This is a genomic window from Streptomyces sp. NBC_00873 (genome assembly GCF_045207415.1).
GTDB lineage: Bacteria > Actinomycetota > Actinomycetes > Streptomycetales > Streptomycetaceae > Streptomyces.
The window spans coordinates 6,472,414-6,529,522 of the sequence record NZ_CP108803.1 but is presented as its reverse complement, the minus strand read 5'-3'; the positions used below and the strand labels follow the sequence as shown (position 1 = coordinate 6,529,522).

Here is a 57,109-nt window from a genome sequence, read left to right as displayed (position 1 = left end):
GGCAGACGCTGTTGACGGCGGAGGGCAGTGCGGGGCTCTGCCGGACGAGCTCGGGGAAGCCGTCGAGGACAACGGGCAGCGGATGTTCGCCCGCGAGAGTCGCGAAGGTGTCGAGCGCGTCCGCCCAGCAGCTCCAGCGGGTCGGGCGGGTGGCACCGGTGTGACGGGCGAGCTGGTCGCCGAGCCGCCGGAGGGACTCCGCCTCCGCCACGTCCTGGGCTCCGAAGTAGAAGCCACCGGTCGCCGAGGTCAGTTGCTGGAGCAGGAAGCTCTTGCCCTGCCGACGGGGCCCGGTGACGATGGCGACCGCGGGCCCTGGCCGGGGATCGCGGGCGAAAGCGACGAGCGCGTCCCATTCGGCCTCACGGTCGAAGAGCTCCTTCGGCCGGGCAGCAGAGGTGGTGGCGGATCGCACGGGTGGGTTGTCCCATCGTTCGGTGGCAGCCTTCAGATCCAGTAGACCTCCGGGGTGGCCGCCGCGCCTCTCAACGAGCGGGACCGGGCAGCGTATGTCAGTGGCGGGATGCGGTGTACGGGCCGATGATGCCGCGCACCACGGTGGTCCGGTGTCGACGTGGGTGTCCGAAGGCGCAGTGAAGGGTCGGGGGGACGGCGACGACGCCGTCCACCGGGCGGCGCAGGCCCGCGACGCGGGGACGGTCCGGGACCGACGCGGAGGGATATCGACGACCTGCCCCGTCCGACGGCCGGTACCCCACCGAGGTACCCGCCGCATCATCCGTTCATCCGAATTCATGGGGTGCGGAGGAATGGGCCCCTGGCGCGCCGGGGCGGCGGTCACGGTGGCTCCGGTGGTGAAGCCGTTCGGCGCTCGCGCCTCCGCGGAACACGAGTAGCGTGGGGCGTGAGGCAGGACCGGTAGAAGTCCGGCTGCCATCCACGAGCGTGAGAACTGCGGGCGGAGCAGCGACGGCGGCCGTCCGGCACTGCTGGTGCAGTCGATGGGGTCGGCTGACATCAGACCTTTCCGCACCGCTCGTAGTCGGTGGCGAACCGAAGAGACCGGCTCGACGGACGTACGTGTCCCGGACGGGCCGCATCCCGCACCGGCGAACGTGACTCCAACGGCCCGTAGAAGCCGCGAGTGTGCCGCATCGCCGACGAGGAGCGACCGTGAGCGGCACGTCTCCCGCCCCGGGAATCCCCGGGCGCAGGTGTCCGCGCGGGGAGTCGCGGCCGGGTTCTGCCGCATCGAGGAGGCTGGACCATGCACTTCGCTGACCGCCGTGACGCGGGGCGGCGACTGGCCGGGCAGCTGACGCACCTCGCGGGCGAGGACGTCGTCGTCCTCGGGCTTCCCCGTGGTGGCGTGCTGGTGGCGGCCGAGGTCGCCGAGGCCCTCGGAGCGCCGCTGGACATCATCGTGGTGCGCAAGCTCGGCGTGCCGTTCCAGCCGGAGCTGGGCATGGGAGCCATCGGTGAGGACGGCGTGCGTGTCGTCAACGAGGAGGTGATGCGTGCGACGCGAACGGCCGAGGAGGAACTGGCCGCTGTGGAGGAGCGGGAGCGTGCGGAGCTGGACAGGCGTGCCCGGCGCTACCGGGGCAGCCGGCGACGTACCGGGGTCAGGGGCCGGACGGCGGTCGTCGTCGACGACGGCGTCGCCACCGGGTCGACCGCCCGGGCCGCCTGCCTGATCGCCCGCGGCCAGGGAGCGACCCGGGTGGTGCTCGCCGTCCCCGTGGCACCGGAAGGCTGGACCGCCAGGATGCAGGACGCCGCCGATGAGCTGGTGTGCCTGACCACCCCGGTCGGCTTCCTCGGGATCGGGCAGTTCTACGAGGACTTCGCGCAGACCACCGACTCCGAGGTCATCGCCTGCCTCGAGCGGGCGGCAGACCGGTTGCCAGGGAGCGATCCGCTGGGCTCGGCCGCGCAGGATGCAGCACGATCCGCCGCTCCGCCCGTTGCGGATCCGGACGTCGTCGTGCACGCCGGACCGGTCCGGCTCGCCGGGCAGTTGGCCGTCCCCGAAGGGGCGACGGGCTTCGTGGTGTTCGCTCACGGCAGCGGCAGCAGCCGGCACAGCCCGCGCAACCGCTCCGTCTCGAACTCGCTGAACAAGGTCGGCCTGGCCACGCTGTTGTTCGACCTCCTCACGGCGGAGGAAGAACTGGACCGGGCCAACGTCTTCGACACCGCCCTGCTGGGCCGCCGCCTGACCGACGCCACCCGTTGGCTGCTCGAACAGCCCGAGGCCCAAGGCCTCGCGGTGGGCTACTTCGGCGCCAGCACCGGCGCGGCCGCCGCGTTGTGGGCGGCGGCGGAGCCGGGCGCCCCGGTCGTGGCGGTCGTCTCCCGCGGCGGCAGGCCCGATCTGGCCGGGCCCCGTCTGCCGGCGGTGACCGCGCCCACGTTGCTCATCGTCGGAGGCGAGGACGAGGTGGTGCTGAATCTCAACCGCCAGGCCCAGGCACAGCTGCGCTGCGAGAGCCGACTCGCCGTGGTCCCCGGCGCCACTCACCTGTTCGAGGAGCCTGGTGCTCTCGCAAAGGTGGCGGACCTGGCCGCAGAGTGGTTCACCGGCCACCTGGGTCGTCGCGCAGGACCGGCAGGTTGAGCGTCGACACGCCGCGCGGCCACCGCCGCGCGCCGGCACAGCTGCCCACGCCCGCGGGTCCGTGTCGTGATGGGCGCAGTGCGTGAAGGACGACGGCGCTCGAACGGAGCCGGTGCCCCGGTACTTTGCCGAGAGCCGCGAGACCTACGACGGCCGTACTCCGAGCAGGCCCGGCGCACCGTGGACGAGGAGGCGGCCCCGGCCGGGGAGACGGCCGTCCATCCAGGACCTGCCGGCTGGCGGTCTCGTGCGGTCCACCCGCGAACTCGGACGGGGGAGGCTTTGCGCGAGGCATTCGACGGTGTGGGACGAGGCCATCTATGCAACCCGCTTGTCTACGCGCATCATTGGGTTGCTTCGCTCGCACAACCATCCCCGGCCGCGGCGTGGGCATCCCCGCTTCACCTGTGCCTGTCCCCGGTCGACACGCATCTTGTCATGCACTTGTCATTTCCTAGGGGAGGCAACACGATGGCTTGCGGATCCACCAGCCTGTGGGCCGGTGAAACCAGCTGGTTCTGCTGTGGCAATGCCTGGGGCCCATGCTCCAGCGCCGGCGGCGGCGCCTGCGGCAACTGCCAGTCCAGCGCACGCCACGGCGCGTGGCCCAACGCCTCACAGGCATGCTGGAACATCACCCGGCCCGACCTCTGTGGCGAGAACATTCCCAGACGCGGCTGCGGTGCGGTGATGAACGTGAAACACCAGTGCTCGGGCGCGACGGTGTGCATCACGATCACCGACTGCGGCCCACGCACCAAGGACTGGTGCGGAGAGGCGACGTGCTGCAACGGCACCTGTCGCACCAACCGCGTCCTCGACCTGACCCCGGCCGCCTTCTCGGCGATCGGCAACCTGAGCTCCGGCAAGCTGCCGGTCTACATCTACGAGTGAGGAGGACGGACATGACCGTACGACACGACCGGGCCGACGGGATGCGCCGTCGGCGCTTCCTCACCACTGCCGCCCTCGGCGGCGCGACCATCGTCGGCGCCACCGCGCTCGGCGGCCTCGACGCCGAGGCCGCCTTCGCCGCGGAGCCCTCGCTCGACCCCGCGATAGCCAGGTCCACCTTCGTGGAGGGCCGCATCACGGGCATCACCGGCAGCGTCCTGGAGGTGGCGGGCTCCCAGGGCGGCCACTCCCGGGTGCAGATGACCAACGTCACCAGCGTGTGGAAGGTGCGCGCCACCACGGCCGAGGTGATCGAGGTCGGCGACGGGCTCTACGCACGCGGCGTCAAGATGCCCGACGGCACCGTGGCCGCCGACGCGGTGTGGGTGAACATCGTGAACCTGGACACGCAGATCCGCGGCATCGCGAAGAACCGTTTGCACCTCGCCCACGGGCAGCACGAACTGGTCGGTCACGTCGCCCCGGACGCCAGCGCCTCCTACGCCGGCCGCGCACTGACGTCCGACCTGTCCCGGCTGCGTATCGGGCAGAGCGCCCAGGTGCTCGGTGCCTGGCGGCCGTCCGACAACTCCGTGGACGTCGTCCGCATCTCAGTCGGGCACTGATGCGGGACCGAGGACACGGAGAGAGGAAGAGATGCTGTCACTGACAACGGGCCTCGCCCCCCTGGTCCTCGCGGGCCTGCTCGGGTGGACCGGAGCAGTCAAGGCGTTCGGCCGGGGCACCGCGCAGCAGGCGCCGAAGACGGCGCTGGCCCGCATGCTGCGCAGCAGTGAGCAGGCCACGACAGTGCTGCGCGCGACCGGGGCGGGTGAACTCCTGATCGCCGCGGGTCTGCTGGTGGTCCCGGCAAATCCGGTGCCGGGGGCCGCCGCGGCGGTCCTCGGGGCGGGCTTCCTCGCCTACCTCGGCTACGGCCGGTCCGTGGCACCGGAGTCCTCCTGCGGCTGCTCGGCACGTGAGGACTCCCCCATCACCTGGCGGTCGTTCGCGCGGGCGGCGGTCGTGCTCATCGGCGGGGCCACGGCGGCGATGGCACGAGGCACCTGGTGGTCGGCGGTCTCCGAGCGGCCGGCCGGTTCCCTTGCCTTCCTGGCCGGGGCGGCAGCGGTTCTGATCGCCCTCTCTGCCGACCTCGATCGGTGGTGGCTGCTGCCACTGCGCCGGACGAGACTGCGTGTCTTCGGACACCCGCTCCTCGGCACCGCCGCCGGGAATCAGGTGCCGGTCGCGGCGAGTGTCGAACTCCTGGAGAACTCCCTTGCCTGGCAGGCCGCCGCACTGGTGGTCCGGTCCGCCTTGCTGGACCACTGGGAGGACAACGGCTGGCGCATTCTCCAGTACTCGGGTGTGTACGGGGCCCGGGAGAACGCGCGCCCGGTCACGGTGGTGTTCGCACTCGACGCCACGGCCGGCCGCGACACCGGCGGCGACCCGGTCGTCCGTGTCAGCTACGTCGACGCGGACAGCGGGGAGGCGGTGGCCGTGGACGAACTGGGCGCGGTGCCGTCGCGCAAGAGCCTGCCGATGGCGGGCTGACGCGACGGACGAATCACCAGCCCGCGCAGACCTCCGGAACACAGCGCACAGCAGCGCCGGACCGACAGCCGGGTCCGGCGCTGCCTGGTCCGGGTCCGCCCCTGTTGCCTTCGTCGAGAGGCTGGTCCCTCACCAGCCGGAGCTGATTTCGACGCGGGCGTTGAGGCCGCCCTTGCCGGTGCCCTTGTAGAAGTAGAGCTTTCCGGTGGCGCCCGGCTGGGACTTGACGGCTACCAGGTCACCCGTACCGTCACCGGTGAAGTCACCGCCGGCGTAGTCCGAGATGCCGTTCCAGCCACGGGATCCGATCTCCGTGCGGGAGGGACCGGCGTCGATGGTGCCGTTGCCGTGGCCCTTGTAGAGGTAGAGCTTCCCGGTGGACTTCTCGGTGGCGACGATGTCGTCCCTACGGTCCCTGTTCATGTCACCAGGACTGACGATCTTGTCCATGCCGTTCCAGCCACTGGAGCCGATCTCCGTCCGGGAGGAACCGGCGTCGATCGTGCCGTCGCCGTGGCCCCGGTAGAGATAGAGCTTCCCGGTCGACGCCCCGACACCGCCGAGGTCATCCCTGCCGTCACCCGTGAAGTCACCGACGAAGGTGTTGTTGATCCCGTTCCAGCCGCCGGAACCGATCTCCTTACGACGGCCCGGACCGCTACCGGTACCGGGGTAGAGGTACAGCTTTCCGCTCGCGACCTCGGTGCCGACGAGATCGTCCTTGCCGTCCGAGTTGAGGTCTCCGACGGCCAGATTCGCCATGCCGTTCCAGCCACCCGTACCGATCAGCACCCGCGAGGTCAGGGTTCCCGTGCCCGTACCGGGGTACAGCCACAGATTGCCCGTCGACACCTCAACGGCCACCAGGTCCTTCCTGCCGTCCCCATTGAAGTCACCGGCCGTCAGTTTTGTCATACCCGGGTTGCCCGTGGTCACAGCCGCGCCGACGTCGACATAGTCCCGGTCGATGTTGATCGTCGTCCCGCCGTACGACTCGGTGACATTGCCCGCGTGCTGGTGAACGCGCTGGTGCTCGGACCAGTACCCGGCGGGGATGTTCACGTCGGCGGTGTTGGCTTCACCGTTCCAGTTGGCGGACCAGACCACGTCCGGACGCTCCAGCGCCGTGGACGAGTAGACGGAGGAAAGGTCCTTGATGCCACTGGAGGAGGAGCTGTACACGCCTGACCGGTAGCGCAGTTCGTGCAGACGGGCGGACCAACCGGAGAGAAAGTTGAGGACGTTGGTGCGGTACCCCGAGGAGTACGCCTCCATGTCGGTGTAGAGCACCGTGCCGGTGACGAATCCGAGCCCCTGTGCCAGATCGACCGCCGCGTCGGCGGCCGACCGGCCCTGGCTGGTCGCATTTAAGGAGGAGATGCTCGCCGCCTGAAGGCCCGCGTAGATGGGGAGCAGATGCCAGCCACGGCCGCTCTGCTCGGCCACCCATGAAGCGGTGAGGTTCGGCTGGGAGCAGGCCCGGCTCGGTCCGCCCATGTAGATGCCCACCCCTCTGTAGGGCGAGGACGCCCAGTCCGCCATGGCGCCCGAAGAGGGTGCCGAGCAGGCATCGAAGGCTTTGCCGGTGTAGCCGGTGCCCGGGATCGCGGAAGGGGCGGACGGGAAAGCTCGCTTCCGGGGCGCCGGAACTGTCTGCGGCTCGGCCGCGCTGCTGGTGGTGGCGGAGCCCAGGACCTTCTCGATCGCCGCCATCGACGAGCCGTAACTGACGGTTGCATAGACGCCGGCGCCCTCGAAGGCCAGCCGTACTTCGCGGGAGTCGCCGGCCGGGAGGACACGGGGAGCGGGAGAGCCCGCAGGGACGTTCACGGTGGGCACATCCTCTCGGGGTGCAGCTCCGGTGAACGGCTCCAGCACGATCGCATCGGTCTTCGCCGCGATCAGGTGGCCGGGGCAGAACTGCTCGGCTCCTGGATGCCCCAGATACACGGCGTGCTGATCGAGTCTTACGCAGGCGTTCGGGTCCGTCTCCAGGTCCACCAGCCTCCACCCGGCCGGAACGTCGATGGAGAGTCCCCGGTACTCGACGTGGGTGAGCGGTTCCGCCGCCGAGGCGTTAGCGGAGTGCTGGAACATGGCGGTCAGTCCGATGACGGCCATGAAGGCAGAGGCTGAACGGCGCAGATGACGGTTCTTCATATTCTCTTCCAGAAGTCGGGGTCCGATGCGGCACGGCCGGCGCGGTCGGGGCGTGGGAGCGCACAGAGGCGGGGCGGGGCCGCAGTGAACTCGGATCCGCCTGATGGGGTGTCACCAGCCGCCGGTGCCGATGTCGATGCGGGCGTTGAGGCCGCCCGTGCTGTTGACCTTGTAGAGGTAGGGCTTTCCGGTGGCGCCCGGCTGGGATTCGAGGGCTGCCAGGTCACCCGTACCGCCACCGGTGAAGTCACCGCCGACGTAGTCCGAGATCCCTTTCCAGCCACCGGAACCGATCTCCGTACGGGAGGAACCGCCATCGATGGCGCCGCCGCCATGACCCTTGTACAGGTAAAGCGTCCCGATCGACGTCCCGACACCGCCGAGATCATCCCCACCGTCACCCGTGAAGTCCGACGAAGGTGTTGCTGATGCCGTTTCAGCTGCTGGAACCGATCTCGGTACGACTGCCCAGTCCGCTACCGGTACCGGGGTAGGGATAAAAAGCTTGCCGCTCTCCACCCCGGTGCCGCGGATCGTCCTTGCCGTCCTTGTTCACGTCACTGACAGCCAGGTTCACTGTTGTCCGCGCACCCCTTGATCGGCCGCGGCGTCATCCCGGAGCCGGACGTGGAGTACATCCAGGCGGCCGGCAAGAAGGTGTGGGCGCGCAGGGAGTGGAACATGCCGCGGGAGAATGGCTTCCACGTCACGCGGCATACGTTCGCTTCGATCGTGCTGCACGAGGGGGAGACGATCACACAGCCGGCCGCGTGGCTGGGGCATGCGGATCCCGCCTTCACGCTGCGGACGTACACGCACTTCATACCGCGGTCCGGGACAATGGCGATTGCGGCGCTGGGCAGGTGGATTGCCCCTGAGCGGTACTGGAGCCCCCGCCTCGATGGCGGATGCGGCGGTTGAGATCTCTGGCGGTTCTGGATCTCCCCAGATTCTCCCCAGCACCTCACTGGATCAAGAAAATTGATGCGTCGCCCCTGGTCAGAGGGTTAAGCGGCAGACGAGTCGGGCTGTACGCCGGGTAGTGCCATCGCAGCGCTATGACCTGTGCAAACGTGTAGTCAGTGCGCTTGTGTGGCTGCCTTGATGGCTACGTAGGACGACATCGCGCGCTGCAGCGGTCCGGACGGGGTCTTCGTCCCTATTGGGGTCGGACGGTCTGCTCGATGCGCTCGAAGACGCCCGAGTCCGACTCCATTCGGCCGCCTTCGCATACTGCAGCGAACCCGACGGTGGTCACGTAGACCGCGAGCCCATCAACGGCTGGGCGGAGCGTAGCCTCAGCAGGAGCGTGGACACGAGGTGGTTCCCCCCAGGGGACAAGTGACTCGTGCGGGTGGGGGGTACGTCCTCGCGTAGAGGAAGCCCGTCGGTCCGCAATTGGTACGGGCGATCTTAGTTACCCATGAACGTGTTAGACGGGCCACCTACGCGGCCAGGTGGCGGATTCCCGCCCGGTTCGGAGTCACAGTTGCAGCCTGGATCCCGGTGACCTCGACTGCGACGCCCCACGCCTCACGGATCTTGGCCGTCTGCACGAGGGTGACCTGCGAAAACGGGAAGAGCGTGTCGGCGGTGAGGTCGGTTCCGTTTTTCAGCAGGATCGCGAAAGTAACCTTCGAAGGCCGGAAGCCTTCCGGCAGCCCCCTGCCAGGTCGGGCCGTAGCCACCTTCTCCAAACACGCGACGGCTTCTCACCCGGCTGCCGCTCGGGCAGCGGTGGGATGACTCCCACGTCGGCGAGCGCGGGCTTCCACGCCTTCGTGTTCCAGGTGGTGCGGTTGATCGCGCCGCGCCGCCCGGTGTGCACGAGCAACGGGACGGTCACCTTGCGCCGGTCCTCGCGTACGAGGTCGGGCGCCTCGGGGTCCAGCCACGGCAGGGTGACGTCGATCGGTTCGAAGCGTTCCTGGTGGGTAGGGCCCATTGAGCCCTTGGGGAGCGCTCGCAACCCTCGGCTCTCGGCCGGCTGCGCGCGAGTCCGGGGCAGAGCGGGGTGCACGGGCAGCCGGCCGAGGCGGGACATGGTGCGAACGACACGCTCAGCCATGAGCGGAGCCGCCCTCGCGAGTCGGACCTCGCCGGACAGCGGCGTCCGCGCAAACCCTGCTCGCGTCCAGGGACTTGCCCACGCCTTGCCGCCTTCCACGCCACGCACTCCAGAGGTTCTCACACGCCCGGCACCAGGTATCGGGAAGGACGCGAACGCGTTGTTCAACGGAAGAGCGCGGCCCAGCGGGCCTCCTCTTCACGCTGTTCCTGGCCGCGACGCAGCCGCGCGCGGAAGGCCAGGGACGCCGTGGTGGTGGTGCCCGCGACCGCCACCAGCGCGACCGCGGACAGGGTGACCGGCATGAGCAGCAGGAGCATCGTGAGGGCCGCCGATCCCCACCCGGCCAGTACAGCGGCCGCGACCAGCCGGCGGGAGCGCGGCCGGTCCTGCCCGGCACGCAGGTCGATGCAGGCGGGCAGGTACCAGACGTTGCCCGATACGCAGAGCACGGCGACGCCAAGCGCCAGAACACCATGGGACATCGGGCAGCACTCTCCTCAGGAGCGGGGATTGCGGTGGCAGACGGGCTCAGAGGTCAGTGCGGTACGGCAGGGTCGAGCGCGGCAATCTCCGGATGGTGCAGATCGAAGGCCGGGGACTCGCTGCGGATTCGGGGCAGGGCGGTGAAGTTGTGCCGGGGAGGAGGACACGACGTGGCCCATTCCAGGGAGCGGCCATAACCCCAGGGGTCGTCGACGGTCACCTTCTTGCCGTACTGAGCGGTCTTCCAGATGTTGTAGAAGAAGGGGAGGAACGACAGCCCGAGCAGGAATGAGCCGATAGTGGACAGGGTGTTGAGGGCGGTGAAACCGTCGGCGGCGAGATAGTCCGCGTATCGGCGGGGCATTCCCTCCACACCGAGCCAGTGCTGCACCAGGAACGTGAGGTGGAAGCCGACCGTCAGCACCCAGAAGTTGATCTTCCCCAGGCGCTCGTCGAGCATCTTGCCGGTGAACTTCGGCCACCAGAAGTGGAATCCGGCGAACATCGCGTAGACGACCGTACCGAAGAGTGTGTAGTGGAAGTGGGCGACCACAAAGTACGAGTCGGAGACGTGGAAGTCCAGTGGTGGTGAGGCCAGGATGACTCCGGTCAGTCCACCGAAGACGAAGGTGATCAGAAATCCGGTGGCCCACAGCATCGGCGTCTCGAAAGACAGCGACCCCTTCCACATCGTGCCGATCCAGTTGAAGAACTTCACTCCGGTCGGTACAGCGATCAGGAAGGTCATGAAGGAGAAGAAGGGCAGCAGTACACCACCGGTGACATACATGTGGTGGGCCCAGACGGTGACGGACAAGCCGGCAATGGCTATCGTCGCGGCAATGAGACCGATATAGCCGAACATCGGCTTTCGGGAGAAGACCGGAATGATCTCGGAGACGATGCCGAAGAACGGCAGAGCCAACACATAGACCTCCGGGTGCCCGAAGAACCAGAACAGGTGCTGCCACAGAAGTGCACCCCCGTTGGCGGCGTCGAAGATGTGCGAGCCGAACTTCCGGTCCATCTCCAGCGCGAGGAGTGCTGCGGCGAGGACCGGGAAGACCAGGAGGATGAGTACGGCGGTCAGCAGTACGTTCCAGGTGAAGATCGACATCCGGAACATGGTCATTCCCGGGGCACGCATACAGATGATGGTGGTGATGAAGTTCACCGCTCCGAGAATGGAACCGAAGCCGGACAGTGCCACGCCCATGATCCACATATCGGCGCCGACGCCCGGCGAGTGAATGGCGTCGGACAGCGGGGCATAGGCGAACCAGCCGAAGTCCGCCGCTCCTTGAGGGGTGAGAAATCCTCCCGCGGCGATCAGTGAACCGAAGAGGAACAACCAGTAGGCCAGCATGTTCAGCCGCGGAAAGGCCACATCGGGTGCGCCTATCTGGAGCGGCATGAGCCAGTTGGCGAATCCCGTGAACAGCGGCATGGCGAACAGCAGCAGCATCACCGAGCCATGCATCGTGAATGCCTGGTTGAACTGCTCGTTGGACATTATCTGCGTCCCGGGACGCGCGAGCTCGGCGCGCATCACCAGCGCCATCGCCCCACCGATCAGGAAGAAGGCGAACGCGGTGACGAGATAGAGCGTGCCGATCTGCTTGTGGTCGGTCGTCGTGAGCCACGAGACGACGATCCGGCCGCGCGAGGAACGGCCCGGCAGATCGGTGCCGGGCTGCGTCCTGCCGTGCTGAGTCGTGCCCGCCCGAGTGGGCCGGCGACCGGCCGGGGTGCCCTCCGCGTCGACGGTGATGGCCCGCGCGTCGGCGGGGTCGGCCCCGGGGCCGGGCGGCTTGGGGCCATATGCAGGGGCGGCCTGATTGCCCTGCGATTCCATTGCGTCCACCGGACCGTGTCCTCCAGCTCTGGCAGTTCTCCGAACGCGCCCCGGCCGCACGCGGACGGCTCCAGGGAGCGGTCGGGAAGGTCCGGCGGATCACGAGGGGACGGACCGGACCTTCCCGACCGCACCATGCTGGTCGCGAGCGGCGACGCTCCCCAGGGACCGACGGGCACCTTCCACGGGGCCGACCGGCCCTACTTCCCAACGCATTCGGCAGCCGACCGGCCCCGCCCGCGCCGGCCTGCCTGGAACTCCCGGAGGTGCTGCGCGGCATCGTGGAGGCAACGGTGACGCTGACCGACGCGGGGAACGGCGCCTGGATGTGCTGGAACGGGCTCTGAACAGGGCCGAAAGGCCCTGTGGCAGGGGCCGGTCGGCAGGCTGGACGCGGTGCCATACTGACGCCGCCGAGATCGTCCGGGCGCCACGGGCGTCCCTCGTCCCGGCCCCCCACCGTACTGTCCCAAGGAGTCAGCGGTCCATGAACACCCCGAGCGAGGACTACCACGCACTACTCGCGCGGCATGACGCGATGCGGTTGCGACGACGCATCCTGTCCCCGGCCGGAGTTGATGCCGAACCGTGGTGCGCCGAGGCACCGCAGGCGTACAACGGAACGGCCGACCAGCAGCTGATCAGCGAATTCCTGCCGCTGGTGAGCCCGCTGGAGGAGCTGATCGCCGAGCTGTACCGGGTCATGTTCGAGCGGCATCCGTACCTGCGGTCGTTGTTCCCCGAGTCGATGGCGTTCCAGCAGGCCCATCTCGTCGGGATCTTCCGCTATCTGATCGGCAATCTGCACCGTACGGACGAAATGATCGGCACCTTCGCGCAGTTGGGTCGCGACCATCGCAAGCTCGGTGTGCGCCCTGCACACTTCGAGGCGTTCGAGGCGGCACTGATCGAGGCGCTGCGCATGCGTGCCGGCGGCCGGTGGACCGGCGCGCTGGAGGACGCCTGGCTGCGGATGTTGCGGCTCGCCGTTTCGGCGATGGTCAGGGGCGCGGACGAGGCGATCGCCGAACCGCCGAGCTGGGAGGCGACAGTGACCTCGCACGAGTTCCGTACTCCGGATCTCGCGGTGCTGAGGGTGCGCCCCCATCAGCCCTACTCCTTCAGGGCCGGGCAGTACGCGTCCTTGGAGTCGCCGCTGCAGGAGCAGGCATGGCGTCCTTACTACCTGGCCCGCGCGCCGCATCCGGACGGCGAGTTGGAATTCCATGTACGGGCCCGGGGCGCCGACGGGGTGAGTGATGCGCTGGTGCACGGCACGCGGGAAGGCGGCACCGTCCGCCTCAGCGCGCCGCGCGGCGCGCTTGTCCTGCCCGATCACACCCCCTCCGCCGACGTTCTGTTGATCGCCTCCGGTACCGGATGGGCCGCGATGAAGGCGCTGCTCCAGCAGATCGACGCCGAACGGTCCCGTGCGCACCGGGTGCGGCTGCTGCTGGATGCAAGGGTGGGTGAGGGCATGTACGACGCGGCGTATCTGGAGGCGTTCCGGCGCGGACGCCCCTGGCTGACCGTCCTCACAGCCGGTCAGGCCGGTCTCTCCGCAGATCCCGGTCTGGGGGCCCTGGACGGAATACTGGCGCAGCGTCCCGGGGCCGCCGCCCGGCAGCACGTCTATCTGGCCCTGGCACCCGAGGCATCCACGACAGGCTCCGCGCGGGCCGTCGCCGCCCGGCTGGCCGCCGCCGGAGTCCCGGCCCTGCACACTCATCACGACAGCACCGGCATCGTACGGGTCATGGAAACGTCTGCCAGTACGACCAGAACCGCGTTGCTGTCAGCATGACGATGACCAGGCACCAGGTAACCGGTACCACGAGCGGGAACTCCAGCACCACCGCGACGAGAGCGCGTGGGGCTCCCGCCAGCAGCTCTGACTCACGCGCCGACGCGCTCATGCCCGCCCCGCACGGAGCCGTCCGGCCAGACGACCTCCACCCGGATTCCACGCGCCCGGGCGAAGGCAACCAGATGTGCGGTGGCGTCCCGGCCGTCCGACGGCGAACCGTCCCACACGGCGAGCACGGTCCGGCACGTCTCCACCAGACGTTCATCAGCGCTGACACAAGCGTTGCGGTCGGCCGGATCAAAAGCCAGCAACCGTACGTTCTCGGCCAGGACCAGCAGTTCCCCGGCAGCCCGCCGGTCCCCCTCGGGCAGCACTGCGGGCACCGCGCCCTGGGTCGGCAGCAGTACCGTCAGCTTCCGTCCGGCCTCCCGGGCGGCGCGCCCGAACACCAGCGGCAGCCCCGCCCCGACCCGTACGAGAGCGGCCACGCCCTCTGCCAGGCAGTCCAGCCGCGCTCTCAGTTCAGCCTCCACCAGCGCCAGAGTTCTGTTGTTGAGGTCTCTGTGTCCGACGACCGCGATCAACGCGTTCTCCTCCTGTACACATCCGCACGCTGTACACATCCGCACGCCCGCTCCGACCGAACGCTCCACACGCCACGGCCCGGCCCCCGGAGCCGCCGTTGGGCCGGCCCGCAGCATGCGGTCCACCGCAGTGAACCCATCGGGGGTCCGACGCCGCTAGGGCCGTTCGGCCCTGGTCCGTTCGGCCCTGGCGTGGGGATGGCAGCACGCGATGTACTCGTGCGGCAGGCGAGCAGATCAGGAGACAGGCCGCCCTATGAGCCACGCAGCTCATCAGTCGCCCCAGCCGTCCGTTCCCGCGACCGGGCCCACGCCGTCGGCATCGGCCCCTGCGCACGGCCCGGCGGCCACCGGACCACGCCGCACCGTCGAGTTGACGGGCGCTCAGGCGCTGAGCCTGCTCGGCGGGACGTCGCGGCTCCAGACCCCGGCGTGAGCCGACGCGGCAGGGCGAGCACGCGCCGCACTGCGAGCACACCGGCGACCTGCTGGCGGAGGGCCTGCTCACACCCGACCAGGTACGGGCCCTGCCCTATGAACTCGGCACAGTGATCTCCGAGCTGGCGCCACACATGCTGAGACTCACCGACGCCTTTGACCTCCCGCCGGAACTGCTGTCGACGATCCCGGCCGCGAGCAGCGGGTCGATCGCACGAAAGCCGGAGCCAGCGGCGGCGGACGCCGTGGCGGGCTTCGCGGTCGCGGGCTGAGCCGGGCGAGGAGGGGCAGGGGGCTGAGGGCTGGGGTCAGGAGGCAAAGGGCCGGCGGCGGGGGGTGGATCCATCGGTCCGGGCGGCACCTATGCGGTGTGCGTCACCCGGAGGTGGCCCGCCTGGACCTGGACCTGGTCCTTCCGTTGGCCGTACGGCGGTCCATACGACGTCGCCTGACGGATGCCATGTACGTGACGACGGACACGGCGACGATGCCGACGGTGATGCCCAGCGTCAACTGATCGACGGTCGCTATCCGGGTCATCGCGTACGCGATGCCCGCGAGCACCGCGACCGCCCCCAAGCCCCTGAGCGTGTTCATCTCTCCCTGACCTGCTTCCTTGACCTGCTCCTGCGGCTTACTGGCACTCAGCACCGCCGCGTGCGTTGCCGCACCCGCTCCCCGCGCGAGGACGCGGGTCTGCCTGCTTCCGGACGGACATTCCGGCTCATTTCCACGCGGACACGCGGGTCACGTAGGACTTCACGATGGACGCGATGAGCCAGTACGCCCGTACGACCGTGTACACCAGCTCCGGAATCAGCAGCGCTTCGACGAGCATCGCCTTCCAGCCGAGGTTCCGGACGCGGAGCGCGGGATAGACGATCCAGAAGGCGAAGACCGCCCACAGGATGGGCTGATGGGAGAACCCGTACACGGCGAGCAGGAGAAGCTGCTTCGCACCCCAGCCCAGGATGTAGGCGAAGCCTATGAGACCCATGATCATGGTGGCGATGGAGTGCCAGGTGAACTTCGTCCAGCCACGGCGACGCAGGGTGTCCACGGTCCCGCGGCTCCACCGTTCACGCTGCTGAATCAGCTCGCGCAGCGTGGGCATGAGGTCGGTGTAGGCGATGCACATGTGGTTGGCGGTCACCTTCCAGCCGGACTCCTTGAGGGCCAGCGTGGTCTCGTAGTCCTCGACCAGGTTCCGGTGATCCTCCCAGAAGACCTCGCCCCGCCAGTCGATCAGCCCCTGCAGCGCCTCGGCCCGATAGAAGGAGCCGGCCCCGGACATGGTGTGCACATCCCGGCGGTATCGCGTGTTGGCGGCCCGGCCGTACTCGATGATCTGCATGCCCAGGAGATAACGCTGCCAGGGGTTGCGCCACAGGTCGGTGCGGCCGAAGCAGGCCGCGCTGACACCGCCGAGTTCCGGGTCGGACGCGATGACGTTGGCGGCGCGCTCGATGAACCTCGGGTGCAGTTCGGTGTCGGCGTCCATGACGAGGACGTGCCGCACCCGGTTGTTCAGCCGCCCGCCGACGGCCTCCCTGAGCCAGCGGAGACCGAAGTTGAGGGCGCCCGCCTTCTTGTGGGGGTTGTTTTCGAAGGTCAGGACGACCGTCGGCGGTGTGTGCTCGTCGTCGGCGAACCGGCGCGCGTACTCCTCGGTGCGGTCGGTCGAGTTATTGACCACCACGACGATGAGCGCGGGCCGGCGGGTCTGCGCCGCCAGGGACTCCAGGGACATGAGGACCCCGACCTCTTCGTTCCGCGCCGGAACGAGGACGACGGTCTCGTAGACCGTCTCTGTGGGCACCTCGACGTGCGAGACGCGGCTTCTTCGATGTCTGCTGCGCGATGCGCTCCGCGTTTCGACGCGCGCGCTCGACGCCGTTGTACCGGCCACTGCAAGCCCCCACCCGATTCTTCACACAACTCTTCACACAACGCCCCTACGTTGTGTTCATGAGGTGAATCTCTGACCGGAAACTATCGTACGGATTTCTCATTCCCCAGACCGCAGTCCCGATCCACCCAGGCGCAGCGCGCGCGTAATTGAACTACAAACGAACACGGCGCGTCCTCATTTACGCACCAGAGTGGGATAATTTGGACACCAGGGGCGATAACGCATGCCAGGCGACACTGCATGACAGTGACGAAAACCACACCACTGGCGTGAGGGTGACCGCAGTGTCGAGCGCTGGGTAGGCGTATGCCTACGATGCGCGGGTGTTCAGCCATGGAGTCAGCCCTATATGCGCTGCGCGACGCACCGCTCCGGCCGCCCGCCCGTGTCCGTCCGGGAAGCTCTCGTGAGCCGCCGACGCAGCAGTTCCTCCAGTCGAGGACGGAGCGCGCTCATCGTCATACTCTGCGTGTGCGTCGTCGCCGCGGGCGGGGTCCTGCTCCATTCCCTGTGGAGGTCCTCGAACACCGAGCCTCCAGTGCTCACGGTCCGCTATCGGACCGACGCCCCGGCCACGGCCGGCGTGGCCACACCATGGCTGGAAGTCGTCAACACGTCCGGGAAGACCGTGAACCTGGCAGACGTGACGCTGCGGTACTACTACACGGCGGACGGCGACTCTCCGTACGGCTCCAACTGCGTCCAGACCTCCATCGGTTGTTCCCACGTCACCCAGAAGACAGGCGTGGCCGAGGACCCAGCGAAGAACGCCGACCACTACCTCCAGATCGGCTTCACCCCTGCAACGGGCAGCCTGGCCCCCGGCAGGAGCAGCGAGGGCATCGGACTCCAGCTCTACCGTGTCGACCACAAGAAGCTGAACCAGGCGAACGACCGCTCGTTCAACGCCGAGGACACCACGTACTCACCGTCGAAACTGGTGACCGCCTACGTCCGCGGCGCACTCGTCTGGGGCGACGAGCCGAACGGCGACACGTCCGCGTCCGGGCGGGTCACGTCCTCCGCCGCGCCGGAGCCGGCCGCGGCCGCACCGCCCAAGGCAGTCCTCTTCGACGACTTCGCCTACACGGGTCCCCACGACCCCGCGCTCTCCGCCAACGGCTGGGCGGTCCGCAGTGGCGAGGGCGGCCCGGGGATCAAGGACACCTGGTCGACGGACGGCGTCAGCTTCCCCGCCGGGGAGGACGGCAAGGGGGGCCAGGCCCTCCAGCTGCGAGCCCGCACGGACGGGACCGAACAGGGCACCCGGCAGTCGGAGTTCCACACCACCCGGCCGGCCTTCTTCACCGGCACCCTCGTCGCCCGGGTCTACTTCGGCAACGAGCCGACGAGCGGCACGGACGGCGACCACATCGCCGAGTCCCTCTTCACCATCTCCCCCGACCACGCGTCGTCGAAGTACAGCGAACTCGACTACGAGTACATGCCCAATGGCGGCTGGGGCAGGCTGGGCCCCCGGCTCGACACCACCAGCTGGCGCAGCAGCGAGCGGGGAGACCGCGTCACCAGCTCGCACGCGACGAAGCTCGGCGGCTGGCACACCATGGTGATCACCGCGGTCGACGGGACCACCACCTACTCACTGGACGGCAAAGACCTGTTCACCAGCGGCAGCCGCTACTCCCCGCGCGAGCGCATGACCATCAACGTCAGCGCCTGGTTCATCGACCTCCCCTTCAAGGGCGCGTCACGGACCTGGGACATGCGGGTCGACTGGCTCTACTACGAGTCCGGCAAGGCCGTCTCCCCGAAGGCCGCCGAGAAGGCGGTGTCCGACTTCACCACCGCCGGAACCCACTACATCAACACCCTGCCGAAACCCTGACCGACACGGGGCCCACACCGGGCCTCGCACCTGGGCTGCCCCGGGCCCGACCGCCGGGAGCGGCATGAAGCTGCAGGCGACCATGGCCAACAGCAACACCGTCGACTACACGTACTTCCTCGACGGCGCGCTGAAGACCACGTCGGAGAAGAAGCCGAACGGCACGCTGGTCTCCTCGCGCACCTACGCCTACAACCCCAACGGGAACAAGGCGCAGGACGTGGCGAAGAAGATGAACGCCGACAACCAAGCGGCGTACCTCGACTCCACCGCGGACTTCACCTACGACCCGGCCGACCGGCTGGCGGAGTCGGTGAAGACCGGCAACGGCGCGGCCACCGAGGCGTACGTCCACGACGACAACGCCAACGTCATCAGCCAGACCGTCAGTACGGGGCTGGGGAGCAGGCGGCGGCCGGTCGTCGAGACCAGCAGTGAGGCACACTCCGCGTGGCGGCGGTCGCCGGCGTTCAGGGCTGCGGCAAGTGGGCCGGTGTCGAGAACGAACGCGTTCACGCTTGGTCGCCGAACCGCTCGCGCATCCGCTCGCGGATGTAGTCGTCGTGCCGCTCGGCCAGGTCCTCCGGCCCGTTGACCGCCCCGATCAGCGCCAGCAGTCCCTCAGGGACAGCCTGTTCCTCGGTGGGACGCGGTGGGAGAGCCTCGGCGGCCTGCGCGAGTTCCTCGTCCTGAGTGACGAGCAGGCGCAGGCGACGTACCTGGTGCGGCGTAAGCCGGTCCACCAGGTAGTGCATGTCCTCGTAGTCGAAAGCTGCGGTCACCTGGCCAGTCTAGGGCGGCAGCACCCGCCGCGCCCCTGTCTTCCAGAGCCTCACCCTGCCTCGGCCCACCGGCAGGACGCCGACTGACCAGGACGGTCCGAGCTCGGACTCGCGGATGGCTGGCCTGCTCTGCCGAGTGTCGGCGTGTCGGGAGCCTTGCGGCTGCCCGGCCGTACTGGGGTGCTGTTCTGCGCGGCCAGGGGCCGGGTTCGTATTAGCGGGGCGGCGCCGTAGCGGCCGGGCCCGCGCACCGGCCGCGCGCGGGTCCGCGTCAGCGGGCCCGCCTTGAAACCGCATAGAAATTATCGACGCAGCCCCCACCACAGCAGACCCCTGACTAGCCAGAACGCTGCCCCCAGCCGGTAGCTGTGCCAGGCGATGGAGCTGTCCGGCCCGGTCCTGCCAGGGTCAGTCGCGGGAGTGCTTGCCTTCGAGGCGGTCGAGGCGGTCTCGGAGTTCCTGGATCTGGCCGAGGGCATTCTCCAGTGCGTCGGCGAGCACGTCCGGTGGGTTACCTCTGGCGCTGCCGGTGCCCCCGCCTCGACGGCGGATGTGGCGGTGGAGATCTCTGACGGTTCTGGATCTCCCCAGATTCTCCCCGGCAACCCATTTGATCAAGGAAATTGACCCTAAGCCCCAGGTCAGAGGCTTAGGCGGCAGACGAGTCGGGCTGTACGCCGGGTTCTGTCACCCGGTCGCCTCGCGGCGGCCGGGGAGACGGCCATCCATCTAGGACCGGCATTGCTGCCGGTCTCGTGCGGTCTACCCGCGAACTCGGGCGGGCAGCCCTCGGACGTTCGCGCAGGGCCGTCTTGCGCCGGCCCCTCTTGACCTTGCTCCGGGTGGGGTTTACCTAGCCGCCTGAGTCACCCCAGGCGCTGGTGGTCTCTTACACCACCGTTTCACCCTTACCGAGGACCGAAGTCTCTGGCGGTTTGTTTTCTGTGGCACTGTCCCGCGGGTCACCCCGGGTGGCCGTTAGCCACCACCCTGCCCTGTGGAGCCCGGACGTTCCTCGGGAGGATCCGAAAATCCCCACGCGGCCGTCCGCCCGGCTCGTCTGCCGTGTCGACCATGCTACCCGCCTGGCAGGGACCGCCGGACGGGACGGCTCAGACGAATGCCTCGGTCTCCAGGTCGAAGGCGAACGGCGCGGGGAGACTGAGTGTCTTGCCGAACGGGATCGTGCAGTGCTGACGGTAGTCGTCCCCTTCCGGCTCGCTGAACAGCGTCACCGAGGACTCCTCGCGGTCGACCAGGAGGTAGAGCGGGATGGGTCCGCGGGCATAGCAGTGGCGCTTGTCCGTGCGGTCGGCCCGGGGCTTGGTCGAGGTGACCTCGACGACGAGGGCCACCCCCTCGCACGGCATCCAGGGTTCGGCTCCCCGGTACAGCCGCAGCCCGGTGGGGGCGAAGGTGCCGTCGGGGATGACGTGGTTCCTGGGGCAGCGGCCGCCGCTATTCAGCTTCAGACCCTTGTTCCCGGAGAAGTCCATGTCGGTCCGGGCGAGCCTGATCACCTGCCTCAGAATCAGACTGATGCAGTCCTCGTGGTCCCCGTCCGGCGGCGGCGTCACGACAATCTCCCCCTCGATCAGCTCGGCCCGGAAGCCCTCCGGCGTATCCAGCGCCAGGAAGCCCTCCAGCAGGACGTCCGCCTGCGTGAGCGGTTCGTGCGGCATGGCAGTCATGTCACGCCCCTTCCTCGGTCGCTCGCCAGATTGGGACATCAGTGGATCAGCCGTCCGTGAGATGGGAGTACTTCTTTCGATCGTGGCACAGGAGGGTGCGGAGTTGTCAGATGCGGACGGGTACGGTGAGCGCTTGACCCTGCCGCGGCGTCAACGTTTCTGCTGGTCTCATGCGCATCGGAGAAGTCGCCGCGCTCGTCGGGGTCACCTCGCGGGCGATCCGGCATTACCACCACATCGGGTCGTCGCTGCTCTCACGCGGGCGCGAACAGTACCTTCGCCGCCCCCGGGTCCGCCTGGGTGAGACGGACCTGGAGCCGTTCGCCCAGCGGGAGCTTCGTTGTGCCGCCGTCGATGCGGGCCACGATGGCGGGGTGCTCGATGTGGACCGTGCCGATGGTGGGTTCCTGGTCCTGTACGTCGACCACGTACGCGTCGAAGACCTCGCCCACCTGGTCGCTGAGGAGTGCCGCCTCGACCAGGTCGACACACTCGCGTTCCACCGTGTTGGCGCGGCGGGTCCCTTCGGTCATTTCCTTCGGGAGGCCGGGGAGCGCGGCCGTCACCCACTCGGGCGGCTCCTGGTCCGCGACTGCCGCGACGCACAGTTCGGCCGCGTACCGGTCGACGAGGCGGCGCAGGGGCGCGGTGCAGTGCGTGTAGAGGTCGGCCACGGCGGCGTGGACGGCGGGGGTGGGGAGTTCGCCGTGGTCGAAGACCGTGTAGCCGGCGCCGCGCAGCAAGGTGGTGCACTCCTGCAGGAACGCGGCGTGGCTCGCCCTTTTCGGGTCGAGCGACCGGACGACCTGGGCGTACGGGACGTGGTGCGGCCAGTCGATGTGCAGGGCCTCGGCCGAGCGGCGCAGCCGGGCGACGGCGCCGTCCGGGGCGACCGGGAGCGTACGCAGGATGCCGGTGCCCGCCTCGGTCATCAGATGGGCGGCGGTCATGCCGGTGAGGAGGGAGATCTGGGCGTTCCAGCCGTAGGCGGGCAGCGGGGCGCGGTACTCCAGGCCGTATGCGCCGTCACGCTGGACGATCTCCTGCTCGGGCACGTCGAGCGAAATCCCGCCGCGGGCGACCTCCTGCTCCTCGCGGAGCCGGCCGATGTCCTTCAGCAGGGCGACGGGTTCCTCCGCGATGCCCGCGTCGATCTGCCGCTGCACGCCCGCGTAGTCCAGCTTGGCTCGGCTGCGGACCAGGGCCCGGCGTACGTCGGTGGCGCCCGCGCGGCCCTCCGCGTCGAGGTCGATCCGCCAGAGCAGGGCGGGGCGGGTCTGTCCGGGGAGGAGGCTGGCTGCGCCCTCGGAGAGCGGGGTGGGGTGCAGCGGCACCTTGCCGTCGGGGAAATAGAGGGTCGTCACGCGGCGGTGGGCCTCGGTGTCGAGTGCGCCGCCGGGGCGGACGAAGGCGGCGACGTCGGCGATGGCGTAGTGGACCCGGAAGCCGTGCGGGCGGCGTTCGAGGTGCATCGCCTGGTCGAGGTCGGTGGAGGTGGGCGGGTCAATGGTGAAGAGGGGGAGGTCCGTCGCGTCCTGGTGTCCTGTCAGGACGAGAGACTTCGCCACCTGCGCCGCCTCCGCGAGGACCTCGCGCGAAAAATCGGCGGGCAGTCCGAGCGTGGTGCGCAGTTCGCGCAGGGCCGCCCGCAGCGGGGTGTCGGCTGCGCCGGTCATGTGGAGATGGCGGCGGGGCATGGACCGAGCGTATGGCGGGGCGGGGCGACCGGCATCCCGGGACGGGTGGCCCTGCGGTCCGCCGGGCCGGGCGGTCCGGGCGGTCCGGGCGTCCCCTTACGCTGGCAGGCAGGCCTTGGGCAGTCGTGGGGCCGCTTCCCTGTTCGTACGAAGGAGAACCGCCGTGCTCGTGCTGTTGCCGCCCTCCGAAGGAAAGGCCGCCCCGGGGCGCGGAGCACCCCTGAAGCCGGAGTCGCTGTCGCTGCCGGGGCTCGCCGGGGCCCGGGCCGCGGTCCTCGACGAGCTGGTCGAGCTGTGCGCGGCGGACGAGGAAAAGGCCCGCGAGGTGCTCGGTCTCAGCGACGGGCTGCGTGGCGAGATCGCGAAGAACGTCGAGCTGCGGACGGCGGGCACGCGGCCCGCCGGGGAGATCTACACCGGGGTGCTGTACGACGCTCTGGACCTGGCGTCCCTGGACACGGCGGCCCGGCGGCGGGCCGGGAAGTCGCTGCTGGTCTTCTCCGGGCTGTGGGGCGCGGTGCGGGTGGGCGACCGGATTCCGTCGTACCGCTGCTCGATGGGGGTGAAGCTGCCGGGGCTCGGCGCCTTGGGCGCGTACTGGCGTGCGCCGATGGCCGAGGTGATGCCGGAGGCGGCCGGGGACGGGCTCGTACTGGATCTGCGGTCGTCGGCGTACACGGCGGCGTGGAAACCCAAGGGTGCGGTGGCGGAGCGCACGGCGAGCGTGCGGGTGCTGCACTCCCAGATGGTGAACGGGGTGGAGAAGCGGTCGGTGGTCAGCCACTTCAACAAGGCGACGAAGGGGCGGATCGTCCGCGACCTGCTGCAGTCGGGGGACCGGCCGAAGGGGCCCGCGGAGCTGGTGGACGCGTTGCGGGAGCTGGGGTACGTGGTGGAGGCGGAGGCTCCGGGGCGGGCGGGGCGACCGTGGGCACTCGATGTGGTCGTGACGGAGATCCACTGACGCCGGACAAGCACTGTTGCAGCATGCGCAACGCCCGTTGCGTACTGCGCGGTCAGCGCGACAGGATGAGGCCATGACCTCCTCCTCTGTGCTGGACCTTGCCCCCGTAGTCCCCGTAGTCGTCCTGGAGGACGCCGCCGACGCGGTGCCGCTCGCCCGGGCCCTGGTCGCGGGCGGGCTCCCGGCCATCGAGGTGACGCTGCGGACGGCGGCGGCACTGGACGCGGTCAAGGCGATCGCGGCGGAGGTACCGGATGCGGTGGTGGGCGCGGGCACGGTGATCTCCGCGCAGAACGTCGCCGACACGGTGGCGGCCGGGGCCCGGTTCCTGGTCAGCCCAGGCTGGACGGATGTGCTGCTGGACGCGATGAAGGGGTCGGGGGTGCCGTTCCTGCCGGGCGTCTCGACGACGTCCGAGGTCGTGGCGCTGCTGGAGCGCGGCGTCACCGAGATGAAGTTCTTCCCGGCGGAGGCGGCGGGTGGCACGGCGTACCTCAAGGCCCTGTCCGCACCGCTCCCCCAGGCCCGGTTCTGCCCGACGGGCGGCATCTCGCTCGCGTCGGCTCCGTCGTATCTGGCACTGCCGAACGTCGGGTGCGTGGGCGGCAGTTGGATGGTGCCGGGGGATGCGGTGACGGCGAGGGACTGGGCGCGGGTGGAGCGGCTGGCGGGCGAGGCGGCGGCGCTGCGCGGCTGATCCCCCTCCCGCCCCTTCCAAAACCGGGGCTCCGCCCCGTACCCCGGGGAAACTGCGGCTCCGCGCCGCGGGGAACCGCTCCGTCGCCCCTGGCGAGAGCGGCACCGCACGCCGCGCGGGGCTGCCCCTGCGGGAGCGGCAGCCTGTGGCCCGCTTCGCGCAGCAGCAGCTTCGCACCATGCGGGAACCACCCTGCGGCAGCGACAGCCTCGCACCGTTCCCGGGGGCGCCACCACCAGGGGCGACAGAATCCGGGGCGCGGCTTCCGCTTTCTACCGGAGGTGCGACGTGTCGTTCAGCAGTCGCAGTGACGCGTTGCCGTCCGCGTAGTACGCCACCGCCGACAGCGACGCCGCCGAGAGTTCCATGCGGAACAGGGACTCCGGTGGGGCGCCCAGGGCCAGGCGGACCAGGGTCTTGATCGGGGTCACGTGCGTGACCAGGAGCACCGTGCGGCCCGCGTAGCGGGTGGTCAGGCGGTCACGGGTGGACGAGACCCGGCGGGCCACCTCGGCGAAGCTCTCGCCGCCCCCCGTGGGGGGCGTCCTCGTGGAGGCGAGCCAGGCGTCCAGGTCGGGGCCGTACCGTTCACGGACCTCGGCGAACGTCAGGCCTTCCCAGGCACCGAAGTCCGTCTCGCGCAGGCCTTCCTCGATCTCGACGGTCAGGCCCAGGCGCGCGGCCACCGTCGCCGCCGTTTCGCAGCAGCGGCGCAGGGGCGAGCTGACGATCTCCTGGATGGTGCCGCGGGCCGCGAGGGACTCGGCCACGCGCTCCGCCTGGTGGCGGCCGGCCGCCGAGAGTTCGGGGTCGGTGCCGCCACTGCCGGAGAACCGTTTCTCGGGGGTGAGGGCCGTCTCGCCGTGGCGGAGCAGGACGAACGTCGCGGGCGCACCCAGGTCGGCGGCGGCACCCCAGCCGGCCTGTGGGGTGGCCGCGGGTGCACGGCGGGTGGACATCGCCGCCCGTGCCTTCGCGGCGCCTGCCGCCACGTCCCCGGGAGGACCGGAGACCGGGGGCAGGTCGAGTGCGGCCGTCGACGCCGACGGCTCCCACTGCTTGCCTCGCTTGCCCGCGTCCATCGCCTCGTTGGCGAGCCGGTCCGCGTGCTTGTTCTTCTCGCGCGGGATCCACTCGTACGTGACGGCGGACGCCGGAAGGATCCGGGCCGCCTCCGCCGCCAGCGGCTTCATGTCGGGGTGCTTGATCTTCCAGCGGCCCGACATCTGTTCGACGACCAGTTTGGAGTCCATCCGGACGCGCACCCGCAGTGCACCGTCCGCCGATGCGTCCGGCACCAGCGCCTTCGCGGCCTTCAGGCCCGCGATGAGGCCCTTGTACTCGGCCACGTTGTTCGTCGCGATGCCGATGTACTCGGCGGCCTCGGCGAGCGTCTCCCCCGTGACCGGGTCGATCACGACTGCGCCGTACCCGGCGGGCCCCGGGTTTCCCCGGGAGCCGCCGTCGGCCTCGATGACGAACTGGCGCGGCTCCGTCATTACAGGCCCGATTCCGCCGTACGGACCAGGATGCGGTGGCAGTTCTCGCAGCGCAGCACCGTGTCCGGGGACGCCGCCTTCACGTCGTTGACCTCGGTGATGTTCAGCTCCAGCCGGCAGCCCTCGCAACGGCGCTGGTAGAGCCGGGCAGCGCCGACCCCGCCCGACTGGGCGCGGAGCTTGTCGTACAGCTTGAGGAGGTCGGCCGGTACGGAGGCGGCGACGAGCTCGCGCTCCTTCGTGACGGTCGCGGCCTCCTCGTCGAGCTGCTGCGTCGCGGCGTCCCGGCGGGCGGTCGCGTCGTCGACCTTGGCCTGGACGGCGGAGACCCGTGCGGTCAGCTCGGTCACGCGCTCCTGTGCGGACTCGCGGCGCTCCATGACTTCGAGGACGACGTCCTCCAGGTCACCCTGGCGCTTGGCCAGCGAGGTGATCTCGTGCTGCAGGCTCTCGAGGTCCTTCGGCGAGGTGACCGCGCCGGAGTCCAGGCGCTGCTGGTCGCGGACGGCGCGCTGGCGCACCAGGTCGACGTCCTGCTCCGCCTTGGTCTGCTCGCGGGCGGTGTCGCTCTCCTCGGTCTGCGAGGCGACCAGCAGGTCACGCAGTTGTGCGAGGTCGGCGGTGAGCGAGTCGATCTCGGTGTGCTCGGGCAGCGACTTGCGCTTGTGGGCAAGCTGCGACAGCCGTACGTCGAGGGCCTGGACGTCGAGAAGTCGGATCTGGTCGGCGGGCGCGGCGTTCAGTTGGGGGCTCCAGAAGAGTGGTGGGTGGTCCAGGGGTCGGTGACCTGCTTCGAGACATGGACCCGCAGGTCCCATCCGTGGCGGTCGGAAATCGCGTCGAGCTGCGCCGCGGCCTGCTCGCACCAGGGCCATTCGGTGGCCCAGTGCGCGGCGTCGATCAGGCCGATCGGAGACTGCTGAACGGCCTCGGAGGCCGGGTGGTGGCGCAGATCGGCGGTGAGGAAGGCGTCGACGCCCGCGGCGCGCACGGCGTCGAAGAGGCCGTCGCCGGAGCCGCCGCTGACCGCGACGGTACGCACGAGCGCGTCCGGGTCGCCGGCCATGCGGATGCCCTGCGCGGTGGCGGGCAGCCGCGCGGCGGCGCGGGCCGCGAAGTCGCGGAGGGTCTCGGGGTGGTCGAGTTCGCAGATCCGGCCGAGGCCTCGATGGCCTTTGGAGTCGGCCGGGTCGGGTACGAGGGGGCCGGTGACCCGCAGGTCGAGGGCGCCGGCGAGGGCGTCGGAGACCCCTGGGTCGGCGGTGTCGGCATTGGTGTGCGCGACGTGCAGGGCGATGTCGTGCTTGATGAGGGTGTGCACGACCCGGCCCTTGAAGGTGTCGGCCGCGACCGTCGTCGTACCCCGCAGATAGAGGGGGTGGTGGGTGACGATCAGCTGGGCTCCGAGTCCGACCGCCTCGTCGGCGACCTCCTGGACCGGGTCGACGGCGAAGAGAACACGGTCGACTTCGGCGGCCGGGTTCTCCACGTCTCCGCAGACCGTTCCGACCGCGTCCCATCCTTCGGCCCGCTCGGGAGGCCAGAGGGCGTCGAGCGCGGTGAGGACTTCAGACAGACGGGGCACGGAGGAAAGGCTACCTTCCGTCCGTGCCCCGTTGCCCATGGCGGAGGCGACCTGTGAGGGCCGGGCGACAGCCGGTTACCTGTCGTTACGCGCTGTTCTGCCCGGTCGGCTACGTGACCAGGTCGGCGCGGAGGTCGTCGAGGACCGGGTTCGCCGCGGTGACGCCGAGGCCGAGGTACCAGGTCTCGTCCGGGACGTCCTTCGCCCGGCCCTCCTTGACCGCCTTCAGGGGGAACTGGCCCGCCGCGGCGTCCGTCCCGTACGCGGCCGTCTTCTTCGCCGCGTCGCCAAAATCCTTGCCGCCCGTCGCCACGGCTGCCTTCTTGTCGCCGCCGGCGGACTTGGCCGAGTCGCCCGCCTTTCCGCTGTCGTCACTGCCGCAAGCGACAGGGCGAGGGCGGCGGCCACTGCCAGGCCGACCGCTGCGGTGCTGCGGCGTCGTATGGACATCACGTGGTCACTTGCCCAGTCGAGGGACTCACAGGGAATGCTTAGGGATGCCTAACCTTAGCTACGCGCTTCATCGGCAGCACAACCACCCCTCACCTTCAGGCGAATCCGGGCATCACCACCCATATGTGTGAAGTGGAGGGTCTCGTGTTGTTCGGCAGGAAGTGCGAACACTAGCTTCGGTTGCCGGAGGTGACGAGTCCGTAACGGGATCCCCTCCTGCAAGGAGGGGGCTTACAGCCGAACTGGCTGAGGGCCCGCCGTTACCAGCACCAGCCATCACCACATGGGAGGTGACCAAGGATGGCTACGTTTCACGTAGGACTGAAGACCCACCCACCTGTGCTTCCTCAGCAGTTGGCTCTGGAATTCGAGTCAGCAGACACCCCCCGGATCGGGGACGAAACGGGGCTCGAACACCGCTTTGCGGCACCCGGCGTGGAACATGTGCGAGGGGAGACGCCTGACAGATCACCTGCCGTCGGGCGCGTCACCCCCAACCCCAGGGTTGGGGAGGAGGGCCGTGAGGCCCACCCGGTCGTATTCATCCTGGACAAGTACGGCCAGCCGTTGCAGCCCACCACACCCGCCAGGGCGCGGAAGCTCCTCAAAAAAGGCCGGGCCGTCATCGCCCGACATGCCCCGTTCGTCATCCGCCTGAAGGACCGTACCGCCTCGGCCTCGGAAGTCGAGGGGGTGGAACTGGGCATCGATCCTGGCTCCAAGCACACCGGCATCGCCGTCTTCTCCACCTGTGGTGGGGATCGCCGTGGTCTGTACGCGGTCGAACTCACCCATCGGGGCGGAAGAATCCGCGACAAACTCACCGCCCGATCCGCCCACCGGCGCGGACGGCGTACCCGCAACCTGCGCTACCGCTCACCCCGCTACAACAACCGCACGAAAGCGCCAGGCCGACTCGCCCCGTCCCTGCGCCACCGCGTCGAGACCACCATGTCGTGGACGAACCGGATATCCCGATGGGCCCTCTGGCGCTCGTTAGATGGCGTATTCCCCACGGTGCACACCGCATCCGGCGGCCGTACCAATTGGAACCGGCAACGCACGGGCCTGCCAAAAACCCACACTCTCGACGCCCTCTGCGTAGGCCGCCTCGACACCATCAGCCGTCACCCGTCCAGAACGCTGACCGTGACGGCAACGGGACGTGGTAGCTACGCCCGCACCCGCACCGACAAGTACGGATTCCCCCGTCTGCGGCTGCCACGGAGGAAGCAGTTCTTCGGCTATCAGACCGGAGACCTCGTCCGCGCCGTCGTCCCCACTGGCAAACACGCGGGCACCCACACCGGCCGGATCGCTGTTCGCACCACTGGCAGATTCAACATCCGCACCACTCATGGACTTGTCCAAGGCATCCGGCACCAATACCTCCGGCTTCTCCAACGAGCCGACGGATACAGCTACACCAGCCGGCGCGAAGGCTCCGCCAATCCCGCCTGACCGTCACGACGGATGCACGGAGCATTCCTGCATTCCGCATTCCCCGCACGGCTTCGCTTCCTCCCCAGCTACAACATGGGGTACCCACGAAAGAAGATGCGATGACTGCCTGTGCCACCGAGGGTGAGACCGCGTCGGCGGCCGGGGCCGCCCAAACGGTGGAGCCCGGGTCCGGCAAGCCGGACGAATCCGGAGAGCCTGACGAGATTGGCGAGTTCGGTGGGCCTGCCGTTGGCGGACCCGATGCCCACGGGGCCGCCGTCGGGGCGAACGCGTTCACGATCACCGCGGACGGTTCGTACGCGGCACGGCTCACGGTCGCCCGGGAGGTGGCCGGAGAAGCATCCGGCGGGGGCACTATGGCCTGGTTCCCCGAGCGCTGGACACTCGACGGGCACGAGCCGTACGCCGTGCCACTCCCCCTCAACCAGCCCGAGGAGCCGGACTCCGACGTGCTGCCGCTCGCCGACGGCCGGGTGTTGATCCGGCGGCGGGTGGCGGACCGGCACGCCTTCTCCTTGCTCTACCCGACCGGCCCCGGCACCGGCGAACTGCCCCTCGGCGCCCTCGAGTGCGCCGACGACACCCCCCTGACCCTGTTGCCGCCGTCGCCGGACGGTGCGAGCGCGTACGCACTGTCGGTCGGTGAACGCTCCACCGCCGTCTGGCTGGTGGCGGGCGGGGCGTTCGGGCCGGAACGGGTGGCCGAGGTGCCGGGACGATGCTCCGGCGGGGTCTGGCTGGACCGGGCGGGGCGGATGCTGGCCCTGGACCGGGAGCCTGTGGGCGGCGGTCCGGTGAAGGCGGTCGCCGTGGATCTCAACCGGGGCGGCGAGGTGTCGCCGCTGCTGCAGATCACGCCGGACAGCAACGACCGTCTGCTGCTCGCCGATGCGGACAGCGGGCTGCTGCTGATCCGTTCCGATGCGCCGGGCCACGACCGGCTCGGCTGGGGGGTGCTCGGCAGCTGTCTGCCGGTGCGCTTCCCGGAGTGTCTGCGTCCGGCGGATGTCGCGGTGACGCCGTTCGCCGTACAGCCCGGGCAGATGCTGATGCCGGAGAGCTGTGCGGTGGCGCTGCGGATCGACGGAGCAGCCGGCAGCTGGGTCGGGGTGTGGCGTCCGGCGGGGCGCCGGCTGCACCAACTCGCCGCCCCGGAAGGATGGTTGGCCGGGTCCGGGTTGTGGACCCGGGACGGCTTCCTCAAGCTCCCGTACGCCGGCCGGGACGCGCCGTGCGGGGTGGCCCTGCTGCAGGCGCCGGAGGACGGGGAACGCGGCGCCGGGCCTGCGTGGACGGCGGTCGCGGAAAGCGGTATGCAACCGTCCGCGGCTGCCACGCCTCTTCCCGCGTGCAAGCCGGTTCCACTGGGCCAGGCGCCTCTCGTGGGGCGCACGACACCTGGTTAAATTCTGGGCCGGGGGCAGGGGGCACCCCTACTAGCCGATGCACGCGGTTGCCGACGGTGACCGTGTCGGGTGGTGGTGGCGCGATGGTCCCGGTGACACACACGTAAGCGATCACAACGGGGGACTTCCCACATGTCTGAAGCCCGAACCGACACGACCCAGACGCGCCCGCCGGGGGCGGACGCCGCACGGGCCGACGCCGGCGGCTCCGGAAAGCACCGAGGGGGTGTGTCGATGGAGAGCACGGGCGGGCAGCCGCACGGTCGCCACCGGCGCCCCGCCGAGGGGGGCAGCAGAGCGGCCTGACCGCAACGGAAATCAACGAGGGACCGAGTGAAGGAAGGGCCTCCGCAGCGCTGTTCGGCTGCGGAGGCCCTTCCTTGTGTGCTGCCGCCCGGGGTCAGCCCCGCTTCAGTCCCAGTACCTCCGCCGCCGCGAACGTCTCGTTCGGCGGACGCTCCGCGTAGTACGGGGAAATCAGTTCGTCCAGCTCGTCGAAGGAGAACGTCTCCTTGGACGAGTCGAACTTCGCAGCCACCCGGGGGCGTTCGACGACCGCGACCATCCCGCCGTGCACCACGAGCAGCTGACCGTTGACCCTGGCGGCCGCCGGGGAGGCCAGATAGCCGACCAGCGGGGAGACATGTTCGGGGGCCAGCGCGTCGAGCCGGCCGTCCGTCGGCTCCTCGAATCCCGCGAAGACGTCCTCCGTCATCCGGGTGCGGGCCCGCGGGCAGATGGCGTTGGCCGTGACGCCGTACTTGGCCAGGGCCAGGGCCGTCGAGGTGGTGAGGCCGACGATGCCGCCCTTCGCCGCCGCATAGTTCGGCTGGCCCGCCGAGCCCGCCAGGAACGCTTCCGACGAGGTATTGATGATCCGGCCGTAGACCGGGCCGCCGGACTCCTTGGAGCGGGCGCGCCAGTGGGCCGCGGCGAAGTGCGTGGTGTTGAAGTGGCCCTTGAGATGCACCCGGATGACGGAGTCCCACTCGTCCTCGGTCATCGAGAAGACCATCCGGTCGCGCAGGATGCCCGCGTTGTTGACCAGGATGTCGAGCCTGCCGTACGTGCCGACGGCCAGCTCCACCAGGGCGCGGGCCTGCTCGTGGTCGGAGACGTCGCCGAGGTGGGCGACGGCCCTGCCGCCCGCCGCGCGGATCTCCTCGGCGACCTCCTCGGCGGGGGTCGCGGATGCCTCACCGGAGCCGTCGCGGCCCGGCTGCCCGTAGTCGTTGACGACGACGGCCGCGCCGAGCCCCGCCAGTTCCAGCGCTTCGGCGCGCCCGAGGCCGCGGCCCGCGCCCGTGACGATCGCGGACAGCCCGTCCAGGGGAAGGGGTTGTGACATCGGAATCTCGGAGTCCTCTCGGAAGCGGCGGCGGTCAGAGTTCGATGCAGGTACGGAGGGACTCGCCGGTCCTCATCTGGCCGAGGGCGTCGTTGATCCCGGCCAGCTGCACCCGGTGGGTGATCATCGATTCGAGGTCGATCCGGCCCGCCCGCCAGAGCGCGATGGCCCGTTCGTAGGAGCGGAGCACGTCCCCTCCCCCATACATCGAGGGCAGGATCCGCTTCTCGTCGAAGAACAGCTCGAACATGTTGACCTGGAAGTTGTCGTCCATCGCGCCCGCGCCGACGATGCAGAGCGTTCCGCCGCGCCGGGTGTTCTCGTACGCCGTGCGGGCCGTCGCCGACTTGCCGACGACCTCGAAGACGTAGTCGAAGCCCTCGCCGCCGGTGATCCGCTGCTTGGCGTCGGCGAGCTCGTCGGGCGAGACCGCCTCGGTCGCGCCGAACCGGAGTGCCGCCTCGCGCCGGGACGTGACCGGGTCGACGGCGACGATCTGAGCGGCGCCCTGGACCCTGGCCCCCTGGATGGTGGAGATACCGACGCCGCCGCAGCCGATCACAGCGACCGACGAACCTGCCTGCACCTGCGCGGTGTTGATCGCGGCACCGAGTCCGGTGGTCACCCCGCAGCCGATCAGCGCGGCGATCTCGAACGGCACGTCGTCGGGGATCGGCACCGCACAGCCCGCGTCGACGACGACCTCCTCGGTGAAGGTGCCGGTCCCGGCGAAGCCGAACACATCGCCGCCCGGGCGCTTGAAGTTGGGTGTGCCCGCGTTCATGAACCCGGCCAGGCAGAGCTGTGTCTGGCCGCGCCGGCAGGCGGGACACGCCCCGCAGGCGGGCAGCCAGCAGACCAGCACCCGGTCCCCCGCGCTCAGTCCGGTCACGCCGTCGCCGATGTCGAGGACCTCACCGGCGCCCTCGTGGCCCGGGATGAAGGGGGCGGGTTGCGGCAGCACGCCGCTCATCGCCGAGACGTCGGAGTGGCACAGCCCGGTGGCCCGGATGCGGAGCTTGACCTTGCCCGGGCCGAAGCCCACCGCCTCGACGTCGTCGAGGACTTCCAGTTTGTCCTGACCTATCTCGTGCAGTACGGCTGCGCGCATGGTGCGGCTCCCCTCAGGTCGTTGCGTGATTCAGAAGTGTTCGACGAGCGTGTCGGCCAGGACCGGTGCGTCGTCCCGCTCGACGGCGGTCACGGCCACCTGGACGCGGCCGTCCCCGGCCCACATCCGGATGCGGAGGGTCTCGCCGGGGAAGACCACCCCGGCGAAACGGGTGCTGTATGCGCCGATCCGGGCCACATCACCGTCGAGCAGCGTGTCGGCCACGGCCTTGAGCGTCATGCCGTAGGTACACAGACCGTGCAGGATCGGCCGGTCGAAACCGGCCAGCTCGGCGAACTCGGGGTCGGCGTGCAGCGGGTTCCAGTCCCCGGAGAGCCGGTAGAGCAGCGCCTGGTCCTTCCGGATGGTCCGCTCGACCACCCGGTCGGGTGCCCGGTCGGGGAGCGCGAGCCGCTCGGACGGGCCGCGCTCGCCGCCGAAGCCGCCCTCGCCGCGGACGAAGATCTGGGCGTCGTTGGTCCACAGCGGGCCGTCGTCGTCGGCGGCCTCGGTGCGCAGGACGAGGACGGCCGCCTTGCCCTTGTCGTACACGGCGGCGACCTTCGATGTCTGTACGGCCCTGCCCTTCACCGGGATCGGCCGGTGCACCCGTACGGTCTGTCCGCCGTGGAGCACGGCGGCAAGGTCGACGTCGATCCCGGGCGAGGACAGTCCGCCGACGACGCCCATGCCGGCGCCTGCGACGGTGGCGAAGCTGGGCAGGACATGGAGCCGGGACTCCAGGGTGTAGCGCAGCTCGTCGGGGTCCGTGGCGGGGCTGTGTCTGTCCGGGTTCGTGGCCGCGCCGAGTCCGAGGTGGTAGAGCTGGATGTCCTTGTGGTCCCAGCGTATCTCTGCGGTCCGGGGGTCGGCGGCGATCGCCTTTGCGGCATCAATGGGCATGGGGGAGCTGCTCCTTGATGGTGGGAAGACCTCGGCACGGCCGTCCGCACCGTCGGCCGCACCGAGGTCGTGCGGGACCGGCCGCCACGCCTGTTCTAGAACGCGTTCTAGCCGGTTGGCCCTATGTATAACGCAGCCCCCAGCAGTTGTGAAGACGGCTGACCTATCGTCAGATGCCGTGCCGGGCAGGCGATCAGGCGCCCGCCGGGGGCCGTTCAGGCGCCCACCCGGGCCGTGACATTTGTCATCGCGGAGTCCGTACAAGCGCCTCTGCCGGGGTGCCGGCCCGGCTCCGTACCGTCAGTGTCATGAAAAAGACAACGGGGAGCGGGCCCGCGGTGGTCTTCACCGGGGCAGTCAAGACCTTCGGCCGGGCGGAGCAGACCGTACGGGCCGTCGACGGGATCGATCTGACCGTCGAGCGCGGCGAGACCGTCGCACTGCTCGGCCGCAACGGCGCGGGCAAGTCCACCGCCATCAGTCTGCTGCTCGGTCTGAACGAGCCGGAATCGGGCGGTGTGCAGCTGCTCGGCTCCACCCCCGAGCAGGCGGTACGGGCCGGCCAGGTCGGCGCCATGCTGCAGGACGGGCGGCCGATCCCCGGGGTCACCGTCCGCGAACTGATCAGGTTCGTCGCCTCCACCTACCCCAGCCCGATGCCGGTCCCCGAATCGCTGGCCCTGGCGGGCGTCTCCGCGTACGCCGACCGGCGCATCGACAAGCTCTCCGGCGGGCAGATCCAGCGCGTCCGGTTCGCCGTCGCACTCGCCGGCAACCCGGAGCTGGTCGTCCTGGACGAGCCGACCGCCGCCCTGGACGTCGAGGGCCGGCGGGCGTTCTGGGACTCCATGCGCGCCTACGCCCGGCGCGGCAACACGGTCCTCTTCTCCACGCACTACCTGGAGGAGGCCGACGAGAACGCCGACCGGATCGTCGTCATCGACCACGGCCGGATCGTCGCGGACGGGAGCGCCGACACGATCAGGGGCTCGGCCGGCAGCAGTCTCGTCTCCTTCGACCTGGCGGGCCGGCCGACCGAGGGCCTGGAGCTGCTGCCCGGCGTCGTCACCGTCGAGGTGTCCGGGGACCGGGCGCTGCTGCACACCGACGATTCGGACGCCACTGTCATGGAGTTGGCCCGCCTCGGCGCGATCCGTGGCCTCCAGGTCTCCCGGGCCACGCTGGAGGACGCGTTCCTCGCCCTCACCGCACCGGCCGCCGCAGCACCCGTAACCGATTCCGAGAGGGAGACCGTGTGATGTTCCGCTACATCGTGCTCGAAGTGCGCAGGACCCTGCGTGACGGCTTCTTCCTGATCTTCGGGACCGGGATGCCGGTAATGATGTATCTGCTCTTCACCAATATCGGCGGGGGCGAGGGCGTCGACGGCTGGAAGACGGCCTCGATGGTCGGCATGGCCGCGTACGGTGCGCTGGGCTCCGCCATGTCGATCGGTACGGGGGTCGCCTCCGACAAGACTCTCGGCTGGCTTCAACAGCTGCGGGTCACCCCGCTCGCCCCTTCCCGGGCGGTCGTGGGCCGGGCGATCGGCGGTTCGGTGACCGTCCTGCCGACGATCGTGACGGTGCTGCTCGCCGGCGGGCTGCTCAACGGGGTGCGGCTGGACGCCTGGCAGTGGATCGCACTGGCGCTGCTGCTGTGGATCGGCGCGCTGCCGTTCACCCTGCTCGGCCTCGGCAACGGCTACCGGCTCACCCCGCAGGGCACTGGGGTCGTCAACGTGGCCTGTCTGATGGGCTTCGCAATCGTCGGCGGACTCTGGTTCCCGCTGGACCTGCTTCCCGAATGGCTGCGTTCCATCGGCAGGTTCACGCCCGCCAACCGGTTCGCCGACCTGGGCTGGGCCACCACCGACGGGCACGCGCCCGGCACCGGCACGATCGCCGTGCTCTGCGCGTGGCTCCTGCTGTTCGGTACGTACGCCGTGATCTCGTACCGTCGGTCCGCGAGGACCATGTGACAGGAGTGGACATGCGCAGGAACCGAACGGGTGCGCGGGGGGGTACGTGGCGGGAACGGCGCGTACGGCGACGCGAGAACCGGCGCCCCTGCCCGCCCGGACCGTACTCGCTGCTGCCCTGGCTGCTGATGGGACTCGGCGCCTTCTCCAACCTCTTCCAGGGGAGGGCCCCGAACCCCTGGATCGGCGGCCTCGGGCTGCTTGTCTTCAACTCCCTCTACATCTCTGTGGTGTTCCGGGGGTTCGACAAGAGGAAGCGCGAGAGCCCCGTGTCGTACGTGCTGCTCGCCGTGATGGCCGTGGTCACGTTCGGGCTGGCAATCGGGTACGGCGGCACCTGGCTGCTGTTCTTCCCCCTGCTCTCGTTGGCCTGCGGCGTCATCCTGCGCCACCGGCAGCTGCTGCTCAGCCTGTTGGGCCTCGCGGCCGTCGCCAGCCTCGTCGCCGTCTGGCGCGGGGACAACGCCTCGGACCCGTGGACCATCGGATACGGCACCTTCATCTCGGGCGCGGTGACGGCCGCGATCCTCACCCTGTCGGAGACCGTGATGGAACTGCGGGCCACCCGGCAGGAACTGGCCCGCACGGCCGTGGAGAAGGAACGGCTCCGCTTCTCCCGCGATCTGCACGATCTGCTGGGACACACGCTCTCGGTGATCGTCGTCAAGTCGGAGGCCGCGCGCCGGCTCGCGCCGCGCGACATGGACGCGGCGCTGGCCCAGGTCGCCGACATCGAGTCCGTCGGCCGGCAGGCCCTCACCGAGATACGGGAAGCGGTCACCGGCTACCGCGAGGGGAGCCTGGCCACCGAACTCGACCGGGCCAGGTCCGCGTTGACCGCCGCCGGGATCGAATCGGTGGTCCGCCGCTCGGGACCGCCGCTCACCCCGCAGGCGGAGGCGCTGCTGGGCTGGGTGGTGCGGGAGACGGTGACCAACGTCGTACGCCACAGCGCCGCGACCGCCTGTTCGTTCCTCGTCGACGGCACGGCCGAACGGGTCCGGCTGACCGTCACCGACGACGGCCGCGGACCGGCGGGCCCGCCGCCCGCGCCCGGCGTCGGCGGCACCGGCCTGAAGGGCCTCACCGAACGTCTCGCCGCGGCGGGGGGCTCGCTCACCGCGGGTCCCGGGACGGGCGGCGGTTTCGTGGTCGGCGCGGAGCTGCCGGTGGACACGGTGGACGCCGCCGGAAGTCCCGCCTCACCCCATACGCTGGGCCGGTGAACGAGATGCCCCGAGACCACCGGCTGCACACCGTCAGGGTTCTGCTCGCCGAGGACCAGGGCATGATGCGCGGCGCGCTCGCCCTGCTGCTCGGGCTCGAACCGGACATCGAGGTCGTGGCCCAGGTCGGCGCCGGGGACGAGATCGTGGACGCCGCGCTGCTGTCCCGTCCCGATGTGGCACTCCTCGACATCGAACTCCCGGGCCGCAGCGGACTGGACGCCGCCGCCGACCTGCGCGAGGAGGTGCCGGACTGCCGGGTGCTGATCCTCACCACCTTCGGGCGTCCCGGCTATCTGCGCCGCGCCATGGAGGCGGGCGCGGCGGGGTTCCTGGTCAAGGACGGCCCGGTCGAGGAGCTCGCGGCGGCCATCCGCCGGGTGCTGACTGGCGAGACCGTCATCGACCCCGTCCTCGCCGCGGCCGCCCTGAGCGCGGGCCCCAGCCCGCTCACGGCGCGGGAACGGGACGCGCTGAACGCGTCGGTGGACGGGGCGACGGTCTCCGACATCGCGGCGAAACTGCATCTTTCCGAGTCGACGGTACGTAACTACCTGTCGTCGGCGATCGGGAAGACAGGGACGCGGAACCGCATGGAGGCGGTGCGGGCGGCGCGGCAGCAGGGCTGGCTGTAGGCGGTGTTCGCCGGAGGGGCGCCGGGCGTGGCCGGCGCCCCCCTGCCCTTGGACCGACCGGCAATTGGGGGGTGGGTGAAGGAGCGGGGCTGGGGTGCGTGCATCGCAAGGCGGAGAATTGAGCCATGGCGAATGGGGCCTCCCCTGCTCGAGCGAAGCCGAGAGCTCGGGGAACATGGTGATGGACGACAACGCCGCGAGGTGCGTGCCCCAGCCCCGTGACGCCGCCCCCCAATTGCCGGCCGGTCTTAATCACCGGACGGGCTCGAGATGCCCGACGGGCTCGACGCGCGGGACGGAGTCGACGGGCTTGACGTGGCCGACGGGCCGGACCTTCCGGAGCGCGACGAGCGGTGGCGCGGCAGCCACAGGGCCATCAGCAGCAGTCCGCCCAGCAGTACCGTGCCGGCTGTCCGGAACGCCAGCGCGAACCCTGCGGTCAGCTCCTCCGCCCCGGTGCCGCCCCCGGTCCGTGCCGCCGCGACCGTGGAGAGCACGGCGAGACCCAGCGCACCGCCCATCGTGCGCGAGGTGTTGACCAGCCCGGAGACCAGACCGGCGTCCCCGGGCGCCGCGCCCGCGGTGGCGAGGGAGGCGAGCGGGGTGGACGCGAACCCCGCACCGGCCATCATCAGGATGCCGGGCCCGCAGATCGACGTGAAGTACGAGCCGTCCACGCCCATCGTGGACTGCCAGCCGAAGCCCGTGGCAGTGATCGCCAGACCGATCAGGACGAGGTTCTTCGCGCCGACCCGTGCCATGATCCGCGGCGCGAACGTCGAGCCGAGCACGACCGCCAACGAGGTGGGCAGCAGGGCCAATCCGGCCTGCGTCGGCGTGTAGTCCAGCACCGACTGTGCGTACACGGTCATGAAGTACCACATCGAGAACGTCGCGGAACCCATCACGATCATCGCCACGTTCGCCGCCGCCACCGCCCGTGTGCCCAGCACCCTGAGCGGCATCAGCGGCACCGCCGTCCGCGCCTCCACCAGGACGAAGAGGCCCAGCAGCGCCACCCCGTCGAGCAGCGGCACCAGGGTGGCCGCAGCCGTCCAGCCCTCCTGCTCGGTCTGCACGATGCCGTACGAGACCGTGGCCAGCCCCACCGTGACGAGCACCGCGCCCAGCAGGTCGATACGGTGCCGCCCGCCCGCCCGGCTCTCAGCGAGCCAGACCGTGGCGCCGATCAGGACGAGCACGCCGAACGGCACATTGATCAGAAGCACCCAGCGCCAGGAGAGGAGGTCGGTGAGCGCCCCGCCGACCAGTCCGCCGGCCGCGCCGCCTCCGGCGCCGACGGCCATCCACGTGCCGATCGCCCTGGTCCTGGCCGGGCCCTCAGGAACCGCGGCGGTGAGAAGCGTGAGGGTCGCGGGAGACAGCACGGCGGCGCCGAGCCCCTGCGCGGCACGGGCGGCGAGCAGCTGCCAGCCCTCCTGGGCGAACCCGCCGGCGAGCGAGGCGGCGGTGAACAGGCCGAGCCCGACCAGGAACATCCGCTTGCGGCCGTATATGTCGGCGGCGCGCCCGCCGAGGAGCATGAACCCGGCGAACGCGATCGCGTACGCGTTGAGGACCCACTGCAACTGACTGGCACTCAGCCCCAGGTCGGACCGCATGGACGGCAGCGCCACATTGACGACGGACACGTCGAGGATGACGAGGAACTGGCCGATGCAGGCGGCGATTACCACCGCCCAGGTGCGGGATTTCTGCCGGATCTGCAGGGGCGTGGGCGTCGTGACGTCAACCATGAGGGTCATACTCGCAGGCGCCCTGCGCCCCGTACATCGGTATACGGCCGGGCACCCGGCTCTGCCTATCGGCGCAGGAGCGTGACGACCGCCGCGCCGCCGAGCCCAATGTTGTGGGCGAGTCCGACCCGGGCACCGGGCACCTGCCGGTCGCCCGCCTCGCCGCGCAGCTGCCAGGTGAGTTCGGCGGCCTGGGCGATGCCGGTGGCGCCGAGCGGGTGGCCCTTGGAGATCAGGCCGCCGGACGGGTTGACCACCCAGCGGCCGCCGTAGGTGGTCGCCCCGGACTCGACGAGCTTGCCGGACTCGCCCTCGCCGCACAGGCCGAGCGCCTCGTAGGTGAGGAGTTCGTTGATGGAGAAGCAGTCGTGCAGCTCGATGACGTCGAGGTCCGCGGCCGAGAGCCCCGAGGTGTCGTACACCTGCCGGGCGGCGGCGCGTGACATGGGCAGTCCGACGGCGTCGATGCAGGTGCCGGAGGCGAAGGACTCTGCGGTGTCGGTCGTCATGGCCTGGGCGGCGATCTCGACCGCCCTGTCCTCCAGCCCGTGGCTCCCGACGAAGCGTTCCGACACGACGACGGCTGCGGCCGCCCCGTCGGAGGTGGGCGAGCACTGGAGTTTGGTCAGCGGGCGGTGGATGGTCCTGGCGGCGAGGATCTCGTCGACCGTGTACGCGTTCTGGAACTGGGCGTACGGGTTGTTCACCGAGTGCCGGTGGTTCTTGGCGCCGACCGCCGCGAGCTGCGCCTCGGTCGTCCCGTACCGCTCCATGTGTTCGCGGGCCGCGTTGCCGAAGATCTGGGCGGTGGGCGGGGACATCTCGAAGCCGTGGGCGGCGGCCATGATCCCGTAGTGCCGGGCGACGGGCGAGGTCCTGAAGTCCGCTCCGCCGTCGGACCCGCTCCCCAGCGACCCGCGCGTCATCTTCTCGAAGCCGAGCGCGAGGACGCAGTCGCTGATGCCGCCCTCGACGAACTGCCGGGCCAGCATCAGCGCGGTGGAGCCGGTGGCGCAGTTGTTGTTGACGTTGTAGACGGGTACGCCGGTCAGTCCGAGCTCGTATGCGGCGAGCTGGCCGGCTGTGGAGGCCTGGAAGCAGTAGCCGACGGGGACCTGCTGCACCTCCTCGTAGGCGACCGAGGCGTCGGCGAGCGCGGCGTTCCCCGCCTCCTTCGCCATGTCCCAGTACTGCCAGTCGCGTGTCTCCGGCTTCTCGAACTTCGTCATCCCGACACCGACGATGTACGCCTTCATGGAGAGGTCACGTCCCTTCAGTCACGCGGGAGGCCGAGAATGCGCTCGGCGACGACATTGAGCTGAACCTGGGTGGTGCCGCCCGCGATGGTCAGACAGCGGGACATCAGAAATCCGTGCAGGGCCCGATCCCCGGGACCTTCTGCGGTCGCGCCCGCCGGTCCGAGCAGTTCCAGGGCGAGTTCGGCGACCTTCTGCTGGTGGGTGGTCCGGACGAGCTTGCGTACCGAGGCTCCGGCGCCCGGCTCCAGTCCGGACACCTGCTGCAGGGTGGTCCGCAGTCCGATGCAGGCGAGCGCGTGCGCCTCGGCGGCGAGGGCGCCGATCCGCGCCCGGTAGGCGCCGTCGAGATCGCCGGAGCGGGCGACGAACGCTTCCAGTCCGGTGTCGAAGGTCATCCGGTCGGCCATGTGGACGCGTTCGTTGCCGAGGGTGTTGCGGGCGACCCGCCAGCCGTCTCCCACGTCGCCGACGACGGCGTCGGCGGGCAGCAGGACGTCGTCGAAGTACACCTCGTTGAAGAGGGAGTCGCCGGTGATCTCCCTCAGCGGGCGGATGTCGATGCCTTCGGTGTTCTTCATGTCGACGAGGAAGTAGCTGAGCCCCTGGTGCTTGGGGGCGTCCGGGTCGGTCCTGGCGAGCAGGATGCCGTGATCGGCCCACTGGGCGGCGCTCGTCCATACCTTCTGGCCGTTGATCCGCCAGCCCTCGGCGGTCCGCTCGGCCTTCGTGCGGAGCGAGGCGAGGTCGGAGCCGGCGCCGGGCTCGGAGAACAACTGACACCAGAGGAGTTCGCCGCGCAGGGTGGGCATGAGGTAGCGGTCCTGCTGGTCCGGTGTCCCGTACGCGAGGAGCGACGGCACCACCCAGGTGGCGATCCCCAGGTCGCTCACCTTCACTCCCTGCTCCTTCAACTCCTGCTGCACGGCGAGCTGGTGGAGGGGTCCGGCGTCCAGACCGTAGGGGGCGGGCAGATGCGGGGCGGCGTAGCCGGTCGGGGCGAGGACGCGGCGGGCGGCCTTCGGGTCGAGCCCCTGGGCGGCGGCGAGGGCCTCTCGCGCCTCGGCGCGATGACGGTCGGCCTCGGCGGGGAGTTCGAGGGCGAGTTCGCGGCGCGCTCCGCCCTCGGCCAGCCGGAGGGCCCGCAGCCGGTGGACGTCCCCCGCCCCCAGCAACTGCCGTGCCACGAGCGCCCGGCGCAGATGGAGGTGGGCGTCGTGCTCCCAGGTGAAGCCGATGCCGCCGAGGACCTGGATGCAGTCCTTGGCGCAGCTGTACGCGGCGTCGAGCGAGGTGCCCGCGGCGAGGGCGGCGACCAGTCCCCGTACCTCCGGGGCTTCGCCCGCCGCGCGGGCGGCGTCCCACACCAGGGCGCGGGCCTGTTCGACGCGGACGAGCATGTCGGCGCAGAGATGCTTGATGCCCTGGAACTGCCCGATGGGACGGCCGAACTGTTCGCGGACCCTGGCGTACGCGACGGCGCTGTCCAGCGCCCGGGAGGCGGTGCCGCACGCCTCGGCGGCGAGGAGGACGGCGGCGAGATCGCGGACGGCCGCGGAGTCGATCCGTAGGGCACGGTCCGCGGGTACGAGTACGCCGTCGGCCCGGACCTCGGCCGTGGGGCGGGTCGGGTCGGCGCCGCGGTGCGGGCGCACGGTGAGCCCCTCGGCGGCGGTGTCGACGGCGAACCAGAGGGTGCCGACGGTCGATTCGGCGGGGAGCAGGAGCAGGTCGGCGTCGGCACCGGAGAGCACGGGTGGAGCCGTGCCGTCGAGGAGGTGACCGTCCTCGCCCTCCACAACGGTGAGGGTGCCGGGGCCGAGGGCGACGGCGCCGATGCGGGTACCGGCGGCGAGGGCGCCCAGCAGGTCGCTCCCGCCCGCGTTGCCCAGCACCGCCGAGGCGAGCGCGTTCGCCAGGTACGGGCCGGGGAGCGCGGCCCGTCCCGCCTCCTCCAGAACCACGGCGAGGTCGAGGAGTGTGCCGCCTGCTCCGCCGTGCTCCTCGGGCAGATGGATGCCGAGCAGCCCCTGCTCGCCGAGACCGTCCCAGTAGCCGGGGCGCACGCCGGGTGCGGAAGGGGCGCTCGCGTCGAGGAGCTTGCGGATCTCGTCCGGGGGTACGGCACGCGCCAGCCATCCCCGTACGGCCTGCGCCAACTCCCGCTGTTCCTGGGTGATTCCGATGCCCATGTACGGATCCTCACCGGTCGCGGCCACTGGAACGGCACAAGATTAGAACACGTTCCAATCTGACGGAAGGTCAGATGGTCGAACGGTTCCGGCCAAGTACCGCGCCATGTCCTGTTGGTACCGCGTTCACCGGAATACCCCGGACCTCCGGAAGCGTTCAGCGTGCACACAGTTGGCGGTCGGTGCTGCCCGCCGCCGGACCCGCACTCCGCCCTCACCCCCTTCCTTCCGCTGCCCGGAGGCCGCACGTATGCCACAGACGACGAACGATCAGCACGCCGAGGAGCAGCAGCTCCCCGATCCGCGGAAGCAACGTGCGGGCGGCGGTGTCGTCCCCGTACTCGCCTTCGCGGGTATCACCGTCGCGGTGATGCAGACCCTGCTCGTCCCCGTCATCAAGGACCTGCCCGCCCTCCTTCACACCGATCCGTCCAACGCCACCTGGGTGATGACCGCGACACTGCTCGCCGGGGCCGTCGCCACGCCGATCATGGGCCGGCTCGGCGACCTCCACGGCAAGCGGAGGATGCTGCTCGCCAGCCTCGCCGTCATGGTGATCGGCTCGCTGGTCTGCGCCTTCACCGATGAACTCGTCGTCATGATCGTGGGGCGGGCGCTCCAGGGCTTCGCGATGGGCGCCATCCCCCTGGGCATCGGCATCATGCGCGACGAGCTGCCGCGCGAGAAGCTCGGCTCGGCGATGGCGCTGATGAGTTCCTCGATCGGCGTGGGCGGCGGACTCGCGTTGCCCGGCGCCGCGCTGGTCGCGCAGCACGCCGACTGGCACACGCTGTTCTTCGGCGCCGCCGGGCTCGGGGTGCTGTCGATGGCCCTGACCATCCTCGTCGTGCCGGAGACCTCGCTGCGCGCGCCCGGCCGGTTCGATCTGCCGGGTGCGCTCGGGCTCTCGCTCGGTCTGGTCTGTCTGCTGCTGCCGATCACCAAGGGCAGCGACTGGGGCTGGACCTCGGGCACCACGCTCGGTCTGATCGCCGCGTCCCTGCTGATCCTGGTGCTGTGGGGGCTCTTCGAGCTGCGCAGCCCCGCGCCGCTGGTCGACCTGCGGACCTCGGCCCGGCGCGAGGTGCTGCTCACCAACCTCGCCTCGGTGATGGTCGGTGTCGCGTTCTACGCGGTCTCGCTCGTCCTACCGCAGCTGCTGCAGCTGCCGACGTCGACGGGGTACGGCCTGGGGCAGTCGATGGTCGTGGCGGGGCTGTGCGTGGCGCCGCTGGGTCTGACGATGATGTTCGTCGCCCCGCTGTACGCCCGGCTGTCCGCCCGCCGCGGGCCCAAGGTGTCGCTGATGCTCGGCCTGCTGGTCATCGCGATCGGTTACGGGGCGGGGCTCGGTCTGATGAGTGCCGCCTGGCAGACCGTGGTGATCGCGGTGGTGCTCGGGGCCGGTATCGGGCTCGCGTACTCCTCGCTGCCCGCGCTGATCATCGGGGCCGTCGATCCGTCCGAGACGGGTGCGGCCAACGGTCTGAACACCCTGATGCGGTCGATCGGTACGTCGGTGTCGAGTGCCGTGATCGGCATGGTGCTCGCCAACACCTCGGTGCGGATGGGACCGGTGTCGGTTCCCTCGATGGAGGGATTCCGGACCTCCTTCGTGATCGCGACGGGTGCGGTGGTGATCGGTCTGGTGCTGGCCGCGTTCCTGCCTTCGCAGCGCGACGCGATGCGGCCGGTGCTGCTGGCGAGCAGCACGGACGAGGCGGTGCCCGTCCGGGAGGCGTCGCATGCCGCCGCCGGTTCGGGCGGGTTCCGCGGCCGGGTGCTGGATGCGGACGGCACGCCGGTGGCCCGCGCCAACGTCACGCTGATCGACCGGACGGGCCGGCAGGCGGGGCTCACCGTCACGGACGAGGCCGGTCGGTTCGCCCTGACCGCCCCGTCCTCCGGCAGCGGCTTCGTGCTGGCCGGGTCCGCCACCGGGTACGCGCCGCGCGCCTGCCCGGCGGCGTACCCGGCGAGCGGACCGCCCGTCGAGATCGACCTCGTGCTGACGGTCAGCGCACCGGAGCGTCGAACCGCGGTGCCGTCATGAGCAGATGGGAGACGTCCGACCCCACCGGGAGTTCCTGCGGCCCCGCCGACACCTCCGACCGGCCCGTACGGCACGATGAGGCGCCGTTTCATTCCCGTACGACCAGGAGGAACCCCGTGGCCGCCGAGCCCGAGCCGGAGATTCTCGCCGCCTTCCAGGCGGCCAAGGGCTTCATGCCGGTGGTCGAGGGGCTCGCCCTCCACGCGGCCGCCACCGACGCCGCCGCGCTCGGTCTGCCACTGCTGGAGGTCGGGACGTACTGCGGGCGGTCCACGATCCTGCTCGCCGACGTCGCCCGGGCGGCCGGTGTGACCGCACTCACCGTCGACCATCACCGGGGCAGCGAGGAGCAGCAGCCCGGCTGGGAGTACCACGACCCGACCGTCGTGGACCCGGAGGTCGGCCGGATGGACACGCTGCCGACCTTCCGCCGCACGCTGCACGCGGCGGGCCTCGAAGACCGCGTCGTGGCGCTCGTCGGGCGGTCCCCGCAGGTCGCGGCCGTCTGGGGCGGGCAGCTCGGCTTCGTCTTCATCGACGGCGGGCACACCGACGAGCATGCGAACGGTGACTACGAGGGCTGGGCGCCGCATGTCGCCGAGGGCGGGCTGCTCGTGATCCACGACGTGTTCCCCGATCCCGCGCACGGTGGTCAGGCGCCGTACCGGGTGTATCTGCGGGCGCTGGAGTCCGGGGCGTTCACCGAGGTGTCGGTCACGGACTCGCTGCGCGTCCTGCGCCGTACCGGAACGGGGATCTGAGCCGCCGGATAGCATCGCGACGTGCCGTACGACACCAGCGTTTCCCCCACCCCGCGCCCAGCGCGGCGCCGCCGGACCCTGCTCGCCGCTGCCGCGCTGGGCTGCGTGTGCCTGATCGCGGGCTGCGGCGGTGGCAGCGGTGGCGGAGCGGCAGCAGAGCCGCGCGAGGGCGGCGGTGGCACATCGTCCCCGCCGTCCCGGTCGCCTTCGCCTTCGCCCGCGAAGAGCAGTCCGGCGGCGAGGACGGCCTCGGTGCCGCCCTCCCCGTCGAAGTCCGCGAGCCGCACGGTGTCCGGGCCGCTGTCGGGGAAGACGGTCGTGATCGACCCCGGGCACAACCCGCGCAACCACGAGCACACCCGCGAGATCGGCCGCCAGGTGGACATCGGCACCGCGCACAAGGAGTGCGACACCACCGGTACGTCCACCGACTCGGGTTACGCCGAGGCCGAGTTCACCCTCGACGTGTCGCACCGGCTGCGGGCGCTCCTGCAGGCGCAGGGCGCCGAGGTGGTCCTCACGTACGACAACGACCGCCCGTACGGGCCGTGTGTCGACGAGCGCGCCCGGATCGGCAACAACGCCGGGGCCGATGCGGTCGTGTCGGTGCACGCGGACGGTTCCGCGGTCGGCAACCGCGGCTTCCATGTGATCCTTCCCGCACTCGTGCGCGGCGGGGCGGCGGACACCTCGAAAATCGTCGAACCGTCGCGCGATCTCGGCACCCGGATCGCCGGTCTCTTCGTCCGTGCTACCGGAAGTGCGCCTTCCAATTACGTGGGCGGCAATACGGGGTTGGACACCCGCAAGGATCTGGGCGGACTCAATTTGTCCACGGTGCCCAAGGTGTTCATCGAGTGCGGCAATATGCGTGATCCGAAGGATGCCGCCCTGCTCACCAGCGCGGGCTGGCGCCAGAAGGCCGCACAGGGCATTGCGGATGGCATCAGTTCCTACCTGCGCGGGTAAGCACCCTGGTTATGCGGTGGTTGTGCGGTGGTTATGCAGGGTTATTCGGGGGGATGACCGTCCAAGGCCCGGGCCAGGACACAACCCGCCCGGGCAGACGATAGATTCATCCGTACGATGCGGAGCCGCCCCGAGCTTCGCGCCGTGCCCGCCGCACCGGCGGCAGCGACGACCGCCCCGACGAGACGACCGACTAAGGACCTTCACGTGAATATCCGCTCGCTCACTAGAGGCGATGGCGTGGTGATCGGAGCAGCGGTGGTGCTGTTCATCGCCTCTTTCCTCGATTTCTTCTCCTACAACGGCCTCACCGTCGCTGCGCCGAACGCCTGGGACTCGCTGGGCAATGCGATCGGCGTCTACCTGGTCGGGGTGATCGGTGCGGCACTGATCGTGCTCTCCCATTCGCAGCCCCAGCCCCGCAAGGTCGTCGGCCTGGAACTCGGCCAGTTCGGTGTCGCGGCCACGGTCTTCACCGCGTGGAACATCTTCTGGACGATCATCGACCTCGGCCAGGTCGACGCCGGTGCCGGTCTCGTCCTCGGTCTGATCGCCTCGCTCGTGCTGGCCGGCGGCGCGGTCGCCACCCCGCTGGTTCCCGCGCTGAAGGCACCCCTGATGGGCGCCCCGCGCCCGCAGGCCGTGCAGACGCCGTACGGCGGCCAGCCGCAGCCCGGCCAGGGGTACGGCTACCCGGGTGCCCAGCAGCAGCCGTACGGTGCGCAGCCGGGTCAGCCCCAGCCGTACGGTGCCCAGCCGCAGCCCGGTCAGCCCGACCCCGCCCAGGCGCAGGCGCAGCAGGCCCCGCAGGGCGGCGCCGCGCCGGCCGGTGACTTCACGCCGTTCTGGTTCGCCGTGCCGGTGGCCCGTCCGCTGTACGGCGAGGACGGTTCGCCGAGCCCGATCGCCGAACTGGCGCCGGGCACCTGGTACCTCGCGGTCGAGCAGCGCGGTCCGGGCCTCATCGCCCAGACCCAGGACGGCCGTCGTGGTGTTCTGCAGGACACCACGGGCATCCAGCGCGGCTGACAGCACTCCCGCTCCGCGGCCCCTCGCCCCTTCCGGGCGGGGGGCCGCTGCCGTACTCTCCGTCCGTACAAAGCGATCTGATGTTTCGTCAGTTCGATATGGCTGGAGGGACCGGTATGCGGCTCGGACTCGCTCTCGGCTACTGGGGCCGCGGCCCGAACCCCGCCCACCTGAACCTCGCCCGCGAGGCGGAACGGCTGGGCTACGACTCGGTGTGGACGGCGGAGGCCTGGGGCTCCGATGCCTTCACCCCGCTGACCTGGATCGCGGCGCACACCTCCCGCATCCGGCTGGGCACCGGCATCGCGCAGATGGCGGCACGCACCCCGACCGCGACGGCCATGCACGCACTGACCCTCGACCATCTCTCCGGCGGCCGCATGATGCTCGGGCTCGGGCTGTCAGGGCCCCAGGTGGTGGAGGGCTGGTACGGGCGCCCGTTCCCGAAGAGCCCGCTGACCGCCACCCGCGAGTACGTCGAGGTCATCCGGCAAGTGCTGAGGCGCGAGGCCCCTGTTGAGCTGGACGGGCGGTTCCACTCGCATCCGTACACCGGTCCGGACGCGACCGGGCTCGGCAAACCGCTGAAGCCGATCACCCATCCGCTGCGGGCCGGGATGCCCGTACTGCTGGGCGCCGAAGGCCCGAAGAACATCGCGCAGACGACCCGGATCGCGGACGGCTGGCTGCCGTTGTACTGGTCGCCGCTGCGGACCGATGTGTACGAGGCGTCGCTGACCGAGCTCCCCGACGGCTTCATGATCGCGCCGATGGCCCGCGCGCACGTCTGTGACGATGTCGCGGAAGGCCTGCTGCCGGTGAAGGCGATGCTCGGCTTCTACATCGGCGGGATGGGACACGCCGCCCGTAACTTCCACGCCGATCTGATGGCACGGATGGGCTTCGAGGAGGAGGCGCGGCGGATCCAGCAGCTGTTCCTGCAAGGCCGCAAGGAGGAGGCGGTGCTGGCCGTGCCGGACGCGTTCGCCGATGAGATCTCGCTCGTCGGCCCGCGTGAACGGATCGCGGAACGGCTGGAGTTGTGGCGGAAGGGCCCGGTCACCGACCTGCTGGTCACGGCACCGGACCCGCACACCCTGCGCGTACTGGCAGACCTCAACAGCGCCTGAGCGCCCGCCTCAGCAAAGCGTCGCCCGCTCCAGCCAGAAGTCCAGCAACTCCCGGTCACCGAGCACCTCGGGCCGCCCGCTGTCCGCGCCCAGCCGCCGGTTGATCAGCAGCATCGGGTCCATCAGCGGCGCGCGCACCTCATGCGGCCGCCTCGCAGCCCGCATCCGGTTATCCGCCGAGCTGGGACGTGGACGGCACCTTGTCCTTCACCTCGGCGCCCGCGCTCTTGCCCGCGTCCTTGATGCCGTTGATGACGTTCTCGAAGGCACTGACGTCCCCCGCGCCCGCCTCGCCCGTGCGGAGCTTGTTCCCGAGCCCCTTGAGCGACTCGATGCCCGCCGTCAGTGGCGCGACCGCCTTCGACAGCAGCGGATCGCCCTTGGCGTTCTCCGCCGCCGCCTTGAGCCGGTTGTACGCGAACCCGCCCGCGAGCCCCGCCTTGACCAGTGCGGACTTCCGCCCGTCGGCGCCCTTCTTGAACTTGCCCGCACGGTACGGCTTCACGATCCACTGATACGTGGCACCCGCTGCGAGCCCCGCGTTGGCGACGAACCGCGTCTTCGCGAGCTTCTGCTTCTCCGGCGACGCCGTACCGCTCGGAGACGGAGAGGAGCTCGAACTGCTGCCGGAGCCGCCGCCGCACGCGGTGGCGCCCACCAGCACCGTGCAGGACAGCAGCAACGCCACGAACAGACGGCGGAGCGGTACGGAACTGGGCACAGCGGGCCTCCCTGGACGGGCACACGGCGAGTTCTGCGGTGAGTGACGCGGATCCGGCACCCCCGGCCAGGTTCATCCCGGCCCGGGTGCCGCGCCACTCAGGAGGCGCCGTCCGGGTTTCGGGCTACGGAAAGCGGCAACCCGGTGCTCATGTCTCCTGGAAAGGCACGAGAAGCAGCACCGCCCCCGACGAGGACGCGCTCAGTGGTCCGAGCGGACCATCAGGTGCGCGAAGCCTCGCCGCAGCAGTCCGGCTCCAGCCCCTTCGGCAGCCGTTCGCCGCTGAAGACCGCTGTGGTCGCCTCGTCGCCCCCCAGAGCGGCCACCGCGAGCAGCAGCGAGCCGGCGGTCCAGGTGGTGTGCTCCTCCGGCCAGAACGCCCGGTTGCCCGCGAAGACGTAACCGGTCCAGTACATGCCGCCCTCGGCGCGCAGGTGCTGGATGGACTGGAGAATCTCCAGCGCCCGGTCGGACTCGCCCATCACCCAGAGCGTCAGGGCGAGTTCGCAGCTCTCCCCTCCCGTCACCCAGGGGTTGGGCAGCACACAGCGCACCCCGAGGCCGGGGACGACGAAGCGGTCCCAGGCTGCCTCGATCCGTTCCTTGGCGGCTGTTCCGGTGAGCGCGCCGCCGAGGACCGGGTAGTACCAGTCCATCGAGTAGTGACTCTTGTCGAGGAAGCGCTCGGGGTGGTTGCGGATCGCGTGCGCGAGCGCACCGGTCGCCAACTCCCAGTCGGGCTGCGGCTCTTCGCGCTGTTCGGCAATGGCGAGTGCACAGCGCAACGCCTGGTGGATGGAGGAGCAGCCGGTCAGCAGGGCGTCGTCGACCGGGGTGCCGTCGGGTTCGCGCTTCCAGCCGATCTGCCCGCCGGGCTGCTGGAGCCGCAGGACGAATTCGACGGCCGCGCAGACGGTCGGCCACATCCGGTCGATGAACGCGTCGTCGCCGGTGGCGAGGTAGTGGTGCCAGACGCCGACCGCCACGTACGCGCAGAAGTTGGACTCCAGGCCCCGGTCGGTCGGCCGGTCCGGGTCGCCGTCGTGGTAGGCGGCGTACCAGGAGCCGTCCTCGTTCTGGTGCCGGGCCAGCCAGTCGTAGGCGCGTTCCGCCGCGGCGTGCTCACCCGCGGCGTCGAGGGCCATGGCGGCCTCGGTGTGGTCCCACGGGTCGAGGTGGTGACCGCGGAACCAGGGCAGCGCGCCGTCCTCGCACTGCACGGCGAGCAGCGCGGCGACGGTCTCGGTGGCCTGCTCGGCGGTGAGCACCCCGGGCAGTACGAGGTGTTCGGTCTGCTCGGGAGTGGTCACGCCTCGGCCTTCGAAAGGTCGTCCGCGACGGCGGCCCTGGGCAGGTGCGGCTTGGTGGCGTAGGCGACGAAGCTCTTGCCGACGACCGGGTTGAGCAGTTGCTCGGCGACCCGGGTGGCGGCCGGCTTCTTCATGATGTCCCAGACCAGCAGCTTGTGGTACGCGCGGACCGGGAGCGCTGCGTCCTTGCCGTCGCGGCCGACTCCGAACGCGCACTTGAGCCACCAGTACGGCGAGTGCAGGGCGTGGGCGTGGTGGGTGCCGTACGGCTTGAGACCGGCGCCTCGGATCTTGCCCAGGAGTTCATCGGCCTTGTAGATGCGGATGTGGCCGCCCTCGACCTCGTGGTACGCGTCGGAGAGCGTCCAGCAGATCTTCTCGGGGCCGTACCGCGGCACGGTGATGGCAATCCGGCCGCCGGGCTTGAGGACCCGGACCATCTCGGCGAGCACGCCCTTGTCGTCGGGGATGTGCTCCATCACCTCGGAGATGATGACGACGTCGAAGGACTCGTCGGGGAACGGCAGGTTGAGCGCGTCGCCCTCCATCGCGGTGGCGGTGGCACCCTCGGGGGCCTCGCCGGCCTCCTTCATCGCCGCGAACCACTTCGCGACCTCGCGGATCTCCTCGCCGTTCCGGTCGAGTGCCACCACCTGGGCGCCGCGCCGGTAGCACTCGAAGGCGTGGCGTCCGGCGCCGCAGCCCAGATCGAGCACTCGGTCGCCTGCGGCGAGCGGGAAGCGGGTGAAGTCCACGGTCAGCACGAATGCCTGCTTTCGCGGTCGGGGGTCGAGGGGGGTCAGGGAGCCGGGGCGGCGAGGACGGGCGTCGGGGTCACCGACGGCCGCCGGCGTGCGTGGTGGCGGCGCGGGCGGCAATCGCCTGCCGGTAGAGCTCCGCGGTGCCGATGGCCGCCTGCTTCCAGGTGAACCGGGACAGCACTCGTTCGCGGCCCGCGGCGCCGAGCCGGGCCCGCAGTTCCGGGTCGCCCAGCAGCCGGGCGAGTGCGGCGGCCAGCGCCCCGGCGTCGGCGGGCGGCACGGCCAGGCAGGTCTCGCCGTCCGGGCCGGCCACCTCGGGGATCGCACCGCCGGTGGTGGCGACGAGCGGGGTGCCGGTGGCCATGGCCTCGGCGGCGGGCAGCGAGAACCCCTCGTACAACGACGGGACACAGGCGATCTCGGCGCTCCGCACCAGGTCGACGAGTTCGGTGTCGCTGATGCCCTTGACGAACTCGACGGCTCCCTGGAGTCCGTACCGCTCGATGGCCTGCGCGACCGGTCCGTCCTCGGCCCGCTTGCCGACGACCACGAGGTGCGCCTGCGGGTTCTCGGTACGGAGCTTGGCGAGCGCCTCGACGAGGTGGACGAGGCCCTTCAGCGGGACGTCGGCACTGGAGGTGGTGACGATCCGGCCCGGCACCTCGGCGGTCTTCGGGTCGGGCGACCACAGGTCGGTGTCCGCACCGATGTGCACGACATGGATCCGGTCCTGCCGCACCCCGAGGTGGTCGACGATCTCCAGCTTGGAGGAGCCGGAGACGGTGAGGACCGACGGCAGCCGGCGCGCGACCCGCTTCTGCATGCGGGTGAAGGCGTACCAGCGGCGCACGGAGGCGCGGCGGCGACGGCTGCCGGCGGCGTCCAGTTCCAGCTGCCGGTCGACGGTGATGGGGTGGTGGATGGTGGTGACGAGCGGAGCGCCGAGATCCGCCAACAGCCCGTACCCGAGGGTCTGGTTGTCGTGAATGACGTCGAACTCGCCGCGGCGGGCGGCGAGATGGCGGCGGGCGCGGAGGCTGAAGGTGAGCGGTTCCGGGAAACCGCCGGTCCACATGGTGGCGACCTCGGCGGCGTCGATCCAGTCCCGGTACTCCCCGCGCGCGGGGGTGCGGAACGGGTCGGGCTGGCGATAGAGGTCCAGGCTCGGCAACTCGGTGAGCGGGACGCCCTCGTCGAGTACGGGATAGGGCTGGGCGCCGATCACTTCGACGCTGTGGCCGAGGCGGGCGAGCTCGCGGCCGAGGTGGCGTACGTAGACACCTTGACCGCCGCAGAACGGGTTGCCCTTGTAGGTGAGAAGTGCGATGCGCAGGGGTCGCCCGTCGGTGCTGCCCGACACGTGGCCGCCCGCGCGGGGGCCCGCTTCAATGGCCTCAGCGGTCACACTCGGCCCCCTTCTCACTGCGTGTTCGCCGGAGCGTAACCGCTCACGCTAATCTAGAACAAGTTTCAGACTGGATCGTTCAATGAGCTACGAATCTACCGGCAGGTAGCGTCGACGCAACGGCCGGATCAGGTGATTCGCGCCACCACCGGGCACCCTGGCATGCTGTGCGCCGCCGGGGCCCAGACGCCTCCCCCGGTCGCGGACAGAAGCCATGGATGGGGACACATGACAGCGGAAGCCAAGCCGGCATCGCCGCCCCTGACGGAACGGCAGGAGGCCCGCCGTCGTCGCATTCTGCACGCCAGCGCCCAGCTCGCCAGCAGGGGCGGTTTCGAGGCGGTGCAGATGCGTGAGGTGGCGGAGGCCGCCGGGGTCGCCCTGGGCACGCTGTACCGGTACTTCCCCTCCAAGATCCACCTCCTGGTCGCCACCATGCAGGACCAGCTCCAGCACATGCACGGGACGCTGCGCAAGCGCCCCCCGGCCGGGGACGACGCGGCGGCGCGCGTCGCCGACACCCTGATGCGGGCGTTCCGCGCGATGCAGCGCGAACCGCATCTGGCGGATGCGATGGTGCGTGCGCTGACCTTCGCGGACCGCAGCGTCAGTCCCGAAGTGGACACCGTCTCGCGGATCACGACGGCAATCATCCTGGACTCGATAGGGCTCCAGCACCCGACGCCGGAGCAACTGTCGGCGGTCCGCGTCATCGAGCACACCTGGCACTCGGCGCTGATCACCTGGCTGTCGGGGCGGGCGTCGATCGCCCAGGTGAAGATAGACATCGAGACGGTGTGCCGGCTGATCGACGTGACGACGCCGGACGCCCCCTGAGGGCCGGTCGGTCTTAGCCGCGGACAGCCCCTGGCGGACCCACCCCGGGGCGTCACCTGTCGACCACATACCCCTCACATCTCGGTGCCGGGCGCCCTCGAATCTCTCCTAGCATGTACCTGACCAGCACCGATGGAGAGGAAGACATGGCTGACGCGTCAGGTATAGCAGGCGGCACGCCGGGCGGGCAGAACCCGGGTGTCCACCCCGGGACGGCGCCGGGGTACGGCGTTGGCGCCCAGGCCCCTTACGGCTACGGGTACCCCCCGGGCGCCCCCCTGCCCACCGGCAAGGCGACCGCCTCGATGGTGCTCGGCATCGTCGGACTGCTGCTCGTTCCGATCGTGGCGCCCATCATCGCCCTGTGCCTGGGTATCTCGGCCCGCCGCATGGCGGACCGGGGCGAGGGCGGCGCCCGCGGCCAGGCGACCGCCGGAATGGTGATGGGGATCATCGGCTGCGTGTTCGCGGGCTTCGGGTTCGCCGTGGCCACGGTCCAGGCGATCTGGTACTGACGGGACCGCCGCCCAGGCGGTTTCCCCGGCGCCGACGGGGTGTTGACGGGGCGCGTCCTGCGGGCCGCGCCCCCTGCCCCCGGCTCCGGCCCATGTGCGGCCCCCACATGTGCACCGCCTCAGGTGGGGGCCCCTGCACCATGTCGACGGCGGCGCGGGGTTCATACGGTTCGGCGACATCACAGGAATCCCGCCGAGGAGCCGGTCACCATGCGTCGCAGAGCCACAGGCACCGTCCACCACCGCAGATCCCTCTCCGCACTCGCCACGCTGGCCGCCGCCGGCGTCCTGCTGACCGGCTGCACCGCCGCCGGCAAGGCGGGCGAGACGGACACCGCGCCCGGCAAGGGCGCGAAGAACCAGACCGTCGACGTGGGGCTGGTCTACTCCCGGACCGGGCTGCTCGCGGCCTACGGGAAGCAGTACCGCGACGGCTTCATGGCGGGTCTGGACTACGCGACGAAGGGCACCGGCAAGGTGGCCGGGCACCGCATCGAGGTCACCGAGCAGGACGACGCGGGCGACCCCGGCAAGGCGGTCGCCGCGGCGAAGAACCTGATCGGCAAGGGCTACAAGGTACTGGCCGGGACCACGGACTCCGGGGTCGCCCTGCAGATGGCGCCGCTCGCCGCGCAGAACAAAGTGCTGTACGTCAGCGGGCCCGCCGCCACCGACGCCGTGACCGGGATCAACGACTACACGTTCCGCTCCGGCCGGCAGTCCTACCAGGACATCCTCACCGCCGGGGCGATGCTCGGCGGGGCCGAGGGCAAGAAGGTCACCGTGCTGGCCCAGGACTCCACGTTCGGCCAGGCCAACGTCGCCGCGGTGAAGGCCGTGCTCGGCGGCCAGGGCGCGAAGGTGGGTTCCGTGCTGGCCCCGCCGAGCGCCACGGACCTGACCCCGTTCGCCCGGCAGGTGAAGGCCGCCGGTCCCGATCTGGTCTTCGTCGCCTGGGCCGGTTCCACCGCCCCCGCGCTGTGGACCGCCCTGGACCAGCAGGGGGTGCCGAGCGCCTCCAAGGTGGTCACCGGGCTGGCCGGGACCGCCTCGTACCCGGTCTTCGGTGCGGCGGGTTCCAAGGTCTCGTTCCTGGCGCACTACTTCCCCGGCGCGGGCGGCGGCAACGCCGTGGAGAAGGCCATGCTGGACGCGGTGGCCAAGGCGGGCGGCACCCCTGATCTGTTCACCCCCGACGGCTTCACCGCGGCGCAGATGATCGTGCACGCCGTGGAGGAGGGCAGCGCCACCGATCCCGCCGCCATGGCGAAGGCCCTGGAGGGCTGGAGCTTCGACGGGGTGAAGGGCAGGGAGCAGGTCCGCGCCGAGGACCACGCGCTGCTGCAGCCGATGTTCGTGGCGAAGCTGACCGGGAAGGGCGCCACCGCGAAGCCGGCGCTGGTGACCACCGAGCCGATGGACAAGGTGGCGCCGCCCGCGAAGCCCTCGGCGGGCTGACCGGTGGCAGCACCTGACATCACGACGGATCACGGGAGCGCGGCGCACTCCGCCGCCCCCGTGCTTCAACTGGCCGGACTGGGCTGGGGCGTCGGCGGGGCGACCATCGTCGAGGACATCACCCTGGATGTCCGCGAGGGCGAGTTCCTGGCCTTCATCGGCCCCAACGGGGCCGGCAAGACCTCGCTGTTCAATCTGATCAGCGGGCTGACGACGGCCACCTCGGGCACCGTCGCGCTGGACGGTGCGGACCTGACCGGCCGTCCCGCGCACGTCCGGGCCCGGCGCGGGATCGGCCGGACGTTCCAGACGTCCAGCCTCTGGCCGGGGATGAGCGTGGCCGACCACGTCCGACTGGCCGCCCAGGCCGCCGGGGGCGGCTCGTACCGCGTGTGGCGGCGCGCTTCCCCGTACACCGACGAGGTGCGCGGCGTGCTGGAGCGCACCGGACTCGGCCACCGCGCGCGGGCGCTGGCGTCCGAGCTGTCGCACGGCGAGAAACGGAAGCTGGAACTGGCGGTGCTGCTCGTGGGCGAGCCGCGGCTGATGCTGCTCGACGAACCGATGGCCGGGGTGAGCGCGGAGGAGGTCCCCGCGCTCACCGAACTGATCCGCACCCTGCACCGGGACGAGGGCCGCACCGTCCTCATGGTCGAGCACCACATGGACGTACTGCTGGGGCTGGCCGACCGGCTGGCCGTGATGCACCACGGCCGGCTGCTGGCGCTGGACACCCCCGAGGCCGTGACCGCCGACCCGACCGTGCAGCAGGCCTACCTCGGGGAGGGACTGTGACGACGGAGACCCTGCTCGCCGTACGGGACCTGCGGGTTCTCATCGGCGGACGGCACATCCTGCACGGCGTGGACCTCGATGTCGCCCGCCACGGGGTGACCGCGCTCCTCGGCCGGAACGGCGCCGGGAAGACCACGACCGTGCGCGGCATCCTCGGCCTCGTCCCGCGCACCGGAAGCGTCCGGCTCGACGGTGAGGAGACCGTGGCGCTGCCCACCCACACGCTGGTGCGGCGGGGCATCGGTTACGCCCCCGAGGACCGCGGCATCTTCGCCGGACTGACCGTGGCGGAGAACCTGCGGCTGGCCGAGCGGCGCGGGGCGGGTGCGCCCGCATACCCCCTCGTCCATGAGCTCTTCCCCGAACTGAAACGCCGGGAGCGCCAGTTGGCCGGGACGCTGTCCGGCGGGCAGCAGCAGATGGTCGCCATCGGACGCACTCTCCTCAATGGAAACCGGCTGATCATCGCGGACGAACCCACCAAGGGTCTGGCGCCCAAGGTGGTCACCGAGGTCGCCGAGGTGCTG

51 protein-coding genes, 1 other RNA gene and 2 pseudogenes (2 of these 54 running past the window's edge) are annotated in these 57,109 nt (G+C 70.4%); 27 read left to right on the top strand and 27 right to left on the bottom strand.

Annotated elements, in window-relative coordinates:
• A protein-coding gene (locus OH809_RS30125) for an ATP-binding protein (RefSeq protein ID WP_406515913.1) crosses the window boundary here: on the bottom strand, positions 1-415 show its beginning. 1,061 nt of this gene lie to the left of the window's left edge; 415 of the gene's 1,476 nt are visible here — the first part of the coding sequence; its start codon is at positions 413-415; its stop codon lies off the left edge, out of view.
• An 813-nt stretch (positions 416-1,228) separates the two neighbouring features.
• Here OH809_RS30125 and OH809_RS30120 point away from each other — a divergent pair.
• From OH809_RS30120 to OH809_RS30105, 4 genes are all read left to right on the top strand, one after another.
• Complete coding sequence (locus OH809_RS30120; RefSeq protein WP_406418946.1) at positions 1,229-2,581, top strand: phosphoribosyltransferase family protein; 1,353 nt, start codon at positions 1,229-1,231, stop codon at positions 2,579-2,581.
• Between the two features lie 690 nt (positions 2,582-3,271).
• The gene (locus OH809_RS30115; protein ID WP_326603381.1) at positions 3,272-3,475 is read left to right on the top strand and encodes an RlpA-like double-psi beta-barrel domain-containing protein; all 204 of its coding nucleotides are present in this window, start codon (positions 3,272-3,274) and stop codon (positions 3,473-3,475) included.
• Between the two features lie 11 nt (positions 3,476-3,486).
• Positions 3,487-4,101, top strand: a complete 615-nt coding sequence (locus tag OH809_RS30110; RefSeq protein WP_345512906.1) for a cell wall protein — start codon at positions 3,487-3,489, stop codon at positions 4,099-4,101.
• A gap of 31 nt (positions 4,102-4,132) precedes the next feature.
• On the top strand, positions 4,133-5,035 hold the full coding sequence (locus OH809_RS30105; protein ID WP_406515912.1) for a MauE/DoxX family redox-associated membrane protein: 903 nt from the start codon (positions 4,133-4,135) through the stop codon (positions 5,033-5,035).
• 129 nt (positions 5,036-5,164) lie between these two features.
• Here the strand turns inward: OH809_RS30105 and OH809_RS30100 are convergent, their stop codons facing one another.
• Together OH809_RS30100 and OH809_RS30095 are read right to left on the bottom strand one after the other, a co-directional pair.
• Entirely contained in the window at positions 5,165-7,156 is a 1,992-nt protein-coding gene (locus OH809_RS30100; protein WP_406418951.1) for a glycoside hydrolase domain-containing protein, read from the bottom strand.
• 150 nt (positions 7,157-7,306) lie between these two features.
• Positions 7,307-7,714, bottom strand: coding sequence for a hypothetical protein (locus tag OH809_RS30095; RefSeq protein ID WP_406418953.1), 408 nt, complete (start codon positions 7,712-7,714; stop codon positions 7,307-7,309).
• Between the two features lie 60 nt (positions 7,715-7,774).
• On the opposite strand from OH809_RS30095, the gene OH809_RS30090 reads away from it, so the two are divergent.
• Entirely contained in the window at positions 7,775-8,116 is a 342-nt protein-coding gene (locus OH809_RS30090; protein WP_406515911.1) for a hypothetical protein, read from the top strand.
• Positions 8,117-8,640: 524 nt separating this feature from the next.
• Here the strand turns inward: OH809_RS30090 and OH809_RS30085 are convergent.
• From OH809_RS30085 to ctaD, 3 genes are all read right to left on the bottom strand, one after another.
• Complete coding sequence (locus OH809_RS30085) at positions 8,641-8,883, bottom strand: DUF6119 family protein (protein ID WP_406515910.1); 243 nt, start codon at positions 8,881-8,883, stop codon at positions 8,641-8,643.
• Positions 8,884-9,427: 544 nt separating this feature from the next.
• Positions 9,428-9,748 carry a hypothetical protein gene (locus tag OH809_RS30080; RefSeq protein WP_406418956.1) on the bottom strand — a complete coding sequence of 107 codons (321 nt, stop codon included), beginning with the start codon at positions 9,746-9,748 and terminating at the stop codon, positions 9,428-9,430.
• A 53-nt stretch (positions 9,749-9,801) separates the two neighbouring features.
• On the bottom strand, positions 9,802-11,613 hold the full coding sequence (gene ctaD / locus OH809_RS30075; protein ID WP_406418958.1) for a cytochrome c oxidase subunit I: 1,812 nt from the start codon (positions 11,611-11,613) through the stop codon (positions 9,802-9,804).
• A 478-nt stretch (positions 11,614-12,091) separates the two neighbouring features.
• Here ctaD and OH809_RS30070 point away from each other — a divergent pair, with 478 nt between their 5' ends.
• On the top strand, positions 12,092-13,408 hold the full coding sequence (locus tag OH809_RS30070) for a globin domain-containing protein (protein WP_406515909.1): 1,317 nt from the start codon (positions 12,092-12,094) through the stop codon (positions 13,406-13,408).
• Positions 13,409-13,500: 92 nt separating this feature from the next.
• Here the strand turns inward: OH809_RS30070 and OH809_RS30065 are convergent, their stop codons facing one another.
• Entirely contained in the window at positions 13,501-13,995 is a 495-nt protein-coding gene (locus OH809_RS30065; RefSeq protein WP_406418962.1) for a hypothetical protein, read from the bottom strand.
• A gap of 482 nt (positions 13,996-14,477) precedes the next feature.
• Here OH809_RS30065 and OH809_RS30060 point away from each other — a divergent pair.
• A pseudogene (locus tag OH809_RS30060) lies at positions 14,478-14,705 on the top strand (hypothetical protein); the annotation flags it as partial.
• Between the two features lie 103 nt (positions 14,706-14,808).
• On the opposite strand, the gene OH809_RS30055 reads toward OH809_RS30060, so the two are convergent.
• A complete protein-coding gene (locus tag OH809_RS30055) occupies positions 14,809-15,030 on the bottom strand; it encodes a hypothetical protein (protein ID WP_406515908.1) in 222 nt (73 codons plus the stop codon).
• A 127-nt stretch (positions 15,031-15,157) separates the two neighbouring features.
• The gene (locus OH809_RS30050) at positions 15,158-16,252 is read right to left on the bottom strand and encodes a glycosyltransferase family 2 protein (RefSeq protein ID WP_406515907.1); all 1,095 of its coding nucleotides are present in this window, start codon (positions 16,250-16,252) and stop codon (positions 15,158-15,160) included.
• 631 nt (positions 16,253-16,883) lie between these two features.
• On the opposite strand from OH809_RS30050, the gene OH809_RS30045 reads away from it, so the two are divergent.
• Both OH809_RS30045 and OH809_RS30040 read left to right on the top strand, forming a co-directional pair.
• On the top strand, positions 16,884-18,191 hold the full coding sequence (locus OH809_RS30045) for a cellulose binding domain-containing protein (protein ID WP_406515906.1): 1,308 nt from the start codon (positions 16,884-16,886) through the stop codon (positions 18,189-18,191).
• A 64-nt stretch (positions 18,192-18,255) separates the two neighbouring features.
• Positions 18,256-18,786, top strand: a complete 531-nt coding sequence (locus tag OH809_RS30040; protein WP_406515905.1) for a hypothetical protein — start codon at positions 18,256-18,258, stop codon at positions 18,784-18,786.
• On the opposite strand, the gene OH809_RS30035 is transcribed toward OH809_RS30040, so the two are convergent.
• The 4 genes from OH809_RS30035 to OH809_RS30020 form a co-directional block, all read right to left on the bottom strand.
• On the bottom strand, positions 18,704-18,973 hold the full coding sequence (locus OH809_RS30035) for a hypothetical protein (RefSeq protein ID WP_406418965.1): 270 nt from the start codon (positions 18,971-18,973) through the stop codon (positions 18,704-18,706). The two genes, OH809_RS30040 and OH809_RS30035, sit on opposite strands and share 83 nt — an antisense overlap.
• A gap of 657 nt (positions 18,974-19,630) precedes the next feature.
• An RNA gene (gene rnpB, locus OH809_RS30030) (RNase P RNA component class A) lies at positions 19,631-20,032 on the bottom strand.
• Positions 20,033-20,085: 53 nt separating this feature from the next.
• On the bottom strand, positions 20,086-20,655 hold the full coding sequence (locus OH809_RS30025; protein ID WP_406424902.1) for a Uma2 family endonuclease: 570 nt from the start codon (positions 20,653-20,655) through the stop codon (positions 20,086-20,088).
• A 263-nt stretch (positions 20,656-20,918) separates the two neighbouring features.
• Positions 20,919-22,361, bottom strand: a complete 1,443-nt coding sequence (locus tag OH809_RS30020; RefSeq protein ID WP_406515904.1) for an RNB domain-containing ribonuclease — start codon at positions 22,359-22,361, stop codon at positions 20,919-20,921.
• Positions 22,362-22,524: 163 nt separating this feature from the next.
• Between OH809_RS30020 and yaaA the strand changes: the two genes are divergently transcribed.
• Positions 22,525-23,325: a peroxide stress protein YaaA gene (yaaA, locus tag OH809_RS30015; RefSeq protein ID WP_406515903.1), complete on the top strand. Its 801-nt coding sequence runs from the start codon at positions 22,525-22,527 to the stop codon at positions 23,323-23,325.
• Between the two features lie 73 nt (positions 23,326-23,398).
• Complete coding sequence (gene eda / locus OH809_RS30010; RefSeq protein ID WP_406418971.1) at positions 23,399-24,022, top strand: bifunctional 4-hydroxy-2-oxoglutarate aldolase/2-dehydro-3-deoxy-phosphogluconate aldolase; 624 nt, start codon at positions 23,399-23,401, stop codon at positions 24,020-24,022.
• A gap of 272 nt (positions 24,023-24,294) precedes the next feature.
• On the opposite strand, the gene OH809_RS30005 is transcribed toward eda, so the two are convergent.
• The 4 genes and pseudogenes from OH809_RS30005 to OH809_RS29990 all read right to left on the bottom strand — a co-directional run.
• Entirely contained in the window at positions 24,295-25,521 is a 1,227-nt protein-coding gene (locus OH809_RS30005; protein WP_406515902.1) for a bifunctional RNase H/acid phosphatase, read from the bottom strand.
• Positions 25,521-26,264 (bottom strand): zinc ribbon domain-containing protein, encoded by a 744-nt coding sequence (locus OH809_RS30000; RefSeq protein WP_406424904.1) that lies wholly within the window; start codon positions 26,262-26,264, stop codon positions 25,521-25,523. Before OH809_RS30000 ends, OH809_RS30005 begins: the two co-directional genes overlap by 1 nt.
• Positions 26,261-27,106: a Nif3-like dinuclear metal center hexameric protein gene (locus OH809_RS29995; protein WP_406418975.1), complete on the bottom strand. Its 846-nt coding sequence runs from the start codon at positions 27,104-27,106 to the stop codon at positions 26,261-26,263. Before OH809_RS29995 ends, OH809_RS30000 begins: the two co-directional genes overlap by 4 nt.
• A gap of 109 nt (positions 27,107-27,215) precedes the next feature.
• A pseudogene (locus tag OH809_RS29990) lies at positions 27,216-27,335 on the bottom strand (iron-siderophore ABC transporter substrate-binding protein); the annotation flags it as partial.
• Positions 27,336-27,859: 524 nt separating this feature from the next.
• Here OH809_RS29990 and iscB point away from each other — a divergent pair.
• Together iscB and OH809_RS29980 are read left to right on the top strand one after the other, a co-directional pair.
• Complete coding sequence (iscB, locus tag OH809_RS29985) at positions 27,860-29,020, top strand: RNA-guided endonuclease IscB (RefSeq protein ID WP_406515901.1); 1,161 nt, start codon at positions 27,860-27,862, stop codon at positions 29,018-29,020.
• A 101-nt stretch (positions 29,021-29,121) separates the two neighbouring features.
• Positions 29,122-30,429, top strand: coding sequence for a hypothetical protein (locus tag OH809_RS29980; RefSeq protein ID WP_406515900.1), 1,308 nt, complete (start codon positions 29,122-29,124; stop codon positions 30,427-30,429).
• Between the two features lie 400 nt (positions 30,430-30,829).
• Here the strand turns inward: OH809_RS29980 and OH809_RS29975 are convergent, their stop codons facing one another.
• From OH809_RS29975 to OH809_RS29965, 3 genes are read right to left on the bottom strand one after another with little or no spacing between them, the layout of a single operon-like run.
• Positions 30,830-31,777 carry a 3-oxoacyl-ACP reductase gene (locus OH809_RS29975; RefSeq protein ID WP_406515899.1) on the bottom strand — a complete coding sequence of 316 codons (948 nt, stop codon included), beginning with the start codon at positions 31,775-31,777 and terminating at the stop codon, positions 30,830-30,832.
• Between the two features lie 34 nt (positions 31,778-31,811).
• The gene (locus OH809_RS29970) at positions 31,812-32,888 is read right to left on the bottom strand and encodes a Zn-dependent alcohol dehydrogenase (RefSeq protein ID WP_406418982.1); all 1,077 of its coding nucleotides are present in this window, start codon (positions 32,886-32,888) and stop codon (positions 31,812-31,814) included.
• Positions 32,889-32,918: 30 nt separating this feature from the next.
• Positions 32,919-33,791, bottom strand: coding sequence for a MaoC/PaaZ C-terminal domain-containing protein (locus tag OH809_RS29965; protein ID WP_406418984.1), 873 nt, complete (start codon positions 33,789-33,791; stop codon positions 32,919-32,921).
• Between the two features lie 308 nt (positions 33,792-34,099).
• On the opposite strand from OH809_RS29965, the gene OH809_RS29960 reads away from it, so the two are divergent.
• Genes OH809_RS29960 through OH809_RS29945 form a run of 4 tightly spaced genes read left to right on the top strand, consistent with a single transcriptional unit; the run spans position 34,100 to position 37,633 of the window.
• On the top strand, positions 34,100-35,050 hold the full coding sequence (locus tag OH809_RS29960) for an ABC transporter ATP-binding protein (RefSeq protein WP_406515898.1): 951 nt from the start codon (positions 34,100-34,102) through the stop codon (positions 35,048-35,050).
• Entirely contained in the window at positions 35,050-35,772 is a 723-nt protein-coding gene (locus OH809_RS29955; RefSeq protein WP_406515897.1) for an ABC transporter permease, read from the top strand. The genes OH809_RS29960 and OH809_RS29955 overlap by 1 nt, the downstream gene beginning before the upstream one ends.
• 11 nt (positions 35,773-35,783) lie before the next feature.
• Positions 35,784-36,998, top strand: a complete 1,215-nt coding sequence (locus OH809_RS29950) for a sensor histidine kinase (protein WP_406515896.1) — start codon at positions 35,784-35,786, stop codon at positions 36,996-36,998.
• Between the two features lie 5 nt (positions 36,999-37,003).
• On the top strand, positions 37,004-37,633 hold the full coding sequence (locus OH809_RS29945; RefSeq protein ID WP_406516297.1) for a response regulator: 630 nt from the start codon (positions 37,004-37,006) through the stop codon (positions 37,631-37,633).
• A 248-nt stretch (positions 37,634-37,881) separates the two neighbouring features.
• Here the strand turns inward: OH809_RS29945 and OH809_RS29940 are convergent, their stop codons facing one another.
• From OH809_RS29940 to OH809_RS29930, 3 genes are read right to left on the bottom strand one after another with little or no spacing between them, the layout of a single operon-like run.
• Positions 37,882-39,399: an MFS transporter gene (locus OH809_RS29940; protein WP_406515895.1), complete on the bottom strand. Its 1,518-nt coding sequence runs from the start codon at positions 39,397-39,399 to the stop codon at positions 37,882-37,884.
• 56 nt (positions 39,400-39,455) lie between these two features.
• A complete protein-coding gene (locus tag OH809_RS29935; RefSeq protein WP_406515894.1) occupies positions 39,456-40,646 on the bottom strand; it encodes a lipid-transfer protein in 1,191 nt (396 codons plus the stop codon).
• Positions 40,647-40,663: 17 nt separating this feature from the next.
• Positions 40,664-42,838: an acyl-CoA dehydrogenase gene (locus tag OH809_RS29930; protein WP_406515893.1), complete on the bottom strand. Its 2,175-nt coding sequence runs from the start codon at positions 42,836-42,838 to the stop codon at positions 40,664-40,666.
• Between the two features lie 250 nt (positions 42,839-43,088).
• On the opposite strand from OH809_RS29930, the gene OH809_RS29925 reads away from it, so the two are divergent.
• From OH809_RS29925 to OH809_RS29905, 5 genes are all read left to right on the top strand, one after another.
• Positions 43,089-44,891 carry an MFS transporter gene (locus OH809_RS29925; protein ID WP_406515892.1) on the top strand — a complete coding sequence of 601 codons (1,803 nt, stop codon included), beginning with the start codon at positions 43,089-43,091 and terminating at the stop codon, positions 44,889-44,891.
• Positions 44,892-45,064: 173 nt separating this feature from the next.
• A complete protein-coding gene (locus OH809_RS29920) occupies positions 45,065-45,652 on the top strand; it encodes a class I SAM-dependent methyltransferase (RefSeq protein WP_406516296.1) in 588 nt (195 codons plus the stop codon).
• A gap of 21 nt (positions 45,653-45,673) precedes the next feature.
• Positions 45,674-46,621 carry an N-acetylmuramoyl-L-alanine amidase gene (locus OH809_RS29915; RefSeq protein ID WP_406419000.1) on the top strand — a complete coding sequence of 316 codons (948 nt, stop codon included), beginning with the start codon at positions 45,674-45,676 and terminating at the stop codon, positions 46,619-46,621.
• A 240-nt stretch (positions 46,622-46,861) separates the two neighbouring features.
• Positions 46,862-47,650: a hypothetical protein gene (locus OH809_RS29910; protein WP_406424906.1), complete on the top strand. Its 789-nt coding sequence runs from the start codon at positions 46,862-46,864 to the stop codon at positions 47,648-47,650.
• A gap of 116 nt (positions 47,651-47,766) precedes the next feature.
• On the top strand, positions 47,767-48,780 hold the full coding sequence (locus tag OH809_RS29905; RefSeq protein WP_406515891.1) for an LLM class F420-dependent oxidoreductase: 1,014 nt from the start codon (positions 47,767-47,769) through the stop codon (positions 48,778-48,780).
• Between the two features lie 169 nt (positions 48,781-48,949).
• Here OH809_RS29905 and OH809_RS29900 read toward each other — a convergent pair whose 3' ends face one another.
• The 4 genes from OH809_RS29900 to OH809_RS29885 form a co-directional block, all read right to left on the bottom strand.
• Positions 48,950-49,501: a hypothetical protein gene (locus OH809_RS29900; protein ID WP_406419004.1), complete on the bottom strand. Its 552-nt coding sequence runs from the start codon at positions 49,499-49,501 to the stop codon at positions 48,950-48,952.
• Positions 49,502-49,722: 221 nt separating this feature from the next.
• Positions 49,723-50,811: a prenyltransferase gene (locus OH809_RS29895; RefSeq protein WP_406515890.1), complete on the bottom strand. Its 1,089-nt coding sequence runs from the start codon at positions 50,809-50,811 to the stop codon at positions 49,723-49,725.
• Positions 50,808-51,575 carry a class I SAM-dependent methyltransferase gene (locus OH809_RS29890; protein ID WP_406515889.1) on the bottom strand — a complete coding sequence of 256 codons (768 nt, stop codon included), beginning with the start codon at positions 51,573-51,575 and terminating at the stop codon, positions 50,808-50,810. The genes OH809_RS29895 and OH809_RS29890 overlap by 4 nt, the downstream gene beginning before the upstream one ends.
• Before the next feature lie 70 nt (positions 51,576-51,645).
• A complete protein-coding gene (locus OH809_RS29885) occupies positions 51,646-52,977 on the bottom strand; it encodes a glycosyltransferase family 4 protein (protein ID WP_406515888.1) in 1,332 nt (443 codons plus the stop codon).
• 228 nt (positions 52,978-53,205) lie between these two features.
• Between OH809_RS29885 and OH809_RS29880 the strand changes: the two genes are divergently transcribed.
• The 5 genes from OH809_RS29880 to OH809_RS29860 all read left to right on the top strand — a co-directional run.
• On the top strand, positions 53,206-53,814 hold the full coding sequence (locus OH809_RS29880; protein WP_406515887.1) for a TetR family transcriptional regulator: 609 nt from the start codon (positions 53,206-53,208) through the stop codon (positions 53,812-53,814).
• A gap of 146 nt (positions 53,815-53,960) precedes the next feature.
• On the top strand, positions 53,961-54,329 hold the full coding sequence (locus OH809_RS29875) for a DUF4190 domain-containing protein (protein ID WP_406419013.1): 369 nt from the start codon (positions 53,961-53,963) through the stop codon (positions 54,327-54,329).
• A 210-nt stretch (positions 54,330-54,539) separates the two neighbouring features.
• Positions 54,540-55,787, top strand: coding sequence for a substrate-binding domain-containing protein (locus OH809_RS29870; RefSeq protein WP_406419014.1), 1,248 nt, complete (start codon positions 54,540-54,542; stop codon positions 55,785-55,787).
• A gap of 3 nt (positions 55,788-55,790) precedes the next feature.
• Complete coding sequence (locus OH809_RS29865; protein WP_406515886.1) at positions 55,791-56,582, top strand: ABC transporter ATP-binding protein; 792 nt, start codon at positions 55,791-55,793, stop codon at positions 56,580-56,582.
• Positions 56,579-57,109: the 5' portion of an ABC transporter ATP-binding protein gene (locus tag OH809_RS29860; RefSeq protein ID WP_406515885.1), read on the top strand. The gene runs 222 nt beyond the window's last position; only the first 531 of its 753 coding nucleotides appear in the window; its start codon is at positions 56,579-56,581; its stop codon lies off the right edge, out of view. Before OH809_RS29865 ends, OH809_RS29860 begins: the two co-directional genes overlap by 4 nt.

What these genes read in the sequence shown, in the direction of transcription:
- OH809_RS30120 (WP_406418946.1), top strand. Translation starts at nt 1,229, where the DNA reads ATGCACTTCGCTGACCGCCGTGACGCGGGGCGGCGACTGGCCGGGCAG.
- OH809_RS30115 (WP_326603381.1), top strand. Translation starts at nt 3,272, where the DNA reads ATGAACGTGAAACACCAGTGCTCGGGCGCGACGGTGTGCATCACGATC.
- OH809_RS30110 (WP_345512906.1), top strand. Translation starts at nt 3,487, where the DNA reads ATGACCGTACGACACGACCGGGCCGACGGGATGCGCCGTCGGCGCTTC.
- OH809_RS30105 (WP_406515912.1), top strand. Translation starts at nt 4,133, where the DNA reads ATGCTGTCACTGACAACGGGCCTCGCCCCCCTGGTCCTCGCGGGCCTG.
- OH809_RS30100 (WP_406418951.1), bottom strand. Translation starts at nt 7,156, where the DNA reads ATGGCCGTCATCGGACTGACCGCCATGTTCCAGCACTCCGCTAACGCC.
- OH809_RS30080 (WP_406418956.1), bottom strand. Translation starts at nt 9,748, where the DNA reads ATGTCCCATGGTGTTCTGGCGCTTGGCGTCGCCGTGCTCTGCGTATCG.
- OH809_RS30070 (WP_406515909.1), top strand. Translation starts at nt 12,092, where the DNA reads ATGAACACCCCGAGCGAGGACTACCACGCACTACTCGCGCGGCATGAC.
- OH809_RS30055 (WP_406515908.1), bottom strand. Translation starts at nt 15,030, where the DNA reads ATGAACACGCTCAGGGGCTTGGGGGCGGTCGCGGTGCTCGCGGGCATC.
- OH809_RS30040 (WP_406515905.1), top strand. Translation starts at nt 18,256, where the DNA reads ATGAAGCTGCAGGCGACCATGGCCAACAGCAACACCGTCGACTACACG.
- OH809_RS30025 (WP_406424902.1), bottom strand. Translation starts at nt 20,655, where the DNA reads ATGCCGCACGAACCGCTCACGCAGGCGGACGTCCTGCTGGAGGGCTTC.
- OH809_RS30020 (WP_406515904.1), bottom strand. Translation starts at nt 22,361, where the DNA reads ATGCCCCGCCGCCATCTCCACATGACCGGCGCAGCCGACACCCCGCTG.
- eda (WP_406418971.1), top strand. Translation starts at nt 23,399, where the DNA reads ATGACCTCCTCCTCTGTGCTGGACCTTGCCCCCGTAGTCCCCGTAGTC.
- OH809_RS30005 (WP_406515902.1), bottom strand. Translation starts at nt 25,521, where the DNA reads ATGACGGAGCCGCGCCAGTTCGTCATCGAGGCCGACGGCGGCTCCCGG.
- iscB (WP_406515901.1), top strand. Translation starts at nt 27,860, where the DNA reads ATGGCTACGTTTCACGTAGGACTGAAGACCCACCCACCTGTGCTTCCT.
- OH809_RS29980 (WP_406515900.1), top strand. Translation starts at nt 29,122, where the DNA reads ATGACTGCCTGTGCCACCGAGGGTGAGACCGCGTCGGCGGCCGGGGCC.
- OH809_RS29975 (WP_406515899.1), bottom strand. Translation starts at nt 31,777, where the DNA reads ATGTCACAACCCCTTCCCCTGGACGGGCTGTCCGCGATCGTCACGGGC.
- OH809_RS29970 (WP_406418982.1), bottom strand. Translation starts at nt 32,888, where the DNA reads ATGCGCGCAGCCGTACTGCACGAGATAGGTCAGGACAAACTGGAAGTC.
- OH809_RS29965 (WP_406418984.1), bottom strand. Translation starts at nt 33,791, where the DNA reads ATGCCCATTGATGCCGCAAAGGCGATCGCCGCCGACCCCCGGACCGCA.
- OH809_RS29960 (WP_406515898.1), top strand. Translation starts at nt 34,100, where the DNA reads ATGAAAAAGACAACGGGGAGCGGGCCCGCGGTGGTCTTCACCGGGGCA.
- OH809_RS29955 (WP_406515897.1), top strand. Translation starts at nt 35,050, where the DNA reads ATGTTCCGCTACATCGTGCTCGAAGTGCGCAGGACCCTGCGTGACGGC.
- OH809_RS29950 (WP_406515896.1), top strand. Translation starts at nt 35,784, where the DNA reads ATGCGCAGGAACCGAACGGGTGCGCGGGGGGGTACGTGGCGGGAACGG.
- OH809_RS29945 (WP_406516297.1), top strand. Translation starts at nt 37,004, where the DNA reads ATGCCCCGAGACCACCGGCTGCACACCGTCAGGGTTCTGCTCGCCGAG.
- OH809_RS29940 (WP_406515895.1), bottom strand. Translation starts at nt 39,399, where the DNA reads ATGACCCTCATGGTTGACGTCACGACGCCCACGCCCCTGCAGATCCGG.
- OH809_RS29935 (WP_406515894.1), bottom strand. Translation starts at nt 40,646, where the DNA reads ATGAAGGCGTACATCGTCGGTGTCGGGATGACGAAGTTCGAGAAGCCG.
- OH809_RS29930 (WP_406515893.1), bottom strand. Translation starts at nt 42,838, where the DNA reads ATGGGCATCGGAATCACCCAGGAACAGCGGGAGTTGGCGCAGGCCGTA.
- OH809_RS29925 (WP_406515892.1), top strand. Translation starts at nt 43,089, where the DNA reads ATGCCACAGACGACGAACGATCAGCACGCCGAGGAGCAGCAGCTCCCC.
- OH809_RS29920 (WP_406516296.1), top strand. Translation starts at nt 45,065, where the DNA reads ATGCCGGTGGTCGAGGGGCTCGCCCTCCACGCGGCCGCCACCGACGCC.
- OH809_RS29905 (WP_406515891.1), top strand. Translation starts at nt 47,767, where the DNA reads ATGCGGCTCGGACTCGCTCTCGGCTACTGGGGCCGCGGCCCGAACCCC.
- OH809_RS29880 (WP_406515887.1), top strand. Translation starts at nt 53,206, where the DNA reads ATGACAGCGGAAGCCAAGCCGGCATCGCCGCCCCTGACGGAACGGCAG.
- OH809_RS29875 (WP_406419013.1), top strand. Translation starts at nt 53,961, where the DNA reads ATGGCTGACGCGTCAGGTATAGCAGGCGGCACGCCGGGCGGGCAGAAC.
- OH809_RS29870 (WP_406419014.1), top strand. Translation starts at nt 54,540, where the DNA reads ATGCGTCGCAGAGCCACAGGCACCGTCCACCACCGCAGATCCCTCTCC.